Raw genomic sequence first — 57,330 nt, forward strand, 5'->3', positions numbered from 1 at the left:
TTCAAGACCTCAGAGGATGAGGATTTCCATGATCTGATCGCGGAGCGGTACGAGCGGTGCCCGACGATCATCACCAGCAATCTGGACTTCTCCGAATGGGGAGAAGCCTTCAACAACAAGCTCTTGGGGGCCGCGACCCTGGATCGCTTGCGGCACGGAGCATACAAGGTGGTCCTCGAAGGTCGAAGTTTCCGAAGCTCCAGGGAAGAGGCCATGATCAAAAACTGCGTTGCCGGTGCAGGGGAAAACAACTAGATGTTTAACACGTCCGAAGCCCGGAAACGCTGATCCAAGTGGCTCCATTAGGGGCGGACATGGGTGGCTCCATTAGGGCGGTCAATGACACTGGATCGACGGGTACAACACCAACTACCTGCACTCAACCCTCGGCTACAGGTCGCCGGAGGCCTTCGAGGCAGAACATCTCTGCCGCGAGACTCTCTTAGCAGACGCTTGCTAAACGAGGGACAGTACAAGCGGGTGGTCGAGGCTTGGGTGGCCAATCCTTACTTTCAGGTCTTTTGCGGCGAAAGCCGTTTCCAGTGGATGTTTCCCTGCAATCCTTAGGACGTCGTCTATTTCCGCAAGCGGATCGGTAAAGAAGGGACACGTTTGATCTTCGAGGTCACAGTGGCGCTACACGCTACACGGCAACGACGCCAAGGAGTTGGAGGGCAGACATGGTAGATCACTGGAACCCGCCCCCAGGTGGGCATCTGCGACCGGGGCTATCGGGGTCGAAAACAAGTGGGGGACACGGAAATTTTGACGCCGAGACGATCGAAAAAGAGCGATACACCTTCCCAGCGTTGCAAGGCGAGAGAACGCTTTCGGAGACGAGCCGGGATTGAACCGGTGATCAGCCATGTCAAACATGACCACCGCATGGCGAGGAATTTTCTGAAAGGGGTGCTCGGCGATGCCATTAACCTGTTCATGGCCGCCGCCTTCAACTTCAGGAAGTGGATGCGCAGGCTGGCGCAGTTTTTTGCCCTCATCTTGGTCTACCTGTTTTCCGGGAAAATCAGAGTTCCATGTCGCCACGCCCCCTATGACGCCGGAAATGCATTTTTCAGGGCCACTAATTCCAACTGCATAGCAATCCCAAGCTGAAAAGTCGCCTGGAATTTTACGCTGTTAGATCATTCGCTAGCAACCCAGCAGGTTCCTAACAATCCGCCCCACACTGTCAGAGTGTGTACTTTCTTGATTTCCCTACTTGTTCTTTATCAAGGATTTATGAGACATAATTTTTAGTTTCCAGGGTGAGCATGAGAAGGCATGGGATCATTGCGGTTGGTCTGTGTGGATCATCAACGGGACAGGAAGACCCGAGACAAGAGAGTGCATTTGTCCATGCAAATTGTAAAAATAGGCATCACGGCTGACATGATACAGTGCATTAATGCTTGCAGTTATTTTATATGCAGAGGCACTTTGTTATCTAAATTCAGGCAGTACTGTTATGAAATTTAAGAAAATCAGAATTTATACACAATACTTGATTGCGTCAAGGAATCTATTTGCGCTGTACTTGCTGTCGCTCGCATTTGTATCTATAATATATAGTTGTTTTGTTGTGTATATATATCCAAAATACTATAAGTACATAGAGGATGTATACACACAGAGGTCAACAGAGGCAGCGGGTGGTTTATCACGAGCATTTATTGGTCCAGGCCATTTGTCTCTACTTCCATTTCCTGCAGATATTGAAGCATCCATAAAAAGAGTTGTTTCTTCTGGGTTGATATTAAAAGTAAAAGTTTTTGACTTAAATGGAAAATGTCTATTTTCGACCCAAGTCTCAGATGTTGGTACCATCCATGAGGGGGACGAATTCAAAAGAATAGTGGCAACCGGCATGAGTTATTCGAAAGTTGTTAGAAAGAGCGGCACATCTCTCGAGGGAGAGGTAGCCACAATTGATGTTTCTGAAACTTATGTCCCGGTGTTTGTCGATGGCAAGGTATTTTGCGTATTTGAAGTATACGCAGATGTTAGTCATGAACAGCGCGGAATTCAAAATTTGGCATTCACATCGCTTGGTGTGATTAGTATTTTGATGATTTTCGGATGGATATTTTTTACGTACTTGATGGCGCGCTTGGCATTAGTGGAAAGAAAAAGAACAAAACTAGATAAAATATTAAAAAGAAAAAATGCCAATCTAAATGAGCGAGTTAGTTATCAAAAAGATGAGATTGAGGTAGGTCACCAGATCGCTGTGAAGGCACTCGCTACTCTTGCGGAGTATAATGATACAGACACTGGAAGTCACCTGAACAGGACAAAACATTATGTTGTTGCTCTCGCAACGGAGCTCTCTCGCACTGGTAAGTATTCCTGTTCTGTGAATGAAAGACCCGTGATGATAGAGGAACTCGGACTCGCCTCACTACTGCATGATATCGGAAAAGTTGCTATTCCCAAAGAAATTTTAGCTAAACCAGAACATTTGACATCGGATGAGTTTAATTTGATGCAAAAACATTCCGTTGTTGCCGGAGAAATCCTAGGGAAAGCAAATGCCCTGTACCGAGAACAATTCGGTGAAGACAGTTACTTGGCACTCGCTCAAGAAATAGCCCTCTATCATCATGAGCGCTGGGATGGGAAAGGATACCCCGTTGGGTTAACAAATACGGATATACCGCTAAGTGCTCGAATTGTCGCCATCGCAGATGTTTATGATGCTTTACGGTCTCAGCGACCATACAAAGCGCCTTGGACTCACGAAAAAGCGCTCAGAGAGATTGTATCAGGACGAAATTCCCAATTTGATCCAACTGTTGTCGACGCATTCGTGTCAGTTCAGAAAGAATTCGACGATATTTTTGAAAACAAATAAATGCAATATGATGGCTTTCATGTTTTGTGTGCGCGCCATGTGAAACCCATGGTTAAGCTTATTTGGAACCTGTCTCTTGAATGGCTAGGCGTCATTGAATTATGCCGGTCATGAACAATATAGACTTCTGGCTTGGCTCAGGAACCACTTTGGAGATCAAACCCAAGAGAGACCACTGCGTAATTCATTGAGAGGCATGTCTACCGCCCCTGGCGGATCATTTTGAGGTGGAATTTCTGTTTCAGCGCTCGATTTTGCCTTCACACGCCTTTGGGCGGGGTTGATTGGCGCATTTCAAGCGCTCCCCTTCGCCTATTTGACCATGGCCCAACACTTTTTCAGGTTGAAGGCCATTGCCACCAAGTGGAGTTCCAGTGCCACCTTGTCCTGGCCGAGGTATCTGGCCCGGAAGAGGTGGTAGTAGTTTCGCTTGAACGTGCCGAAGGCCCGCTCCACTTTGGCTCGAACCGAGCTGATCAGCAGGTTCACCCGCCGTTCGACCCTACTCAATGGCAAGCCTAGATGCGCCTTGGACATGATACCATCGCAGAAACCATTGCGGACCAGCTGTTCCCGATTGGCCTGGCTGCTGTAGCCCTTGTCCGCGAACACCACACCGCCTGGCGGCAGTGGCACGTCTTGAAGCAGACGCGGCAACTCCTTTACGTCCGAATGATTGGCCGGGGTCACGTGGCCGCCCAACACGAACCCGTCACGACTGTCCGTAGCCACATGCATCTTGTAGCCGTAATACGCCTTGTTGCCCTTGCGTAGCCACGCCGCGTCCGCGTCATCCGAGTACGTCACCGTGACGTCCGGCTCGCCCTCGGACTTCTTGCGGTCCTGCGGGAGCAGGTCCAGCGTTTTGGTCGGCCGACGGGCCAAGGACACCACACTCGCGTCCACGATGGCCCCTTCGCGAACCAGAACGCCACCACGCTCAAGCTGGTGATTCAACTTGTCCAGTAGGCGCTTGTAGAGATTTTTTTTCCAGCAGACTATTGCGGAAACAGCAGATGGTGGTTGCGTCCGGGACCTGCTCATCATCCAGCGACAGCCCGGCGAAGCGCACGAAGGACAGACGATCGATCAGCCCCTCTTCAACAGCCTCGTCGCTCAAGTTGTACCAGCGCTGAAGCAACAGAACCTTGAACATGAGCAGCGCCGGGTAGGCCGGATTGCCCACGGCGTCAGGCTGGCGCTTCAGCCGCTTGTTGAGAAGACGCCCCAAAGGCTTCCAGTCGATGATCCGGTCGATCTCGTCCAGGAACGTGACTTTGCGCTTGCGCAGGGAAACCCGTTAGTCCGCTATGCCAGGAGCCTTCTTCGCGCGTTCGGCCATGATCGCCTCCACCCTGAAAGATGAAGACATTATGTAATATATTACATGCAGTTAAAAGTAATTATTGGCAGTTTTGCCGTGCAGCGGTCTCGAGTCGGTTGTAGTTGTTGATATACTCCATGATCTGACCGACGAGCTGCTGTTTTGAGCGCCAGACCCCGTCTTTGAGGACATCGCGGGCGAGGCTATTGAACCAGATTTCCACCTGGTTCAGCCAGGAAGAGTACGTCGGAGTGAAATGCAGGGTCATTCTGCTCCTCTCCATGGAGTGGTTCGTTCCAGGTGGAGGCTAAAGTCGCGCGGACTGGCGCGGCTCTACAACGAGGTCCGATCCCACTCAAGCCTGGAAGGATGACCCCGAAGGCCTACGCGGGAATGATCGGGTTCAGCTAGGGCGTGATCGTCTTGTAAGTCAGTCGATGCACCTTGATAGTGCATTCCAGGCCAGCCATGAATCCGACCTTATCTCCGCCAGGAGCCTTGTACTTGACGTCCGCAACCTGCACACCATTGACCCATAAGTACATCCTATCGCCATAATGGATAGCCGTAAGAGTGTTTTTGGCATTGAGGCCTTTGCGATAGTTCGCGTCGTCTGTTTTGGACACCATGTCCGAGATAAAGACGATCTTGTAGGGAGTGACGTCGAAAACACGTTCTGTATACATGTAAACGCCATCTGCTGTTGTCGAGTAACGTTGATACTTCAGCAGCTTATCACTCTTATCGAGCCCAATCACCAGTCCGAAGAATCCTTCCCTCCCTGTGCTAATGAAGGAGAATTCGGCTTCGAGCATGTAGTCACCCGAGGCGTCGAAGCTCATGGACCTGGAGACGATCCAGCCCAACTCATTGCGCTTGTGTTCGAGCATGTAGGCCCCGTCCCGGATTTCCCCCCTCCAGAACTTGTGGTCACCAGTCTCCCAGTGGTTTCTGTTGTCCGTGAACGTATCTTCAAATTTCCGCGTGAACCTCGAGGCATCCGCAGGAGACGGCGGCCTCGGGGAAGACTTCTGCACAGCTGCGGGGGCAACGCCCGGTTGTCCGGCCCCCTGCGAATGTTCCGGTTTAGCCTGCGGGGGTGTCGCTTTCTTGGGCTGGGTTACTTTAGCGGGTTCGTTCGAGCGCAGCGCATCGGGTAGTGTGACCTGACCCTGAGCAAAGCACACGCCGGGGAAAGCCACGATGAACATGAGAATACATAGGGCCAGCGAGGTTCTCATGGCATGTCCTTTAATACTGGATACTGGTTATTGGAAGCAGGTTGTTCCTGTCCAAGTTGGCCGAATTCCGATACTTCACGTCGCATTTGATCGTATTCACGCCGAACCCTTGAGAATTCTTGGTGATCTGCATACAGAATCTTGCGTTTTGCTCGTAGCGAATCGCCGCGCGTTTCTCTAGCCAGAGCTTGCTGTCCTTTCCGACAACCATGGCCTCAGGCATCGCCCATGCAGATTGGCCCAGCACCATCTGGGAGGCTGTAGGTATGAGAACCTCCAGAACCTTCTCTATGATCACCTTTGAGGTAGAAAGAATACTGTCCAGGTCGTTACTGCACGACGAGCCATAGGCGGCCTGAATAGTGCCGTCTGAGACCTTGATAAGCCGTGCATCAATACGGATGCTGCCCTTGTATGCCGTGATGGAACCGGAAAGCACGTACTCGGCCCCTGCCAGGGTGCCGATCTTCTGGGCCAAGCCCGAGTAGTTCTGGCTCTGTTTCCCAAATTCCATCTCATCCACTATCTTTCGGACCTGCTCGCGCTCCACAATGTCAAAGACGCCCATGTTCACTGCTGCCGTGGTCATGAATTCGGAGACCATCCTGCCCTTGTTGTCATCTTTGGATTCGACGTTCAGAGAATCGAATTGCAAGATGGCCATTCTGACACGCCCCCCCGATTCTGACTCGGCGGCCACCACTCTTGGGAGAGCCATGGTCAGGAGCATTAAGGAAAACAGAATCTTACGAAACAGCAGAACGCACGCGAGCATACGACCTCCGATTGTTCAAGGGCGATCATTGCATCTTAAGTCGTCTGATACGGGGGCGTAACAGAGCACATCGCCGCTCAAGGTTCCACAGCACATTTCAAGCGCTTGGAGGGATAACCAAGGGGACATCACGTCCCATTCCGTTACCAACATCCAATGCCACGCCAGAGGTAATTCCTGTGTTTTAAGCATTTATTTAGGGTGGCTCCACTTCCACTTCCGAATTTCCGGCATGTCCTGGCCGTTCTCGGCGATATACTTCTTGTGTTCGATCAGTTTGTCCTTGAGCTGCTGCTTCAGATATGTGCCCTTGTCGCCGGTCTGCGGCAGGCGGTCGATGGTGTCCATCACCAAGTGGAAGCGATCCAGGTCGTTTAGCACCGTCATGTCGAAGGGGGTGGTGATGGTGCCCTCTTCCTTGTAGCCGCGAACGTGGATGTTGTCGTGGTTGGTGCGGCGGTAGGTCAGTCGGTGGATCAACCACGGGTAGGCATGGAAAGCGAAGATGACCGGCTTGTCTTTGGTGAAAAGTTCGTCGAAGTCCTTATCGCCAAGCCCGTGCGGATGCTCCGATTGAGGCTGCAGCTTCATGAGGTCGACAACGTTGACCACCCGGATTTTCAGCTCGGGCAGATACGCGCGCAGGATGGAGACTGCGGCCAGAGTCTCCAGCGTTGGCACGTCGCCGCAACAGGCCATGACCACGTCGGGGGCGACGCCCTGGTCGTTGCTGGCCCACTGCCAGATGCCGATGCCCTCGGTGCAGTGCTTGACCGCGGCTTCCATGTTCAGCCACTGGGGGGCCGGGTGTTTGCCCGCGATCACGACGTTGACGTAGTGGCGGCTGCGCAGGCAGTGATCCATCACCGAAAGCAGACAGTTGGCGTCGGGCGGAAGATAGACCCGCACGACCTCGGCCTTCTTGTTCACCACGTTGTCGATAAACCCGGGGTCCTGGTGCGTGAAGCCGTTGTGGTCCTGGCGCCAGACATGGGAGGCCAGAAGGTAGTTGAGGGAAGCGATCTTGCGCCGCCACGGCAGGTTCGCGGTGACCTTTAGCCACTTGGCATGCTGGTTGAACATCGAATCGACGATGTGGATGAACGCCTCATAGCAGTTGAAGAGGCCGTGTCGCCCGGTAAGCAGATAGCCCTCGAGCCAGCCCTCGCATTGGTGCTCGCTCAGCATCTCCATCACTCGTCCGGTTGGCGCGAGAAATTCGTCGTTGGGCTCTGTCGCGGCGTCCCATTGGCGTTTGGTCACTTCGAAAAGAGCCTCCAGGCCGTTGGAGAGTGTCTCGTCGGGGCCGAAGATGCGGAAATTGCGCTGCTCGTCGTTCAACACAGCCACATCGCGCAGGAAACGCCCGAGCACGTGCGTGTCGCCGATGCCGGGCGTTCCTGGAGCGGGCACGTCCACCGCGTAGTCCCGGAAATCCGGCATCCGCAGGTCGCGCAGCAAAATACCGCCGTTGGCGTGGGGATTCGCGCCCATGCGCCGGTCGCCCTCGGGCGCGAGTTCGGCAAGTTCCGGCTTCAGTCGGCCCGCATCATCGAAGAGTTCCTCCGGGCGGTAGCTTCGCAGCCAGTCTTCCAGCAGCTTGAGGTGCTCAGGATGGGCGGCCGGGTCGGAGAGCGGCACCTGATGCGCCCGGAAGGTACCTTCGACCTGCAGGCCGTCCACCATCTTCGGCCCGGTCCAGCCTTTGGGTGATTTGAGGACGATCATGGGCCAGCGCGGGCGCGTGCGGTTGCCGTGGATGCGGGCGTCCTGCTGGATGGTTTTGATTTGTTCCACCGCCGTGTCGAGGGTCGCAGCCATGGCCTCGTGCATCAAGGCGGGTTCGTGACCCTCGACGAAGTAGGGCGTCCACCCATAGCCGCGCAGCAACTGTTCCAATTCCTCGCGGGTGATGCGGGCGAGCAGGGTAGGGTTGGCGATCTTGTAGCCGTTGAGATGCAGGATAGGCAGCACCGCGCCGTCGGTGGCCGGATCGAGGAATTTGTTGGAATGCCATGCCGTGGCCAGCGGTCCGGTTTCCGCTTCGCCGTCGCCGACAACGCAGGCAACCACGAGATCTGGGTTGTCGAACACCGCGCCGAACGAGTGGCTGAGCGAATAGCCCAGCTCGCCGCCCTCGTGGATCGAGCCCGGGCACTCCGGGGACGCGTGGCTGGGAATGCCACCGGGAAACGAGAACTGAAGAAAAAGCTTGCGGAGTCCGGCTTCATCCTGGCTGATGTCGGGATAAATCTCGCTGTAAGTGCCTTCGAGGTAGGTATTACCCACCACAGCCGGTCCGCCGTGCCCGGGGCCGGAGACGTAAATCATGTCCAGGCCGTATTTCCTGATGACCCGGTTCAGGTGTACGTAGATGAAGTTCTGCCCGGGGGTCGTGCCCCAGTGTCCCAGCAGCATGTGCTTCACGTCTGAAAGCGCCAGCGGCCTCTTGAGCAGCGGATTGTGGTAAAGATAGATCTGGCCGACCGAGAGATAGTTGGCTGCTCGCCAGTAGGCATCCATTTTATGGAGCAGTTCCGGCGTAAGCGTTCCGAGATTTGTCGTCATATTGCTCTCCTGAATTATCTCTGACTTAAAGCTTCGTTTTCGCACTTATTGTGGGTGTTGCGTGCGTCGGATTATGGATTGAGCCACCAGATTGTGAAGTTCAACGCTACCGCGAAGCTCACCCATGCCAGATAGGGAATCAGCAATATGCCAGCTGCCTTCCGCACCTTCCAGAATAGCCTCAACGTCGCAGCTAGCACCAGCCAGAGTAGTATAATGTCAATAAACGACAGCCCTGGCCGGTGCATGCCAAAGAATAGAGGCGTCCAAAGCGCGTTGAGCAGCCATTGCAGAAGAAACAGCCCAAGCGCCCGCCATTGTGTTTTCCATCCTCCCTCGCGCCATACCAGCCACACCGCGACAGCCATCATCACGTAGAGCGAGGTCCACACCGGGGCGAATATCCACGCCGGAGGGTTCCAACTCGGCTTGTGCAGGTCGGCATACCAACCACCGGTGAATACGAAGGCCGCTGAGCCGGAAGCAATGAAACAGAACGCGATCCAGCCGACCAAGGACAGAGCCTGACGGGCAGGGGGATTTGCATGCGGATGGTTTGCTTTCACTTCGCCAACTCCTGAAGTCGATATGTCGGCGTGCGGAACTATTTCCTGGACTGTTTGCTGATGACGATGATGAGCAGGACTATCACCAGGATGCCGACTACCGACCAAATCCACATTCCTCCGCTCGCTCCCCCACCCATCCACCCATCCAGCCGAAATTTTGATTCATCATAAAGGTATCCTGGTAATGTTGCGATCGGCCCACCACTGGCCCAATACAATCGTGAGCGGAGGCAGCAGTGTCATTTGAAGGAGCGGCCATAGGCCCGCGCCAAGCACGGGCACCACGGGCATGCTCTCTGTGTACGACCAGCGCCCGGAGGCCAACGCTGCATGTTCCACCAGTGTCGCATACATTAGCCCCAGAACAGCGGCCGTGGCATAAATGTTCCAACGCCCACGCAAGCCCCAGCCCATTTCTCCAGCGGCCAGGGCACCCACGGCGTAAATGCCCAAGATTATCTCAACATCACCCAGCGCCGCCTGCGAGCAAAGACCGAGCGTGCTCGTCCAGGTATGTCCCACCGTTTCGACGTAGGCGGACATCTGCGCCATTTCCCATATGACGTTCAAAACGAAACCCGTTAACACCAGGGCCGCAAGGAACCACCCCAACCGCTGCCACGGTGGGCCAGATTGTGCGTTGGATCTGCGGCCTCCGACACTTCCAGATTGGTCGACGGGGAGGTCGTGCTGCGGTGCACCCTGGTGTGCAGTCACTGTCTTCTTATGACACCCGTTTAAAATCGATATATCCGCGCTCAACATCCGTACGGACCAACTGCACGCGGAGTTTGTTGCCAACGTTCAGGCCCTCAAAACCTCTTTCCAATCTCCCTTCAATGGGCGGGTTCAGAAGGCGGACCCAGGTGCCTTTGTCCGATGCGCCGGTAACAATGGCATCGAACCGCTCTCCGATCCTTGATTCCAGCAGTATCGCTGCCGCGGATTTCGTGACCTGCCGCTCGACTTTTCTGGCTGCGTCTTCCTTCTCGGTGCAGTGCTTTGCGAGCTCTTCCAAATCGTCATTCTTGTAGGGCACGGAATGGTCAGCCATTGCCGCTTTCAAGAGCCGCTGCGTGACCAGATCCGGGTATCGGCGGTTCGGGGCGGTGGAATGGGCATAGTCTTTGACCGCAAGACCGAAGTGCCCGGTGGCGTCCCCTTCCGGAAGTTCGAGGACATATTCACCCGCACCCATGAGCTTGACAACGCTCAAAGAGAGATCGGGAAAGCGGAGAGGATCAGCGGCTTTTTCCGATACCAGGAATCGATCCAGGGCCTTCGAGTCTGGTTCTCGGGGCAAGGTGGTTCCTCGCTCTGCGGCAAGCTCTATGATCCGGTCCCAGTGTTTGGGGGTGCGCACTACGCGCCGTATAGATGGAAACTTTTTGGACGCGAGGTATCGAGCGGTGACGCCGTTGGCGGCGATCATGAAGTCTTCGATTATGTCTTTGGCCCTGTTTCTTCTTTGGGCTTCCATGTCCTTGAGTTCATCTCCGTCAAAGACCGGGCGGGCCTCGATTGTTTCCAGATCAAGCGCACCGTGCAGGTGCCGGAGAGATTTCAGCTTCTGGGCCACGCGGTCCTGGAGCCGGAGGTTCTCGTCCAGGCCGTTGACCGTGCCGATCACTTGCGGCATTGGGCCGTCACCTTCGAGCCACCCGGCGACGCTGTTGTAGGCAAGCTTCGCGTGATTGAGCACCTCTGCTCCATAGAGGTCTGAACTTTGAAGCGATCCATCCCCGGCAAGAACCATTTCAACAACAATGGCCAGGCGGTCTGATGCAGGGTTGAGCGAAGTAAAATCTGTGGAGAGTTTCTCGGGCAGCATCGGAAAAATCTCGGCGGCGGTGTAGACTGAGGTGGTGTTTTGCCGCGCATGATCGTCCAGGGCTGTGCGTTTCTCGACGACAGCGTCAACGTCAGCAATGGCGACCAGAACCTTTGCGGCTCCGTCGGGCAAGGCTTCGGCAACGGTAAGCTGGTCCAGGTCATGCGAATCATCGTTGTCGATGGAGCACCAGAGAAGGTTCCTGAGATCCCGCGTCGATTCCTCTGTTCGCGTCGCTGGCCCGGAAATTTGGTCGAGCTCGGTGAGCGCCTGGGAAGGAAAATCGGGAACAAGACCTCTCTCAAGCATGGCCCGATGTGCAATTTTTTGCAGGGTCGAACGGTGTTTTCTGTTTTCTGAATCGGTCATTTTGTCACCTTTTAGAATACATTGCTGTGTGCTTTGCTCAAAGAATGCATCCGGGTCGGCATCATCTCATTCTCCATACCTGCGTATAAACCAGGTCTTCACCAATTGGGTCAGTACAGCATAGCCGAGCATCATGATCGCCAGATACAGCCAGTACATGGGGGGGAGCGGGACAAACCCAAGCGTGTCCGCCAGGGGCGAAACCGTAAGCCACGCCCCGGCCGCGACGATGATTACGGAGGTGATGATGAGCGGCCAACTGGCCCGGCTTTCAAAAAAAGGAATCTTGTTGGTGCGGATGACGTGGATGATGAGCGTCTGTGTGAAGATCGATTCCATGAACCATCCGGTGTGGAACAGGGCCGGGTTTTGCCAGCAGTCGAAAACGTAGAGCATCAAGAAGAACGTCGCGTAATCGAAGATTGAGCTGATGGGCCCGATGAACAGTATGAAACGCAGAATCTGGTTGATCGTCCACTGGCGCGGCTTGACCAGCCATTCCTCGTCCACTTCATCGGTGGGGATGGTGGTTTGAGAGAAGTCGTACAAGAGGTTGTTGGTCAGCACCTGGATCGGTAGCATGGGCAGGAAAGGCAGGAACGCGCTGGCCCCTACCACGCTGAACATGTTGCCGAAGTTCGAACTGGCCGCCATCTTGATGTACTTGACGATGTTGCCGAACACCCGTCGGCCTTCCATCACGCCCTGTTCCAGCACCAGCAGGTTGTTTTCCAGCAGGATAATGTCGGAGGACTCCTTGGCGATGTCCACCGCACTGTCCACCGAAATGCCCACGTCGGCGGCCTTCAAAGCCGGGGCGTCGTTGATGCCATCTCCCAAGAATCCCAGCACATGGCCCTGGCTCTGGAGCGCGCGGATGATGCGTTCCTTGTGAGCGGGGGCCAGCCTGGCGAAGACGCTGGTGGCGCCTGCGGCCGCGGCAAGATCCGTCTCGCTCATGGACTCGATCTGGGAGCCGAGCAGGAGATGCTCCACCGGCATGCCCACTTCCTTGCAGATGTAGGCGGTAATGATCTCGTTGTCGCCGGTGAGAACCTTGACGTCCACGTGCAGGCTCTTAAGACGCTTCAAGGCTTCCGTGGCGGTGTCCTTGGGCGGGTCCAGGAAGGCCAGGAAGCCGAGCAGGATAAGGTCCGACTCATCCTTGACCGAGTACACCGGCTCATCCGAGGAACCCGGCATCTGCTTATAAGCCAGGGCGATAACCCTGAAGCCCTGGCCGTTCAGGCCTCCGGCTATTTTCTGGCGCGCGGTGTCGTGTTCGGGCTGAACAGGCACCACCTCGCCCCCGGGGAGTTCCACCCGGGTGCACTTGCTCATCACTTCGTCCACAGCGCCTTTGCAGATGAGCGTGTTCAGCCCGGTCTCATCTTCCACCACCACAGACATACGGCGGCGCACAAAGTCGAAAGGAATCTCGTCGATCTTGCGGTATTTCTCTTTCGCCTTCAGGCGTTCCTCCAACTCCTCATGGTCGAGGATCGCTTCGTCGAGCAGATTCTTCAGCCCTGTATGGTGGTAGCTGTTCAGGTAGCCGAAATGCAGCACCTTCTCGCTGGGGTCGCCGTGCGCGTCCAGATGCTTTTCCAGCACGATCTTGCCTTGGGTGAGGGTGCCGGTCTTGTCGGTGCACAAGACGTCCATGGCTCCGAAATTCTGGATGGCGTTCAGGCGCTTGACGATCACCTTCTTGCGGGCCATGGCCAAGGCACCCTTGGACAGGTTGACGGTCACGATCATGGGCAGCATTTCGGGGGTCAGCCCCACGGCCACGGCCATGGCGAACAGGAAAGCTTCCAGCCAGTCGTGCTTGCTCAGTCCGTTGATGAGGAACACGGCCGGGACCATCACGGCGATGAAGCGAATCATCAGCCAGGTGAACTTGTTGACGCCCTTGTCGAAGCTGGTGGGCTGGCGTTGTCCGGCGATGCTGGCGGCCAGCGATCCGAAGTAGGTCCGGTCTCCGGTGCGGACGACCACCGCCGTGGCGGATCCGCTCTCCACGTTGGAACCCAGGAAGCAGATGTTGGGAAGTTCCAAGGGATTCTGAATGTCAGCCCCCGCCGGAGCGGCCTTCTTCTCCACGGGCAGGGCTTCGCCGGTGAGGGCCGATTGGTTCAGGAACAGGTCCTTGGCGGAAAGCACCCGGACATCGGCCGGAACCATGTCGCCGGCTGCCAGTCGGATGATATCGCCTGGCACCAGCAGTTTGAGCGAAACTTCCGCATCCTTGCCGCCGCGCACCACCGTGGCCGTGTTGCTGACCATGGCCTGAAGCTTCCTGGCCGCGTTGTCGGCGCGCGACTCCTGGAAGAAACGCAGCACCACTCCCAGAACCACCATTACGAAAATGACCACCGTCGCCCGCTGGTCGCCGGTCAGAAAGGAAAGCACGCCCAAGGCCATGAGTAGAAGGACCAAGGGATTCTTTATGTTGCTCAAGAGGCGCATCAGGGCCGATTGCGGCTTCTCCCGGGCGACCTCGTTGGTCCCGGCCTGCTTGCGGCGTGAATCGACTTCAGCCTCGCTCAGTCCGTCCGGTTGCGAGCCAAGTTCTTTCAGGACCGCGTCGATATCGTTCCGCGCCATTTCCAGAAGTTGAATGGCATCTTGCCCGCCGTCTTTGCCAGGGAGGTTTCCTGAACCGTGAGATGCGGGTGGGGTGCTCTTTGGAACTGCCATTCGTACCTCTACCCGTTCCTGAATCGATGGGCCTTGTTATCGGTTTAAGAGAAACGTTCGTGATTAGATCGACAAATCCATCCGAGTAGATGGGCAACGCTTCGCTCAACATGAAATCCATGCTGATAATAGGTGGTTCAGGTCAGGGAACCCTACTGGATTCTACGGAAACACCCAGGGCATCTCCAGCGTGCCGTCTGGTCTGCATCAGACCATCGACATCCTTGCGAAAGCCGTAGTTCTCCATATGTGAGGCGTTCTGTTGTAACTTAATGCATTAATTGGATATTTGTGCACTTATTGACATTATACTGTATTTTCTCACTTCTGCAACGGGCATAGTGCTTTTTTCATAACAGATATGGGTTGTTTCTTGAAGACTGACCGACACTCACATGCGCCCGGATCGCGGATAAAGTTCGGAGTCGTAAAAGAATAATGGCGCAGGATCTTCGTGAGTTTCGTCCCCACTCAAGCCCAGTCAAGATGACCCCCAATAAGAGCAATCCGTGAGTGCGTTAGCCGATTACTATTGCACTGTAGAGTTGGGCTTGTGTGCATGATTCCTACGAATTCGGGGCGTCACCCTTAACCGCATGTCGTAAAATATTGTGTGAAGTATGTGTTCATAATGTGCGAGCGAAGAGGAGGAGAATGTTTCAATGCACAGATTCTAAAGACGACAATTTTGAAATATATAAAGACGCAAGTGACAAGTGGAGTTGGAGAAGAACAGCATCAAATGGCAGGATGGTTGGAGCTTCTACGGAAAGTTATTCCAACAAGTCAGATTGTATCGCACATGCCAAGAGAAATGGCTGTACATGCAACTTAACCTAATTCAGAAGTAATGGATTGGGGGCAGTGTCCAGTTTTGGAGTTCGGCATCAGGTCCACGTGGCGCTCAATGGTTTCTTCTGGTTGTAATCCGCTTGGTCGGTGGAATAGATGAATAGCACGGCTATCTCGGCACTTGCCCGGATGCTCCGCACCTGGCGCACGAGCACTTCCGCGACCTGGAGTTAATGTCGGCGGAAACCTCCAGGGGGGAATGCCCTCTGCCGATCCTCAGCTCCTCGAGAGCCGGGAACGGCTCCCGGAGCCACCGTTGAAGGTTGTGAGCGATCGGGGAACGGAATATAGTGGTATCATGAGTCGACAATACCAGCCGCCTTATTCCATCACGTCAGCCGTCGTGAACCTGATCGCCGAGATCAGTGAGGCCGTCGGACGGATGACCGTGCTCGCCGACCAGTCCAGGGCGTTGCGGCTTCGGCGCATCAACCGCATCCGTACCATTCACGGCTCGCTGGCCATCGAGGGCAATACCCTGAGCGAGGTTCAGATCACAGCCATCCTGGCGGGGAAGAGGGTGATTGGCCCGCCCCGTGAGGTGCAGGAGGTGAAAAACGCCCTGGCCGCCTACGACCGTTTTGATTCTTGGCGGCCTGAGGCGGAAAAGGACCTGCTGGAAGTGCATCGCATCCTGATGTCCGGCTTGGTCGACGAGGCTGGCGTATACCGACGCGGTGGCGTGGGAGTCATGGCCGGGAAGGATGTGATTCACATGGCTCCCCCGGCTGCTCGGGTTCCGATACTGATGGGCGACCTGTTCAACTGGCTTGCGGCCACCGATGCCCATCCGCTCATCGCCAGTTCGGTCTTCCACTACGAATTTGAATTCATCCACCCCTTTGCCGACGGCAACGGTCGCATGGGGCGGTTGTGGCAGAACCTGATTTTGGCCAGCTGGAATCCCTTGTTTGCCGACATCCCGGTGGAAAGCCTGATCTTCGAGCACCAAGCCGAGTATTATCAGGCCTTGCGAGAGAGCACTCGCCAGAGCGACTCCGCGCCCTTCATCGCCTTCATGCTTCGAATGCTCCTGGACACGGTGGCTACCTCCGCCCCCCAAGTCACGCCTCAAGTCACCCCCCAAGTCGGCGAACTGCTGACGGCGATGCAAGGAGAGATGAGCCGCGAGGCGTTGCAATCCTCACTCGGACTGCGAGACCGCAAATCCTTCCGCGAACGCTACCTCAAACCGGCCCTGGCCGACGGTTTGATCGAAATGACCATCCTAGGCAAACCCAACAGCCGCATGCAACAATACCGTCTGACAGACAAGGGTAGGCAGTGGCTGGCACAGCATGGAGATGGATAATTTGAGCTGGGCTGGAAAAATGGCTTCGTTCAGTGGCTTCAGCACGCCCGGCGCGAGAGGCAGAATCGGGTCTGAGGCATTGGCGGGGACAAGGATGCCCTGATGACGAGCACGGATTTGTACCGATGAGTGGCCAGAGACTGAATGCACAGGATGAACTGCGGCGACTACGCGAGGAGAACGTTCGCCTTAAGGCTCTGCTGACCCGGCATGGCATCGCTTGGGACAATCCAGTCGCCCCTGACCCCGTTCCGGCTCCAGCGGAACCCAATCCAGTTCCCACCCATTTCTCCACCAACGACAAGATTGCCCTGTTCCGCCGCCTGTTTCGGGGGCGCGGGGATGTCTATCCCCAGCGCTGGGAGTCGACCAAGGGGGCTTCCGGCTACTCGCCGGTCTGTGGAAACGAATGGAAACCCGGCGTCTGCCACAAACCCCGAGTCAAATGCGGCGACTGCAACCAGCGCCAGCTGCTGCCAGTGACCGATCAGGTGATCTACGACCATTTGGCCGGGAAACAGACCATCGGCGTCTATCCACTCCTGGCAGACGACAGTTGTTATTTCCTGGCGGCTGATTTCGACGAGGCTGATTGGCGTGAGGACGCCAACTCCTTCATGCAGTCCTGTCGGGAACTGGGCATTCCGGCTGCATTGGAAATTTCCCGATCCGGCAACGGTGCGCATATCTGGATATTCTTTGCCGAGCCGGTTCCGGCTCGCGAGGCCCGGCAACTCGGGGCGGCGCTGGTCAGCCATACTTGCGACCGTACCAGGCAGTTGTCCTTAGCCAGCTACGACCGCTTGTTTCCCAACCAGGACACCCTGCCCAAGGGAGGCTTCGGCAACCTCATCGCGCTGCCCTTGCAGATGCACCCGAGGAAGCTGGGGCGCAGTGTGTTCGTTGATGAATACCTGCAACACCATCCCGATCAGTGGGCGTTTCTTGCTTCAATCCGGTGCTTGTCAAAAAGGGAGCTTGAGGACGCCATCCTGCGGGCCAGTGGAGGACGCCATCCCCTGGATGTGGGTTCCGTGGCGGAGGATGAAGACAGCAAGCCCTGGCAGCGTCCGTCGCCTGTCCACACCCGGATAGCCGGACCCATGCCTGAATCTTTATCCCTGGTGCTGGCCAACCAGATTTTCATCGCCAAGGCTGATCTTCCTCCGTCTCTGGCCAACCGCCTTATCCGCATCGCCGCCTTTCAGAACCCTGAGTTCTACAAGGCACAGTCTATGCGCCTGCCGGTGTGGAATAAGCCGCGAATCATCGGCTGCGCCGAGAATCATCCCCAGCACATCGGCCTGCCTCGCGGCTGTCTAGATGCGGTGGCGGACCTTTTGCGGGAGAATGACATTCGCTGGGAGTTGCAGGACGAACGCCTGCCGATACGGAAGGTGACGGTCAAATTCACCGGCACATTGCGAAAGGACCAGAAGGTCGCAGTGCGGGAAATGCTCAAACACGAGGTCGGCGTACTCCAAGCCCCAACGGCCTTTGGCAAAACGGTCACTGCCGCCGCTCTGATCGCCAAACGCAAGGTGAGTACGCTGGTATTGGTGCACCGCACCGAGTTGCTGCGTCAATGGCAGGAGAGGTTGACGGGATTTCTTGAACTACCCAAAGAGGGGCTTGGCGTCATCGGTGGAGGCAAGGAAAATCCGTCCGGCACAATCGATATCGCCGTCATGCAATCGCTGTCACGCCGCGAGAATCTGGGCGAACTCCTGGACCGTTACGGGCAGATCATCGTCGACGAGTGCCATCACCTTTCGGCCTTCTCCTTCGAGGCGATCCTCAAGCAAGCCAAGGCCAGATATGTGGTTGGCCTGACTGCTACGCCGGTACGTCGCGACGGCCACCAGCCGATCATATTCATGCAGTGCGGGCCAATCCGCCACAGTGCAAAGAAACCTGAAACAGCTCCGTCGCAGCTTGAGGTGTGGCCGAACTACCTGCCTGCAACAGAAATACCACCGGATACACCGATTCAGGGGGTGTTTCACCTCGTTGCAAACGATGTCGTGCGCAATCGTCGTATAGCAGCGGACGTGCTGGCTGCATATCAAGAAGGCCGCAAAGTGTTGGTGCTCACTGAACGGACAGAGCACCTAACGCTACTGAAGGAGGCGCTCGGCGAACATGCCAGACACTGTTTTGTCCTCCATGGGCGTTTGTCGAAGAAACAGAGATCAGCGGTGTTTGCCGAACTGGATGTATTGGAAGAAGCCGCCCCACGTGTCATTCTCGCAACCGGTCGCCTGATCGGCGAAGGCTTCGATCACCCGCCGCTCGATACGTTGGTCTTGGCCATGCCGATATCCTGGAAAGGGACGTTGCAGCAATATGCAGGCCGTCTGCATCGTGAGCACGCCGACAAGAAGGATGTACGAATCCACGACTATATCGATGAGGATCAGCCTCAGCTTGCCCGGATGTGGAAAAAACGTCAGCAGGGTTACCGGGCCATGGGCTATCGAATTCGAACCGAGCACAGCCTGATTTGAGACCGAGGGCAGCCCTTGAGGTTTGTCTTTTGCTGCGTCGTTTCGCTGGGTCCTCAACTTTTCTCCTGGAGAAGGCTGAGTGGAACATGAGGCCCTTGGCGAAGGGACTCTTGGTGGATTTTCAAGAGTCTACCTTCCCGTGGGCTTGCTGCTTCTGGGCTGGGTATTCGGGAATGATCCTGCAAGTGATGAAGGGCTGGCGGAAGGGGCGCAGGAGCTATTTTGAAAACGACCTCTTGATGAAAAATCAAGGGATGTGGGTGTTTGAGCTATTCGCTGGGACTGGGTGGCTGCGCCGGTTTGGACATTTGGACATTTTCGGTGCATCCCTGAAGTGTCCTTGGAGGATGAGGGATGGAGAGGGAGAGTCCACAAACCATTTTCTGCTTGGATGAGTGATGACACGGGTGTTGACGGAGAGACAGCCGGAGCAAATCACATGGGCTTGGGGATTTACCCTGGGCAGTTTGGTTGCTGGGGCTTCCTTTGTATAATCCTTACACGGGCTCGCCGTGTGTCTTATGAGTTGGAAGAGAGAATTCTTCTTGGCGAGGTCCCGATGACCAAGCAGCGAAGCTACACTAGTCCCGACGGACAAGCCGTCGATGCGTTGATGGATGCCCAGACTAGTCTGCGCACAGTTCTCGAGGCGTCACCAGTTAGCATGTTTGTCATTGGCCCGGATCGAACTCTCCTGTTTGCCAACTCCATTGCCCAAAACCTGTTCAAATCTTATCCAATAGGAAGCGCGAGAAGCTGCTGCGGCGACCTCATCGCTTGTAGAAACAGGCATTTAGATCAAAGTGGTTGCGGTCATTCCTGTGAATGTTCACAATGCGACTTGGACAACGCCATCTTAACGGCTCTGAAAGGGGAGGAAGATTCCACATGTTTGCGCGGGGAATCTCACTTTTACTCCGACAACTGTCCGGATGTATTATGGGTCAAATTCGCAGTTACTCCGCTCAATATTGGCGAACAGCGGTACGCATTGGCCAGTGTAGAAGATATAACTGAACGCAAGCTGACAGAAAAGGCCCTTCAGACGAGCGAACGTCGTTTTTCGGAACTTATCCGTTACTCTTTTGATTCGATTACAATTCTTGATGCTGAAGGAGTTCAAATTTTTGTCAGTGATGCTGTTGAAAGGATACTTGGGTACGACCCTTCGGCGCTAATAGGCATATCTGTCATCAAAGAAATGGTTCACCCAGATGACCAGGCGCGAGTGAAGACGACGTTTGCAACAATTCTGAAAGAGGGGATGGGGGGGACTCAGTACCGACATAAGCATAAGAACGGCTCTTGGGTATATCTTGAGGCCTGGGGAACAAACCAATTGGAGAATCCAGATATCCGCGGTGTCGTTGTCAATGTTCGTGATATCACCGAGAGAAAACTTGCTGAGTGTGCATTGAGCGTTTCTGAGGAGCAGTTTAAAAGTATTGTTGAATCTTCACCGATGGGTATGCATTTCTACCGTTTAGACGACAATAACCGATTGATTCTTGTTGCTGCAAACCCGGCTTCAGACCGTTTACTTAACATTGAACACTCGAAACTCATCGGTATGTCCATCGAGGACGCTTTTCCAGGTCTCATCGAGACTGACATCCCTGAAATGTACCGAGAGGTCGCACTCGGGCAAATTCCTATACAGACGTTCGAGACACCATACCGGGACGAACATTTTTCAGGAGTCTACGAGGTTTATGTTTTCAGGACTGGAGATAGGACTGTGGCAACATTGTACCTTGATGTTTCTGAGCGTAAGAAAGTCCAAGAGCTGATGATTCAGACTGAAAAAATGATGAGCGTGGGTGGATTAGCGGCAGGAATGGCTCATGAAATCAATAATCCATTGAGTGGTATTCTGCAAAATGTTCAGGTTTTGATGCGTCGCCTTACCACTGAACTCCCTGAAAACCTGCGTGCTGCTGAAGATATTGGATGTTCCTTTGATACCATTAAAAGTTTCATGGAGAAACGCGACATTATTTCTTCTCTTGAATCTGTACGCTCGGCGGGAACAAGGGCAGCTCGGATAGTTTCTAGCATGCTTGAATTTAGTCGGAAGAGCACGTCCGGCCATACTCCAGTCGACTTAAACGCTCTTTTGGATAAGGCATTGGAGCTTTGCTCCACCGACTACGATTTGAAAAAGAAATACGATTTCCGTAGCATACGAATTGTCAGGGACTATGAACCCACCCTGCCGCTGGTCTCATGTTTTGAAACACAAATTCAGCAAGTTCTCATGAACCTTTTGACCAACGCGGCTCAGGCTATGGCTGACACTCCCTCTCCATCCATTTCTCTGAGAACTTTTACTGAAAGAGATTGGGCGTGTATTGAGATTGAAGACAATGGACCGGGCATGACTGAAGACGTTAGAAAGCACGTCTTCGAGCCATTCTTTACAACCAAACCTGTCGGAGAAGGTACTGGGCTCGGTCTGTCTGTATCTTACTTCATCGTAGTTAATCACCATCATGGGACGATCAATGTCAATTCAGTATTGAGGAAGGGGACACGTTTTGTTGTCAGGTTGCCGATTACGCCGAATCCCGCCACAAATGTTGAGAGAGTCGATAGGTTTGAAGTCTGAGTGACTGGGACTTACTCTCGTCATGAATGAGGCCTCTACCAAGCAAATTTGCAGCCATTGTTCCCACCCATTTATCTTAAGGGCAACACCAGTACCGTTACCTGTGAAATCCCCTATTTTACTGTTCAAATTCGGCGACATTCGTGTCGATGTCAGAAGAGCCAAATTATAGATTTCACAATTGCCTGGAGAATCGCAAGGAGAAGTCGAGAGATGGCCTTCAACCTGAAAAAGTGTTGGGCAATGGTCAACTAGGCGGGGGGGCGCTTGGAGTGCGCCGATCTGCCCCACCTAAGGGCAAATGAGGGCACAATCTGGCGTTGAAACAGAAATCCGACCCCCAATTGATTTACCAGGGGGGAGATGGAACACGTTACAACGAATTACGCAGTGGTCTCCCCTTGGGGCGGCGAGATCGCCGACAAGATCCATCCATTCCCGAAAGACAGCATGAATCTCTATGGCGTCGGCGGGATGCTTTCGGTAAACCTGTGGAGGGTCATCGTTCCAAGCCATGTGCCAGCGTTGGAAGTTCCCGTTCAGCCTGAATGAACCTGCAAGCGACTTCCTCGATATCTTTTGAGGACACTCCGAGTTCGAAAAAAAACTCCCGCCACTGTCTCGTGATGCTTAGCATATCGTTGAGGATGGCTCGGGCTTCTTCGCGCCGAAGGCCAAAAGGCTCCGTCCAACTCAAAATGTTCTCAAGAGTCGCTGCCTTCGGGTTCTTTTGCTTTCCGCAGGCAAGGGCAAGATCGTATTCGTTGGAGTTGTTGGCGATGTATGCCGGAGTGATGTCATACGCTGGAGTAATGGCCACATGAGTACGCTCCACAAAAAAAGATTGCTGCTTTGGGTGGTCATCCCTGTTGGAGCAGAGAACGTTAAACGCCATTCTCTTGAACAATTCCCCGCCAACTTTGACATTTCCATGACGCCTGGCAGTCTCGGAAAGGTGTTGATAACTCTTCCAATCACCTTCTAGTGGCAAATTGCCCAGTGTAAACCCTGAAATAAAATGCTTCGGGATGCCCATGTTGTCCCTGTCAAATCGCTGCACGAGAAGGACATCAATATAATTATTGACGTTGATCATCGATGTATTAGCGGTTTCAATTCCGCAGCGTTTGGCCAAGTTCATCGTAGCAAACTCTATTCTGGGGTCATTCCACGCATCTCCAAGCTTGGGGAACTTGGCGATCCACTCCCTACCGTCGTTGGAACGATAGAATGCTTTAGGTCGGCTGCCCCCTAAAGCCGAGAAGCTGAAAGCCATGGCTTTCATGATTGGGTCCGAAAGCTCCTGCCGGAGCGCCGGTAGGGTATCGTCCTGAGCGTGCTTCTCAACGAGTCGAACAAGATGAGCCATCTTCTCCAGGTCTGAAACAGGCCTCATAAGAGGCGGTCCGTCGTGCCAGTCCGCCATGGAACGCGGCCCGGAAGCGTCTGGCCCGAAAGCCATGCCTCCGGTCCGCAGTGGCTCATGCACGGCCGTGAGCAATTCAAACTGGGTCATGGTGTCGGGATGACGTGGGGCATAGATCGAGAGAATCTTCCGAGCCCAGGAGTCGGGCGAAGCATCCCGGAACACGTTCGGAAGACCTTCCTTGGTGCGAAAAGTCAGGGACCCTTTGAGCCTTAGGGGCAACAAGACTGGATCAAGGGGTACCGCGTCTTCACGCTCAAGGTATCTGCGGCCATATCCAAAGATGTATTGATCCGTTTTGGGAATGTAAGTGAGCACTCCAGCCGGAACATATCCCACGCCGGTGAGCGAAACAAAAACGACCGCGTTTTCTCTGTCAGATGTCATAGAGTTTATCGTCTCCGTCCTTCTTTCTCACGTATTTAGGCAACGCATCCACGGCCAGGAGCGTTCCAAGCCGATCGTTTTGCGGATCAGCGAGCGCTCCCAGGTTCCCTTCCAGTTCCAGGACCCAAAGCACATGGGCCAGAACCCCAAGGGACACACCAGGGTGACCCTTTTCCAGTCTCGTGATAGTAAGACGGCTGATAAAAGCTCTTTCAGCCAGCTCTGCTGCGGTAATTCCCCGCCGCACTCGGGCAGCCCGGATATCTTGGCCAAGCTTGGCCAGGGCGTTCGCAGCTGAAGCAGGGAGGGCCTCTTTTGCCATTGTTCGCTTGCTCATGCCTAATAAATAATACATATGATTGGCTTCGTGCAATATTTATTAAGCACAAATTTTCACGAAGCAAGCTCGGCTGTCCCATGGGAAGCTCCAGGAGACATACCGGTCTCCTCCCTGAAATCTCAGGCCTCATGCCGTTGGGACAAAGTCCGCTAGGTTTGCAAGTCGCAGGCAAGGAGCCTGACCGGCGCCAATGAGCAAACTGTCTCATAATGGGACTAATAGTAATGGATCTTCGCGAGGGTCCAGTTCGTCCTGTCGCAGTTGGCCAAGTCCACATGGCGCTCGATGGTGTCACCCGGAGGCAGAGCCTGACCGTCAGTGGAGTAGGCGATGAACATGGCCAGATCGACAGCCTGGGCATCGTTCCGAACTTCGCGCAACATCACTTCCGCAACAAGCAGCTGATCGCTTGCCGTCATCTCCAGAAGCAAAAATGACCGACCGACCCTCAACTCATCCAAGGCAAGGAACGGACCCTGGAAGGTCCTCCGCAACGTATTTACGACCACAGATACTCCTTCACTCAGAGGATCGAGCGGATGAGATAACGCACTCTCGTGTGAACCGGCGCTGTTTCCGAACCACCACTGTATGTTCCGGTTTGAGCGCTTACGTAGGCCGTTCCCGTCAACGACCCGCTGTTGAGCGACCCGGAAATTGATCCGCCTGATGTTGAACGAGTTTCAGTGTTGTAGTTTGCACCTGTAACAGCCCCCATGCCGCCGCCACCGGTATAATCACCTCCAGTATTAACTACGGTCTGCGTAAACCAATATGTCTGGGATGACGCCGATCCACTCAAAGAGGTCGAATTCAGCCCCCCACTGACAGGAGCGTTTTGCCCAGGGACGGACACGGTATGTGACTTGATGGTGTCAGATACTTGAGTACCGACAAGTCCTGCCGTGGTCGTGCCGCGCAGGAACTGGCCATTATAGTTCGGGATTGGCTGTCCACCCAGAACGGCACGAAGGCGATCATACTGGCTGCCAGCGGGGACTGCCTGACCGTTGCACTCCAGCCATTTGCCTATATCTGCCGGGTTGGAGCCGGATGGCCACGCGACCACCGTTCCCACGGCTATGGTGCTTTGGCTGGTGATAGCGACCGTCATTGGGTCGAAGCTGGTGGCGTCGACAGCCAGGACCGGGCCAGCCGTCACCAGCCACATGCCCAGGACCGCAAAGCGCAGAGCGCGGCGAATCTTCATCACCAACTTCATGGTCACCTCACGATCCGTTCATTGCTGGCCACTTCCCGGAACCGCTTCACCAGCATCGGCGCTTGCGCCACGGCTTGGTTTGCGGGACGGCTTTGTTCGACGACAGGAGTGGGCGCGGATGAGGAAGGAGAGGCGTTCATCCGGCGCATACGGTCCAGGACGGCCACGGCATAGGCCCGGCCGCGATCCGGATTGCGTTCGACGGGCGTGTGGTAGGCGGCCACGGCCTGCCAGGTCAGGCCGTGACGCTTGATGCATTGCGCGAGAATCCAGACGCCCACCTGGATGTTGCCGCGAGGACCGAACACCACGTCCAGCGGAAGCTTGTAGCGCCGCAGCCACTGCGAGTTGACCTGCATGACCCCGATGTCGAATGAGAGGCCCCGCATGAGGCAGGCCTGACTGAGCGCCAGGGCCTGCTCCCGGTCGGCATGCAACACGGTCCGGCCCTCGATGTTCATTGCCCACGGCCCCATGCCGCTCTCATGGCTGGCGATGGCCAGGGCCAGGGCCTTCGGGACCCCATAGCGTTCGCAGGGGGCGTCGAAGAGGGCGTCCAGGTCCTGGCTGGCCAGGACCTGGTTGCACGTCATGAGGAAGAACGCGACGGCGAAGGCTAGCCTCATCGCTCCATCCCCTGGCACTTCTCCCTGGACAGGCCGCGATCCAGCTGTCGGGCCACCTCATCCAGGCCACGGCTGCCGTGGACGTCGTTCCAGTCGGTCAGGCCCGCCACCCGTTCCTCCTTGGTGAACTCGGGCACAATAACGCAGCCGCCCACGGCCTGGGCGGTTTGTTTGGCCTTCTCCACGCCGATGTTGCCGTGCTCCCGGGCATGATCGTTGTCGGCGCAGACCACGATCTTGGCCATGGGGAATTTCTCCCGAAGGTTCCGGGCGACCGGCTCCAGGTTCCCGGCATCGAAGGCCACAGCCACGGGCTTGCCGGTTGCCATATGCAGGCTGACGCCCGTGGCGTAGCCTTCGGCGAGGAGGATTTCACCCTGTTCCAGCTTTTTCTCCTGGTCCACTAGGCAGAAACACCCCTTTTTCTCGGCCCCTGCCTGGAAACGCTTCGTGCCCCCCCAATCGATTTCCTGGACGTTTCTGAGCTGGCCCTCCGCATTGTAAAGAGGGATCAGGAGCACCGTGGAGTCGGACGATTCCTTGATGTCCCCGAGCGGCAGGATGCCCTTGCGGAGCAGATAGGGGTTGCTGATGGCCGCCATGGGCCTGATGGGCGGCAGGATGTGGAAGTTGTCCGCGCACATGCGGGCCACCTGGTCCTGAAGCTCCACGCGCTCGCGCTCCCGCTGCTGGAGGCGCTGTTCCGCTTCCTGCCGCAGGACGGCCTTCTGCTCCAGGGTCAGTGTATGGCCGGTGGCCTTCCACCTCGTTTTCTCGCCGGTGAGGTAGTTCTGATACCACCCGTTGGGAACGCCATCGAGGTGTCCCTGATAGGCCCCGTCCCGGGCCTGGGGTTTGCCGCCCAGGACGGGCACACGATGAATCTTGCCATCCATGATGGGGGACTGGCCCTTGAGGTCGAGCCCGGCCGCGCGCAGGGCCTGGGCGAACTCCTCGACGGGCGGCATGGACTTATGCGGAGCGGGGGCCTTGTCCTTGGAGAGCCAGCTTTTGAGCTTGTCCAGGTCGGCCCCTTCGGGAGCGTACCACATTTTGGCCTCCACGTCCCACTTGGCCCCGGCAGCCTTGGCTAGGTTCTTTTCACGGAAGGGCACGGCCAGGAACACCTTCCCAGTAGCCGTTTGGGATGGCGCGGCGGGTTCTTTGGAGGGATCGTCATCACGGGTAATGCCATCCCGGGACTGCTCCACGGCATGCTTGAGGGCGGCAAAGGCTTCTGCGCGGGACGAGAAGAACTTGTCTTTAAACTGCGCAAGGAGGCCATCGTCATTGGGGATGGCGAACCACTCATCCGGTGTGGACAGCATGACCTTGTCCACGATGCCGCCTTTGACTGGGTCTTTGTTCGTCGCCAGGCCGCCGGGCCTGGACTCACTCCAGCCTTCGGGCAGGGAGAGGTTTGGTGAAGCCGCTTCCTGGCCTTTGCCGAGTTCCTGCTCGTGTTCCATGACGAGCACGTAGTCTTTGATCCTTTCAGCGTCCCGGCAGGCCCGGACGATTTCATAGGGGTCCTGCTCCAGCACCTTGATCCAAGAATTCACGTAGGAAAGGTGCTGGCCAGGGTCGTGGCCGATGCCCAAATCCTGGCCGAGCATCCAGGATGCGATCTCCGCCCTCAGTTCCTCCCTGGCGTAGACCTCGGACCCGAAGGGGCCGAATTCGCGCGCCATGCGCGACTCGTGCCCTGTCCAGTGGCCAAGCTCATGCAGCGCGGTGGAATAGTAATTCCCGGGCGTGGGGAACCGCTCCATGGGAGGAAGACAGATTTCGTCCTTGGCCGGGCTGTAGAATGCCCGGTTGCGCTGGTTGTGCCTGATGACCGCGCCGGAATTTGCCAGGATGGCTTCAGCTTTCTCGTCCGGGTCCCAGGTCCGGACGAGCGTCGAAACGTCCAGTGACGGAACATTTCCTTCGAACTGGCTGACATGGAAGACCGACGAGAACCGGACAATGGGCCTGGCCAGCTGAACAGTTTCCATGACCTGCTTGCCATCGGCATCCAGGACAGGCTTGCCCTGGTCATCCGTGGCCGGGACATCCTTGGTGAACTGCCAGAAAACGATCGGCTGGGACTTCTCCCCCTTGCGGACGCGGCAATCTATTGAGTTCGCCTGCCGCAGGGTCATCCACCGGGGATCGGCATACCCCTTGCGCGAGAGCATCAAACGGTTGATGCCGCTGTATATTGTGCCGGACACGGGGTTCATGGGGGAATAGAGCTGCCCCGGGAGCCAAGGCTTTTGCCAGGGGGCCACACCCAGCTTGAGGTCCTCGATGATCTGTTCGGCGAACACCTCGTGGAGCGGTTTGCGGGCAACCGCCTCAACGGCCATGGCCGTCACCCCCTTCGTCGAAGAGCATGGCGTCCAGGTCGTCCAGGGTGACCGCCTGTTCCTGGAACGCGCCCATGAATTCCGCCACTTCGGGATCGACCGGGATGCCGAGGTTCGGAGTTTCGGAGGCTTGAACATCCACCGCCCGGGCGGCCGCCGTCAGATACTCTTTTTCCATGATACTTCTCCTAAGGGGTGAAAATACGGATAGACCTGACCCTCTTGAGCGAGGCCAGGGGAACCAGGCCGAAATACCGGCCGTCGAAAGACCCGGGGTGCTCCCCGGAGAGCACGAGGGCCATGCCCTCGGAGATCGTGCCCGCAGCCAGGAGAGACTCGGGCATGGGGCGTGCGTGGCTGTCCGCCACGGCTATTCTGGTGCCTGGCTGCAACCGCCCGTTTATCCGGATGCCGTCCGGATCGATCTCCAGGATGTCGCCGGGAAGCCCGGCCACGACCTTGAGCAGGGGCTGGAGGCCATCCGGGCAGGAACCCGGGCGCAGATAATCCCGGTCCCGGGCAAGCGTGGCGAAGGGCTCCACGTCAAGACACAGGCTAACCAGATCGCCGTGCTGGAACGACGCCGTGCCGACGATGAGCTGATAGATGCCCCTGGGCATGGAGGCCGTCGCGTTGAAGCGGAAGCCCTCCAGGAAGAGGAGCGCCGCGATCGACAGCATCAGGACCACGAACAGCCCCACGAGTTTCTTCATCCTGCCTTCTCCTGCTGTTTCAGATAGTCGGCGTAGGTTTTCCCTGCTGGCGGCGGCATTTTCTCCGGATGTGGCCCGTGTGAAGGGGATTCAGCGGGATCAAGGGGCGCGGTCCTGGCCCGTTCGGAAAACACGGGGTCCAGGAAGTAGAGAATCTGCCGTCCGTAGATGGGCGAGCGCCCGGCCACGAAGATCAGCATGTCGCCGGGCTTCGTCGCCTTTTCCCCCTCCTTCTGGAGTCCGGGAAGGCGCATGCACTCGTCAGGGGTCAACAACGCCCGCGCAGTTTCCGAGATGCTCACCGAGGCGTTTTTGAGGTGGCCGCTGCGAGCCCCGGACACGGAAGTCTTCTGGGTCAGGACGGTAGTCTTGCCCGTCATCTCCGAGAGTTCCTTGGCCGTTTCCAGGGTGTTCGGCGCGTAGGCGATCCGGATGTGGCAGTTGCCCTTGATGCCGTTCTCTTTGCCGTAGGTGTCGTTGAGCTGCTCGACGTTCTGGATCACGAGCAGGTAACTGATGCCGTACCCGGCCGCGTAGGCGATGGACCGGTTGACGATGTCCATCTTGCCGATGGACGTGAACTCATCCAGGAGCATCAGCAGGCGGCGGGGAGGCTTGGCCTGGACGCCGTTCTCGAACTCCATGCGTTCGCAGATTCGGGAGATGATAAGGTTTAGGATGAGCCGGATCAGTGGCCGGACGCGGTTGATGTCCGCCGGGCTCACGACCAGGTACAGGCTGGCCGGGACGGGTAGGTGCATGAGGTCCTGAACGCGGAAGTCGGACCGGGCCGTGTTCATGGCCACCACGGGATCACGGTAGAGGGCCAGGTTGACCAGGGCGGAGCTGACGACGCCGGAACTTTCGTTGGGAGCCTTGTTCAGCATCTCCCGGGCCGAGCTGGCGATGAAGTTGTGGATGTGGTCGCCGCCGGTAGTGCCGTTGGGGAAGCTTTTCGTCACGTACTCCGCATGGGGCGTTTCGAGCATCTCCTGGAAGAGCTTGTCGATGGTCTTTTTGGCGTCGGCCAGCATGTTTCCGAGATCGTTCAGCGTGGCCGTGCGCTTCTGCGTGAAGCGGATCATCACAAGGCAATGCATGAGCACTCCCGCGATGAAGGCAAACGCAGCCTTGCTCCAATGGTCCTGGAGGCCTTTGCCCTCCGGGTCCACGATCATGGTAGCGATATTCTGGACATCCGGGATGGCCGAAAGGGAGTCCAGCCGGACTTCCTCCAGCGGGTTGAAGCAGGCCGACTTGCCGCTGGCGTCGGAGGGATCGAACCGGAATACCTTATGCCCTTGCGAGAACCGCCACCCGGACGTGAGAGCCCAGTTTTCTCCCTTGATGTCGAGCACCACCACGGATTCGGGATAGGACAACAGGGTGGGCAGGATGATGCCCACGCCCTTGCCCGACCTGGTGGGCGCATAGAGCAGCATGTGTTCCGGCCCGTCGTGGCGCAGGTACCGGTGGACCTCCAGGGGCTGACTCCGGAAATTCCTCAGGAACGCCCGAAGGCCTTCGTGGCGCTGGACCCATCCGCCGACGTAGACCCCCTTGCCCCGCAAGAGGCCCATCCGCTTGATGTCCTTTCCGGAGGCCCATCGCGCTGAACCGTGCAGGTCACTGTGCCCTTTGGGCTTGCGCGCCCTCAGGAGGGCGAAACCCAAGATGAGCATCTGAGGAGCGACGAACAGCATCTGGCCGTGGAACACCGACTGGCGAACGGCCTCGTGCTGGTTTCCCAGGGAATGCCACTCAAAGATCTTCCAGGGTGCGTACCAGGCCACGCCGCCCAGGACAGCCAAGGGCTGCCCCAGGGCTTGCTGGTAGCCGAAATAGGCCGCAACCTGCTGGGTGGCCAGGATCATCGACCCCAGTGCCAGGAGCAGGCTGAACACTAAGTATCCCCACCGGAAAGCGTCTCTTGTGCTGCCTGACCCTCCAAGGCCGTACTGTTGTTTCTTCACGACATCTTCCTTTCGACTCAACACGATTTCTTGCTTTCGTTCTTTCCACTCTTCTTTACAGATCCCGATAGGGCTCCGTGAAAACCAGGTCTTTGGTGACCACGACGTTGAAGCGATAGCCCGGCCGGATTTCGAGCGTGGGATTGACGTTCATGCCTTTGGAGAGCACCTGCGCGGTCGTCTGCCCGAGCTGGGTGGCCAGAGCGGACGTCATCTGCTGCTGAAAGGAGGGGGAGGCGTTCCCCGTGAGCCCGCTGGCGCTGGTGGTTGGCGTAACGGTGTCCACTGCCCAGGCGGTTCCGCCCGTGATGAGCGACATGAGCAGGGCCGTGCCGAAGATGCGGAAGTAGTGGTTGTTCGCCTGGTCCTCGAAACCGCCGAATCCCGCCGAGTCCGTGCCGGGCATGGATCCCAGCGTGATGGCAGACCCGTCCGGGAAGATGATCCGGTTCCAGGCCACCAGCACGCGGGACTGACCGTAGACGATCCTGGAATCGTAGACGCCGTAGAGCTTCGAGCCCTGGGGGATGAGCAGGTGGCGGCCATCGGCCGTGTCGAAGACGTTCTGGGACACCTGGGCGATGATCTGCCCGGGGAGGTCCGAGCTGATGCCCCCGACCATCACAGCCGGGATGACCGAGCCGGTCTTGACCTCGAAGGGCTGCCCGGCCATGCGCACGCTCGAAGCCTGCCACTGCCGGTCCGAGGCCTTGGAGCGTTCGAGAAATGCCTCCTTGTCCTTGTCGGAGGCTGGGTTGTAATCGCCCTCGCGGGTCAGGGCCGCAGAGAGGCGATCCGACTGGGGGGCTCCACGGGAATCCCGGGCCTCGCCTTCCTTTGCGCCCGCTTGGCTTACGACCGCCTTGGCTCCCGCATCGTCCTTGCCCTTGTGGATGACCATGGGCGACGCCAGGGCCGTCATGGCGGCCTGGTGCTTCTGGCGGCGCAGTTCTTCACGTTCCCGCCTGAGTTCCGGAGGTTCATTGCTCGTGACAACAACGATGGGCGGAATCTCCGGGGACTCCTTCTTCGACGCGGGGAGAGGCGGTAGCGGCGTGGCCAGGCCCATGCCTCCCTCGCTCACCAGGGGCTTGTCGTCGCGCAGGATCACTTGCGGCTTGGCTTTCTCCTCCTTGCCGCTAGACCGGGACCAGTGGATCGAATAGGCCACGACCGAGAGAGCTACGACAACAACGGCGATCACCGCATAGGCTGGCCATTTCCGCAGCGTCACGGGCTGGATGAATTCATTGGGATCGTTGGCCATGCTCACCTCATTCTTTGGCGCACGTGGTGCACACGATGATTCGGGCGTAATCCGACGCAGGATTGACCCAGCTCAGGTTGTCGTCAGTAGTCAGGATGCGCAGATTCACGCGCCACTGCGTCGTGCTGACGCTTGTGGCCCAGGCCTGGAACGCCGTGAGCGGGGGAGCCTCGGCACCTGCGGACACGATGGAAGGAGCCACGAAGATTTCCGGAACCGTGCTGGTCCCGGGAGGGCAAACGGGCTTCGTGACGAGATCGCCATCCTTTGCCAGGGTGGCGCTCTTGAACAGCGTGCTGTTGCCCGTATCAGCCAGGACTTCCATTTTCCCGTTGCGACAGATGTACAGGCCCTGGTTCACATCCAGGAAAACCAGGCCCTCCGTGTCCGCATCGCAGGTTTCCGTGCCCAGCGCCCGGGCGGTGAACTGCACCTCCTGGACGTTCCGGATGGCGTGGTCCGTCATGTCCAGTTCCGTCTGCATGGCGTTGAGTTCCGCGTGCCCTGGCACGGACACCCGGTAGAGGAAATCCTGGCCGAGGCTGGTGGAATCGAACGTGGAGAGCCCCCCGAGGTGGCCAGCCCCCGGGGATGCGATCCCCAGGCTGGCCAGGTCGATGCTCCACCCTCCGAATGCGCCACGAAGCGTCCCGGCAGCCTGCCCGGGAACGTCGCCCGTGGGGATGAACGCTCCGGAGCCGCCCGCCATAGAGGCTGCCGAAGGCACGACGGCCGTGCCGAACTTTGGCCGCGCGGTTTCGTGGCCACGCCCGCCTGTGGTCAGCACCACGGCCTGGATTGTGTTGATGGTCGGCTGCCGGAAGTGGATTTGGTAGGTCTGCCCCCAGACGTTGTGCCCCTGGAATCCGGCCGGGAGAAACTCTTCCGTGACGAGCGGGCCGGTGGTGATGACAGGGCCGCTTGAAGCCGAGGTCTGGCCCAGCAAGGTCGTCTGGTGCTTGCGCACGTAGGCGGCGGCCGCCCGGCTCACCTGCATGAGCTGATCCGCCGCCTGGCGCTTCTCCATCTCCTCGGAACCCATCATCCAGAGGTTGGCCAGGGACGGCAGCAGGATGAACAGCACGACGATCCCGCCGATTACTTCGATCAGTTTCATCACTCGATCCCCACCACACTGACGAGGGACCCGTCAGGAACGAAGGACGGCACGGGAGTCGTGCCCCCGTGCCCGGGTTCGAGCTTGCCACCGTCGGCGCGCCCCACGGCTTGGCTGCCCCAGAAGAGGTCACGAGTCGCCTCGATCTCCTCGGAGGAGGCAGGCCCCCAGACGTAGAGGCACCCGGCATCGATCCGGGCCTGCCAGGAGCGCAGCAGGGCGAACCCGGCAGGGAGGTTCAGGGATGCGGCGTCGATGCTGCCGGACGACTTATTGCCGTTGAACACGTGGAGATAGACCGCGTTGCGGTAGGCGGCGTAGTTCACTGCGATGGCCCGAGCCCGCTGCGTGTCCACGGGCTCCATCGGGACGAAGCGGATCATCGCCATGACGCCCAGTAGGAATGTGAGAACGACAAAGGCTTTCATAGAACCTTCAACCCGTTGTCCTTGATCAGGTTCCTGAGCTGGCGCATGTCGTCGTTGAGCGGATGGAGCTGGTTTTCCCGCAATTTCGCCCGGATGCCTTTCGTTCGCGTGAGGCTGTCCGTGGGCTGCCCATCGTAGGGAAAGGGGAGCAGGAGGCATTGCGGCACCTTGTGCAACCGCTCCTCGCATTCGAGGTCCTGCAGGATGATCGCCAGCAGGCTGTTGGCTAGGTTTTCACAGGCGTTGGCCCGGTCGATCTCCTGAGCCCAGTTGATGAGGCGCTCCAGGGCGGCCAGGACATCAAACCCGTGGATGGTGGCCACCACGAGCTGCTGCCGGGAGCCCAGGGCCACCCGGAGCGATTCGATGGCCGCGTATTTGGTATGAATCTCCCCGATGAAGATTACGTTCGGGCTGGCGTAGAGGTGCGCTCGCTCGATGTGCGCGGCCAGCTGGTGCTCGCCGTGGATTTCCGTCTGGAAGCAGTGGCCGTGTTCCCCCCAGCTTCCGCCCAGGGGCAGCTCCGCCGGATTCTCGAAGGTCACCCCGTGGCCGCCAAACCGCCTCAGCCTGGCGGCTACCAGGGCGCTGGCAGTGGTGGTCTTGCCGCTGGCTTGGGCACCGGCCACCAGCACCAGCCCGTGGCGCTGATTGGGCATCAGCAGCCACTCGCAGAGGAAGGGAGGCAGCCCGAGCGAGTCCAGGTCAGGCACCGTGCCGGGCAGGCGGCGCAGGAACCAGGTTCGCCCGCCGTCCACATCCTGGAAGTCCGCAACGCGGTAGTGAACGCCGCCGTGCTGGAAGCGGATCGTGGACCTGCCGACCCGCAGACCGGTAGCTGGGTCCAGTTCGCGCATGGACAAAAAGGCGTCCATGAGCCGCTTGGGGAGATCGAGAATCTCCCCTTCGAAGTCCTCAGGCAACGCCACCAGCTGTTGCCCGCTGCCCGGGCACCCCTTGAGCCGCGCGCTGCCGTCCGGAAGAAGGAGGAGGTCCGAAAACACCAGGTCCCCCAACTGCATGGCTACCTCGCGGTAAAGGTGATGGTGTTGCTGGACGAGGAACAGGCGGTCACGATGTCGGCCACAGATCCGCCCGTCGTATCCGTGCCGTTGACGTTCACCGAGAGCCAGGCGTCGGTCTGGAACTTGGCCAGCTTGGTGCATTCGTCCTGCGGGATGGAGGTCAGCGTGATGGAGAACGCGCTGGAACCCGTCACTGGAGCCAGCGTGATGTCACCGCCGAAGGAGTTCCGTATGGACGAGCCCTTGATGAACGGCTTGGGTACCAGCCCGGCCTGGAGCGCCAGTTCGTTGTCCAGGCCGGTGTAGTCCGAGCTGCCCGAGAACATCTGCTGAATCTGCATCCGCATGGTGATGAGGTTCTGTTCGGTCTCGCCCAGCTTCGAGTTCGAGAACGCCGCATTCAGGCCAAGAGCCGCACCGGCCAGGATGATGAGGCCCACGAGGATCGCACCGAGGGTTTCGAGAAGGGTCATTAGAAAGAGCCTCCGGAAGGAAGAAGTTGGGATTGGAGTGAACCGATGGCCGCCGCGATGAGACTCACAAGGCCGGTCAGGACGACGATGGCCAGGACGTTGAGAACCCGCGCCTGCTGCTTCACGAGTTCCACGCCATCCTCCATCCATTCGGCGGCTAACTCGTGCATTTTCTTGTGGAAGCCAGGGAGCGAGGCGTAGACGCGCAGATCGTCCACCATCTCGGAGTCCGGGAATTCCATGCCGCAATCGTGCAGGGCCTCGCCGAAGTTCTTGCCTGTGCCCGTCTCCAGTGCGATGGCCATGATCCGTTCACGGAGGTAGGCCGTCACATGATCCGCGTTGAGCATGTTCTCCAAAATGTGCGTGAGCTGCATGCCCGAGCGCATGAGCGTGGCCACCGTGAACAGCCATACGCAGCCCACGGTGAGCCTGTAGATGGACCAGGGCGGGAGCTTTTCGACGGACAACCGGAGCCTGCCGGTCCACAGAGGCAGGGTGAACAGCGCGGCCGCAAGGGAGCCGAGCAGGACCAGCAGGGTGGCCACCCCCAGGGGGGACGTCACGAATGAGGTCGCCCCGTAGAGAAGCGCCGCCACTCCCTGCCAGGCGGTCGGGTCCGAGAGCATGGCAAACTTCGGCATGACCATGATGGAGACGATGAGGAGCACCACCACGCACATGACCAGGAGGAAAGCCGGGTACGCCAGGGCGGAGGTCACGGCCCGGAGGATGGAGCGCCGGGCGGCCAGGAGGCTCGCCGCCAGCTCCAGGCCTTCCGGCAAATTCCCCGAGCGCTGGCCGGAGCTGATGAGCATGACCTCTTCCGGTGAGGCGAACCCCGTCAGGCTTGCGCCCAGGTTGTGCCCCAGGCCCAGGTATTCGAGAACGCGGGAATAGACCGTGGCCGTGAACGAGCGTTTGAGCATGGCCCGGTGCTGCATCTGCCTGAGACTCTGATCCAGGTTGAGCCCATGGCGGGTCTGAGCCGCCAACTTTTTCCACGTGCGCATGCGCACGGCGGAATTGAAGCTCAACCGGCACAGCAGGCCGGTCAGGGGGCTCATGACCGGCCTCCCTGGATGAAGACCTGCGTGAAGTTCAGGGGGACGCCCAGCCGTTCTTCGGCGATGTACGGGTCCACCAGGCCGGACTGGATCAGGTCCACCGCATGCTCGACGTAGCTACGTCCGCCTTTCTCCTTGACCCAATACTCGTGCGCGCGCGGGGTTTTCCCGTTCCGCAAATACCCGAGCATCTCTTGGTCCGTGGCGATGATCTCTGCCGCAACGGTCTGACCCACGAGCCCGCGATGGGAGCAGGCTTCGCAGCCGCCGCCCCGCACGAAGACGCCCTCGCGGTCGTCGAGCACGCGGCGAAGCCGATCCTGGACATCCTCTGGGACGTACTGACGCCGCTCTTCGGGTTCAAGATCGAGCAGCCGGACCTTGCACTCGGGACAGAGCACCGGCAGCAGGCGCTGGTACTCCAGCCCGGCCAGCACGTTGTGATCGCAGAGCTGTTCCAGCGGATTGCGGTAGTGCGTGGCCAGCGTGCTGACCATGCGCGGGATGATGCCGAAGGCGTTGTTGGCGTGGATCGTGGCCCACACGGCATGGCCGGTCAGCGCCGCGTCGATGGCGGCTATGGCCGCTTCGGTGTAGCGGATTTCGCCGATCATCAGCACGTCGGGATCGGAGCGCATGGCCCCCGCGATGGCGTCGCGGTAGGCATCCGCCCGCCGCCCCTTGTTGTTGCTGGAGATCAGCACCTGCCGGACGCCCTTGAGCGGGTACTCGGGCGGGTCCTCGATCGAGAAGTACGCTTTGCCCGGGTTGCGCTCTACCTGGGCTTCCATGATGTGCTTGAGCAGGGTGGATTTCCCGTGGCCGGTGGGGCCGGAGATGATGGTCAACCCGGTGCGCCTGGTCAGATAGAGCGCGGTCTCGCACTGCTCCGGCGTGAAGCCCAGCCGCGACATCCGCTCATGGAGGCTGCCAGTGGCCGACGTGGAGTCGTAGAGCAGCCGCAGCGCCATGGACGTGCCGACGCCATTCACCGCCATCGCGCATTCCACGGGCTCGCTGTGCACGCGCACCGAATGCACCTGCACCGGCAGGTAGTCCCGCTTGGCGATCCTGCCGTCCTGGCGCTCGGAAGGGCTGAAGCAGGCATCGGCGGACTGGCTCAGCTTCTGATACAGGCAGGCGATGAGTTGGCGGCCGAACTCTCCTTCGACCTGCGTGTAGTCTGAGAGGATGCCCAGAATCCGGAACAGGATCATCGAGTAGGGACCGAAGTCCACAATATGAATGTCCGTGGCCTTCGTCAGGTAGGCCTTGGCAAGGAGGTCAATGGCGAACTGCTGTACTTCGTTCTCGCCCTGTCCCGCGATGGAAGCGAAGTTCGCATACTTCGTGTCGAATACCATAGGAGGATGGAACTTGTAGGACATGATGCCGCGACGGCGCATCATGCCCACGAACGTGACCATTTCCAGGTTTCCCTTCAGTTCGGCGCTCATGTGCAGCTTGCCGTCGACCAACGCGACACGGCCGCGCATTGCCTCGGGAACCCCTTCGATGAAGCTGGAGGTGGAAAGTTCCATGGTGCAGGCCCCCTACTCGAAGGCCAGGGTGGTGGACGCACCGCCGCGCCGGATGGTCACGCCGTTCCTGCTGACGGAGTTGACCACCCCGCCATTGAAACGTTCCCCGGGCCGGACCGAAACCAGCTCCCCCGATTGCAGCCTGACCGTTGCCGTGGATTGGCCATCCACGCCCTGGACGGACACCACCACGGGCGATGTCCGCCTGGGCTTGTGTTCGAGTCGCGGCGTGGGGATTTCAGGCAGGTTGAGGGTCTTGGGCTGCGCGGCTGACACGGCAACAGGCTTGGGAAGCATCTTCTCGCGTTCCTGCGCAATGGCCGCCTGGATGCGCAGCTCTTCGAGCTGGGCGCGAAGCGTCGTGATGATGGCCAGGTTCCCGGCCACGGGGACACCGGGAACGGCAGCACCCAGGGTCGGAGGGGCTGAGGGCTGGCCCTCGGACTTGGCCCCGGACTCCTGGCTTTCCGCCGCGCCCTTCGCCTGGGTGGCCTGTGCTGCGGGCGGCCTGGATGCCTTGGGAGCCTTGGAGGCGAACGGCACCGGAGGCGTTGGAGGCGCAAGCCACTTGCTCAGAGCCATGTGGCCCATGAAGAGGAGGGACAGCACGGCGAGCCCGCCGCCGACGACCCAGACGATTCGCCTTCTGTCATTTTGGAACAGCATAGATAGACCCCTTGAACGACCAGGAGCCTTTGTCCTGGATGATGCTCGACAACATGAGCCCTGGCATTGCGGTGAACCCTTCGGGAAACGACGCATCGAGCACGACGGCGGCAGGAACATCGACAAGCTCCCACTGGCCCTTTTGCCAGGGAGAGATCACCTCGATGCCTTCGATTTCGCGTTTCTCCTGCGCATGGAACTGGAGCTTCAGACGTCCGCCCATGAGTTGAGTGCCTTGATAGAAGCGCCTGGTGCAGTCCTCGCGGGGGGGCAGGGCTGCCGCGCCCTGGAGCCTGGACACCTTCCCGGCCGGGAAGCGGGACACGGCCTTTTGAGGATTCTCGATGCGCGCCCCAGGCGGGAGCTGCGAGAAATCGGCCCCAGGGCGATGGCCCCAGGAGACCGTGACGGCTTGGCCGTCGAAGGTTGCCGTCTCCAGGACCCATCCGCTGGCCACCAGCGGGAGTCCCAGGATGGCGGTGATGCCGGACTGGATGCTTTCCGCCACATCCGGCGCTTCCAGCCAGGGGCGCTGGAAATGGGCTTCCGGATTGGCCATGATCTCCCGACGCCGCTGCTCCTTGTCCAGCATGGCCGTCCTGGCAGCTTCCACGGCCCGCTTTCCGGCCTGGTGTTCCAGGAAGAGCTTGAGCACGTATCCCCCCGACAGCAGGAGGAGCACCACGATCCCGGCGATGACCTGGTTGCGCCGCTGGGACGGCACGGGCTGAAGCGGCAACAGCGCGCCGCTCTGCTTGCCCGCGATCCACAGCGGCATGGAAGGCACAAGGGGGGAAAGCCATTCCAGGCTTTCCCGGAAGGTCTCGCACGTCACGGAATCCTCGAAGTCCTCATCCATGAGGCCGCGAAGAGACCGAATCCACGAGTCCGCTTCGGAACGGCTTGTGAAGACCTGATCGCCCATGCCCACCACAAGCGCCTGGTGCAGCGCGAACACCCACCAGTACGAGCCTTCGTCATCCTCCAGGCAGAAGAGCCCGAGAAAGGATGGCGTGGCCAACTTCACCGAAGCCGCCAGGGCGCGCACGCCACGCCAGGCCCGAACATCGCCCTGGCTCGCGCCAAAGGCATGTTGGCGTTGACGGAAGGCCACCAGGTCAAGGTTCGGATCTTCCTTCCGGGCCAGGCGGCGCAGCTCAGGCACGCCCAGCCGGGCGTTGCTCAAATACCACTGAAGGCCCACGGCCCAGATCTTGTTGTGGATGGAAACCCGGCGCACTCTACACCTCCGCCGATTCCACCTGGATCGTGATCACCAGCAGCGTCCTGCCCGCCTTGGACACCCTGCCGGTGGAGGGGATGCCGAGCGACGTGCTTGCCTCGGTGGACTGCTTTTCAAACCCACACAGCACGAGGGTCTGCCCCATCCGCATGGTGGAGCGTTGCGCGAAAGCCCGCGTCGAAGTCTGGGGCAGCTGAATCGTGATGTCCGACGCCTCGAACTCCTTCATCTCTTCCAGGGATGAGAGGTTGATGTTGTATTGGAGGATCACCCGGCGCTGATCCAGGATGTGCGGGATCACGGTCATTGCGAACCCTGTGGTCACTTCGCCCGGGGTCAGCTCCGTGGTCTGCTGGTAGTTAGTGGTGGAGACTCCGGCGCTGGCCAGGTAGGCGTGGCGCTCGATGGCCATGACCGGCACAGGCTGGTTGCTCATCACCAGGCCGCCAGCGGACGTCACCTGGGAGGCCTTTCCCCATTGGCGTAATGCCTGGAGCACGGCCGAGGAGCCCTTAAGCTTGCCGGACACGATGGTCGCGGCTGCCGTGTTGAGGGTACCGATGTTCGTGAGGCTCCCGGCCGTGATCGAGACGTCCTTGTCCTCGAAGATGGCCTGGAGATTGAAACCCACGTCGGTATTGTCGGAGATGCTCAGTGACCAGACCTGCACCGTGAGCGCGACCTGACGGCCGAGCCTGCCGTTGATGTCCTCAATGAAGCTCGAAACCCGCCTGATGCTGTCCGGCGTATCCCGCACCGTGAGCGTTCCCGCAGCCTGGTTGACCACCACCGAGCCTTTCGGTGAGAGCAGCGCCTTCACGCCCTTCTCGGTGTCCGCGAAGATGTCGAAACTCAGCTTCGTGCCGGTGGACTGCGACGTCTGCGAAGCAGTGTCCGAACTGGAGACCGTGGAGTTGATGTTCGATCCGCTGAGGGCCGACGTCGAGTTTTCCTTGGATTTGTTCGTGACCTTGTTCTCGAACGTGACTGTCCCGGGAGCCCCCAGGATCGTGTAGGTCTTGACCATCATCCGGGCGAACAGGATGTTGCCGCTGCTGGCGTCGTAGTCCCAGCCGTACCCGGAGAGCATGGCCACGTGGTTCAGGAGCCCGCGAAGGGGACCTTCGTAGGACACCGAGAGCTGGCGGGAGTCACCGACGCCCACGGCCGCAGCCGAGGTGCTGCCGGGCACAGCCAGGAGGGCCTCCAGGTCCATGTTGACGCCCCCCGCTGGAGCGGAAGGAGGCGTGGAAGCTGGAGCCTGCCCATGGGAGGAGCCCGGAGAAGCAGAACGCGGTTGCTGCTTCTGCTCCTCCGGCTCCTGTGCGGCGAGCTGGACCGGCATGGACGTCAGTTCGCTGATGGCCGCCGCGATGGTGGGGAGAGTCCCTTTGCGCTTGAGCGTGACGTATTTGTTCAGGACCGGATTGGAGACCCCTCGGAACTCCACCGCCTTGGCCCCGAGATAGGGTTTAGGAGTCACCTCCACAGCCCTGGACCTGGCCTGATCCCGGAACTGTTGTCCCTGGTGTTCGATGGCATCAATTTGTGGGTGCTTCTTGGTGCAACCGCTGAGGGCGGCGAGGACCAAAACAAACAACAGAACCGCACGTCTCGACATTCTAATCCTCCGCCACTTCAATCACGTTGTTTCCCTGATAGACCGTCACCCGCAGGGCGTGTCCGCCGCGATGCAACCCGGCAAAGAGTTGCTTGATGGCCGAGACGAAATCGCCGGAGAAATTCGCATTGGTCTCCAGCTCGAAGTCGTGCTTCGCTTTCCAGACCAGCTGGTACTGAGCCTTGAACGACCACGATTCGAGCTGGGCATGGAGACCGCCCGGGTTGACGGACCAGATGGGAGCCGGGACCACCGGGGCCACGGGAGGCGCTTCCGCCGCCGGGACCACCGGGGCCACGGGAGGCGCTTCCGCCGCCGGGCTTTGGAGAGCCAGTTCGGCAAGAGCCTCGTGGACTGCGGAAGCCGGGGTTGACCCTGGCGCGGGCGCTGGCGGTTCATCCTTCGCCGAAACCGGAAGCAGGGATGGGGCAGGCGCAGGTGCCGAAGCCGGGACCTGAACCGGAGAAGGAACCGGAGTTGGGACCGAGGCAACAGCCTGAGCCGGAGCCGAGGCAAGCACCGGGGCCGTTGCAGGGGACGAGAGTGGAGCGGCAGCTGGGACCGGGCGATCCTGCTGCGCGGCCCTGGAGGTGAACTGTTGACCTGGTTCCGCCTTGACCGGAGAGGCAGATTCGGCGACGGGCTCCCGCAGATGCACCGCCCGCCCGGCCTCCAGGACGGTCTCCGGCTTCACGCCGTTCCAGCGGCAGAAGTCAGCCACAGGCACATGGTTGCGCCTGGCGATCCGCGCCGCCGTGGCCTTGCTCCGGACCGGTGTTCCGTCGTTTCGCGCCGGAGTAGCGGCCGCTTCCTGGGATGGCCTGCCCCCCGCGCCGGAGCCCGGCATCAGGCGGTCCGGATGGGGCTGCCCAGGGGACGGGATGTGGGGCGTAGGCACCTCCGTCAGGGTGGATGACTCCAGTGAAGGGGATGGGACCCGGACCAGAGCGGCCTCCTCGCGGCTGGCCATGGACAGCGTGCGAACCCGGCCGAAGGTCTGGCCATCGGAAGTCCTGACCTGGAGGTAACAGGTGGTGGGCGGGCTTTCGTCGCGCAGGACGTCCAGAGTGTAGCCGACCTTGACGCCCTCCGGGGCCGGGTGCTGTGAGACCGCGAAACCCTGCTGGCGCAACGCTGATTCCAGCTCCTGGCCGAAGACGGTCCTGGCGCTAGCCAGGATCAGGGTGGTGCGTCCCGGGGGATACCGGTTAGCCAGCTCCCCGGACGCCATGGTGGCCAGATATTGGGCGTCTCCGGGGAATTCCACGCTCACGCCGTCGTAGGAGGCCAGGCCGGAGGGATCGGCGTGACGGGTCTGTATGACGCAGCCCGGGAGCAGGAGCGCCAGGAGGAAAAGGAAGAACTGACGCATCGCCAGCCTCACTTCTTGGCGCGGATCGTGATCCGCTGCTGCTTGCTGCCGACGCCGGAAATCAGGATCGCCTCGGGGAACACGCCGTCCACGACCATGGCCAGGTTCTTCAACCGGAAGTTGGCCATGGTGTCCTGGCCCCCGTTGCGGACCAGGAGGACCGGCGCGTCACCGGACTGAACCGCAGGCGGGAGCTTGATGAACGTCTGCCTGCCGTCGTCGAAGACCTGGAGAGGCCGCCAGGGGGCCTCCCCCTTGATCTCGTAGGCGAAGTTCAGCTTGCTCAGGTCCGTGGGCTGGCCGTCCACCTCGGCAGTGTTCCACTGCTTCTCCTTGGAGTCCTTGGCCTCTTTCTCGCGGAGCCGCGCGGCGTTGTCCTCGGGATAAAGGAAGCCCACCCGGGGTGTGTGGCCGGTACGCTGGCTCACCAGCTTGAGGTGATAGGCCCGTCGGTCCGTGGTGATGACGGCGCTGGTGGACAGCCCCGCGTCCACGGGCTTGATGAGAATGTGCGACGTGGCCCCGGACTTGGCGATCTCGAGCATCCAGCGGGCCGAATCGCCCACGATGACTTCGTTGACAGCCTCGCCTGGTTGCAGCTCCACGTCGCAAATCTGGAGTGGCGCGCCGATGACCGTGGGAGACGAAGCCCCGTAGACGTACATGACCTTTCCGTTGGCCTGGATGGGCGCGGCCCCGGTGGACTCCCAATCCTGCACGAGCTTCACCGCCTGGCGCTCCCTCGGGCTCAAGGGCACGGCCTGCTGGTTGAAGTAGTCAGGTGGCGGAATCGTTTCCGAGCCAGCGCCCTTGCCTTTCCCTGTCTGCGCCGCAGGCGGGGTACCCATCTTGTAATCCTCCGGGACAGACCCGGTTTTCCCCTCGACCACTTTGGGCTGCTGCTTGTCAGCAGCCCAAAGTGGCTGCGCAAGACAGACGAACAGAAAAACGGTTACGGACAGTCGCTTCATCATGCTGCCTACTTCTTTGGAGTTGCTGAGGGTTCCATCAGGCTGGAGCTGGACATGGAAGTGATGTAGACCCCTCCGGGATTTCGGAGGATTTGCGTGTCTGTCGTGGGCGGCTGGATTTGGATGGTCAGGGTTGCCTGGAAACCTTCGGAACCGATCTGGACGCCGGAGTGGTTCCGGGTGATTTCGGTCCATTCGACGCGCCAGGAATCGGCGCTCACCTGGGCAGGCAGGCTTTTGATGTTCACCTGCACGAGCTTGTCCTTGGCCCGGTCGTAGGGGTTGTTGAGTTCGTACCACTGCTTCATCTGGCCCCGGGCAGCACCGGCGACGAAGAACGAGAGCCGTTCGATGAACCGCTTCTGGAGATCGAGATCGGCCGTGACGGAACGCCATTGGGTTACGAACTCCGACAAGGAAGCCTGGACGACGCGGGTCGGCACGGGCGCGGCGACTGAGGCCCTTTCGACGGCCGCTATCCGACCCAGCTGGTCCACCTCGACCACGTAGGGCACCACTTTGGATTGCGTGGCCTGGACAACGTTGCCCACGACCGAGACGCCAGTGATGAAAAGTGCGATGATGGTGGCCATGCGCCACTGTCTGGCCCGCTGGATGTAGCTGCCGTAGCGTTCCAGCCATTCCTCACGTCCACTCACGTAACAGGATGTCATAACCGGAGAATGCTGATCCCGCGTACCTGAATTATTTACCGGTTTTGATTTCCAAAGCATTCGATACACTCGCTCCGGAGGGTTAGAGGTTCGGCTTCCAGGAGTGTGGGGGCATGAGTTGCCCTGCCCAAACTGATTGATCATGGCCACCGTTCGCCCCAGGCTCCATCTGATGTGTGCTAATTTTTGTTAGTTTTGATTGACTAAAAACATTCAAAAACTTACGGTCTGTGCATGCGAACGGTTGAAATCACCCCGAAAGCCTTCAAACAAATGCGCAAGCTTCCCCTGGCCGATCGGACCGCCATCATCAAAGCCGTGAAGGCCTTGAAAGACTGGCCTGACTGCCGGAATGTGAAGAGCTTGACGAACCGGGGCGATTACCGTCTGCGCGTGGGGGACTATCGAGCCATTTTCACCGTGGATGATGACGCCATCACCGTCACGGAAGTGAGGAAAAGAGATGAGCGCACTTACTAAACACCAAGTAATCGAGCACGGAGGGAACCCTCTCTTTGTGCTCGTCCCGTACACCGAGTATCTGGAGCTGACGGGCCAGCAGGGAAAGTCCGCCAACATCCCCGTGGAGGTCGCGGAAATAGCCCTCCTTGAAGAAAAGAGCCTGATGCGCGCCTGGCGCGAGCATTTAGGCCTCACCCAGGAGGAAGTTGCGGCCAAGGCTGGAATCTCGCGCGGCGCATATGCGCAGATGGAAGCCCCGGAGGCCAACCCTCGCCGGGCCACTTTGGTCAAGATCGCGGCCGCCCTGGGAGTGAAGGTAGAGCAACTGGCTGAATGACGAGGCGTCAAATCGCTCTTCGGGTTGTGACTATGCCTAACCATTGCCGCTCCCGTCCTTGCCCTCGGGGTTGGCACCGTCGGCAAGCCCAAGGTTTCGCATCTTCATTTCCTGGAGCCTTGAGTTCAGAGCGGCACCAAAGCGTTCGCCGTGGGAGAGCTTCCCACCCTCGGCCTTGGCCTGCTTATGCGCCTGCCAGAGAGAACCAGCCATGTGACCGACCTTGCCCAGGCCTGTAGCGCCATCCATGTGGGCCATCTGTGCAGCCTTGCGAGTGGCTTCGATGCCCCGCCCGCTGCCCATCGCAGCCCCCACTGCGCCACCGACTGCGGCAGCAGCACCTGCAACAGTTGTGGTGACGGCTTGGCCCAATGCAGCGCCGCTACTGACGTGAGAGCCGTGAATGATACCGGCGCAGACATCTGGAATGCTCTTGACCAGAGCCAAGAGAATGATTGAGGCAGCAATCGCGACAAAGAAATCTTGTATATCTCCGTTGTCAACTGATAAATCCTGAATAAACTGCAGGCCCAATCCCATTACAAGCTGTAAGACGTAAAGTTTGAACGCCACAGAAAGAACATATTTCATTACACTGATAGCGTACTCTTTGAGAATCACCGCGCCTCCAAGACCCAGCAAGATTATGCTGGCATTCATGGCAACAAGCGCCTCACACTTCACAAGTACCAGCTGAGCCGTCATAAGCGAGGAAGCTATCAGTATTATTATGCCACAAATCAGGTATGCGATTGTCTTCACATCAAAATCCAACTTGTCAAAAATAACACTTGTGATTTTAATGCCTGCAATCAGTGGATCAGTTGAATTGAACTTGCCAGCACCCAAATCCTCTGCAATCCCTCCCAGTCCGCGAATGATGTTCCAGGACCACTCTTGATAATTGACAATTACGGAAGCAACAAACGAGCAAAACAGCAACGTTGACACGAACTGACCAATCACATCACCAAGCTTGTCCCTATTTAACGCCGCTTTGACACCAAAAAGCACAACCGTTAGTGTTGTAGATAATTTGAACAATCTCAGGGCGTATCCCTGTAACGTATTGCTCCACGCGTCTGTTTTTGTTTGAAACTCTCCAATAATTTTTGGAATCACACTTTCGACAGCAGCTTGTGATTCTTCAGGAAACAGTGCTGATAAAAAACAAATACAAATGAGTGACAAAGCAATGAAAAGAATATTTTGCATTTTCATGATTGCACTTTTGCCATTTTATATGTTGTCAGGCTGCGATTCAGGCAAATCGCGTCTTGAAACTGAAAAGGCACAGCCGGAGGCTGAAAAACCAAAGAAAGATGCCGAGAATGACGCGGCGCAAAAGAAATGGGTCAAAGATACCTCTGAAGGCCTGAAGTCCACGGCCGACAAACTGAAGGAAGCGAGTCGCAAGAATCCCGATCCCTTCTGAGACTTAAAATGGATCATCGGGAGTACTGTTGATGATCGTTTGAAGTTTGTCGGTTGCCAAAACTGACTTCCACGCCTCTTCCTGCATCTGCTTTTCCTTCTCGTTCTTCATGTCCCTTTGGACTGAGGACTGAACAGACAGGGCGAGAAGCTGCCGCAGGCGCTGGGACTCCCTGAGCTGCAAGGATGCAATCTGGTTCCCGGCTTCCAAGGCTTTCATTTGACCGTCCGGGGTCGTCAAAAGGTCGTTCAACTGGCTGTCCAGTTCAGCGGCCTTTTGTTCGATTTCGTTGATCTGGCTGCCGGACTCCTGGAACGCCGCCTCCTGCGCCTGCTCATTCTGGGCTTCGATCTCAGAGCGCATGCGCTGGAATGCCGCTTCAGACTCCATGCGTTCCTCTTCGGTCATGGCCTTTCCCTCTTCTGCCGATGAAGACTTGAAGAGGCCGCTGATTGTCCCACGACTCTTGTACACTTCCCTGAAAATCTGACTCAGCGCCTGTGCATCGCCACGATTCACGTTGAGCACTCGCGTCAGAGAGGATAGCTGGCTGAATGTTCCCTGCATCATACCGCGCATTTGGCCTGGAAGACTCATTGTGTTCCTGACCATGTTTTCATATTTCTTGATTCCTTGCTGAACCATTTCAATCTGTTGCTCCGTCTGCTTGATTGCTTCGCTTACCTGCTTGTATGCTTCCTGGAGCTTTTCAATGTTTGTGATCCTGTCCAATGCCTGCGTGAACTGCTCGCTACAGTTTGTGCACCACACGGCATATTGCGCATTGGAAGCATTGCAAAAGACAAGCGAAATAACTAAAAATACGGCGAATACGAGCAACATTTTCATGCCGCCATTCCTCCTCGCTCATTGAGCCACACGTCTGTCCATCCAGCTCCATGAATGGATTGAAGTTCCTTGATTCTGGAGATGCTTTCCTTGTCGCTGACGCCAAGGAAACAAAGTGAGTTTCGCTGCAACGCCAACTGTACGAGTTGCCTTCCGTTTGGCGTAACAACGTAGTAGTCCCGCTTCGGCGTTGCCGAAGCGATGATTTCGACCTGGCGGCTGTTGAGGCCCATGCCCCGGTACAATTCAGCCTGCACTTCCTGCCTGGCCGTGATGTTCGGGAGGAAGATCTTGGTCTGGCAGGACTCGACCAGCACATCCATTATGCCGGAGGCCTTCGCGTCGGAAAGACTTTGCGTGGCCATCACCACGGAGCAGTTCGCCTTGCGGAGCACCTTCAGCCATTCGCGGATTTTCGCGCGGAAAACGTGATGGGCCAGCATCAGCCAGGCCTCATCCAAGAGCAGCAAGGTCGGCTGGCCGTGCAGGGAGCGCTCAATGCGTCGGAAGATGTAGAGGAGCACGGGGATCAAGTTCTTGTCCCCGAGATTCATGAGCTCTTCGATCTCGAAGACCAGGAATGACGCGATTCCCAGGTTGTCGGTCTCGGCATCAAGGAGCTGCCCCATGGCCCCGTCCCTCGTGTAATGCTGCAAGCCCTCCCGGATGGTGTGGTCCTGGACCATGTTTACGAAGTGGGTCAGGCTGCGCATATTGCGCGGATTGCTACGCAGCAGTGACATGGCCGCGTGAATCGCGTTCCGGTAGCCTGGACCGACGGCAACGCCCTGAAGCTCCAGGAGGGTGGCCACCCATTCTTCCGCCCAGGCCATGTCAGACGGATCGTCGATGTTTTGAAGGGGCGCGAATGCCAGTCCGGTTCCCCGGCCGAGTTCGTGGTGCGTGCCTCCAACGGCGGCGCATAGGGCATACATGGACATGCCCTTGTCGAAGGCGAAGACTTGAGCCCGCTCATAGCGCCTGAACTGCGCGGCGATCAGTGCCAGCAGGGTGGACTTGCCTGCTCCGATGGGGCCGAAGATCAAGGAATGGCCGACGTCCCCCACATGCAGGTTGAACCAGGTCGGCGTGGACCCCTGCGTAGTGCAGACCATGAGCGCTGGGGAGCGAGGCGGATAGAACGGGCAGGGACAATGCTTCTCGCCGACCCAGACGCTGGACAGAGGCAGCAGATCGGCCAGGTTGAGGGTGTTGACCAGCGGTCGCCGGATGTTGGCGAACCAGTTGCCCGGGAGCGATCCCAGCCAGGCCTCCAGGGCGTTGATCGTTTCGATCCGGCACCCGAACCCCAGGGAGAGGAGTTCACGGCGCAGCTCGCGTGCCCACTCCTGGAGGTTCTCCCGGTCCGGGTCCATCAGGATGATGTTGGAGGTCAGGTAGCCCGCTCCCACATAGCCGCTTTGCACTTCGGAGAGGGCTTCCTCGGCGTCCTCAACCATGGCCACGGCGTCACGGTTGGCCCGGGCGTTGGCCGTGTTGTTGAAGAGCTTGTCGAAGAACTTGAAAATGCCTTGTTGCCAGCCCTTGCGGTAGGAGTTGATTTCCTTCTGGGCATCGTACTGATCCAGGCAGATGAACCTGGTCGAGAAGCGATACTGGAGCTGGAGGCCGTCCAACACCGACAGCATGGTTGGCCAACTCTCTTGTGGCAGGCCGTCGAGCCCAAGGACTGCCAACTCCTGGCCTCCGATCCGGGGCGTCAGTCCGCCGACCACATCTTCAGAGCCGATCAGGGCATCAAGATACATGGGCGTCCGAGGCACGCGCACGGGGTGATCGATCCCGGTGGCGCAGAGCTGGAGATGGGTGAGCAGATCGCTGTAAACGGCCCGTGCTCCTCCCTCATCCTCGATCGTGTACTCTTCCAGGCGGCGGAGGCGCAGCACGGCCGAGAGCGCGTCCTCGAATTCCATGAGGGTGTTGCGGAAGGAACCGAGGGCGCGCTCTAACGAACTGGAGAGGGTTGAGCCCGTTTTGGTGGAGGATGAGAGCTTGTCAGCTCCCAGGTCCGGCCTGAAGGCCAGTGTGACGACGGTGCGGGAGCGGAAGACGTCGCCATCAAAAAAGGCCCGGCGCTCCTCGTCAATGAGCCTCGTGACGGGATCGGAGAAATGGCTATCCTCACGCGGGGCATAAGCCTGGTAGCGGCTGCGCACCGCGTCCACGTGCAGCATCCAACCCGTGCCCAGCAGCTTGACCGCGTTGTTGAACTGCGCCGACACGAAGGCCAGTTCGTCGGCCGTGCTGGATGCCGTATCCTGTCCCTGTGCAGCGAATCCGGCTAAGAATGTTCCATCCTTGCACAGGACGATACCCGGGGCGACGAGGGCGGCGTAGGGCAGGAGGTCGGAGACGCCCCGCGCGCGGGATCGGAAATCACGGAGCGCAAGCATCAGGTTCTCCAGATGCCGGACTTGGCCGGGTAGTAGAGCTGCTGCTTGAGGTGGCGCATCCAGACACGAACCATCAGGGGATCGGCCTTGCCCATCCGGCGCGCGACAAGCATCCCACCGCCATAGATCAGGACGGCGGTGACTCCCGCGACCCACGTCATGCCGCCGAATCCCACCACGAAGGCCAGGAGTCCGATACTCAATGCCAGTTCGCGTTCGGCCCCCATGATGTGGTTGTGCCGGTGGAGCGACCTACGGACGGGAAGCGTTCTCACAGCACGGCCCCGCTGAACGAGAAGAGGCTGTCCACGATGCCGGTGGCAAAAGCGATGAAGCAGATGGCGAAGACCACGTTGAGGAGCAGCTTCACACCGCCAGCGATGTCCTCCTTGTTGAAGATGTAGACCAGGCCCACGATGGCCATGCCCGCGATGGCGATCCATCGCCCGGCAGGCCCCGTGATGGTCCCCACAACCTTCTCCAGAGGACTGGAAAATTCCGATATGCCACCGGAGGCCAAGACCTCGGAGCAATTCGCAAGGGATAAAACTATAACGCCATACAAAATGAAGGCTAAGCGACACATTATGCTGCCTCTCCTTGTGAAATGAACTCTTGCTGCCATTCCCGTTCTTGAGACTCATTCGCCTTGTTGAAGACATACTCAACAGAGTATTGATTGTTCTCACTGTCATGCCCATGCACGTAAGCCATTTGTGAAACCTCACGACCCCGAGGTGTTTTCTCGATGAATGCGATGACGTTGATGGCCCGGCCGATCAGCCGATGCATAGGAGCCTGGATGCGCTCGGCAACGAGGTCCTCCAGCCTGCCCAGCGCATCGCGGGCGCTGTCCGCGTGAATCGTGGCGATGCCGCCGGGGTGGCCGGTGTTCCAGGCCTTGAGCAGCTCCAGGGCCGCGCCGTCGCGCACCTCCCCGACAATGATCCTGTCCGGGCGGTAACGCATGGTCACGGTGGTCAGGCGCTGGAAACCCACTGAGTCCGAGGTGCGGAACATGACGCGGTTTGGGCTGGACACTTGCAGCTCGCTGGTGTCCTCCATGGTGATGATGCGATCGTGCGGACACAGCCGTGAAAGGGTTTCGATCAGGGCGTTGACCAGCGTGGTCTTGCCCGAGCCGGTTCCTCCTGCCACCAGGATGTTCGCCTTGTTGAGGATGGCAGCCTGAAGGAAGGCGAGGCCTTTTGGGCGAAGAATACCCCTCGCGGCATAGTCTTCGAGCGTGAAAATGGTGCTGGGTTTCTTCCGGATGACGAACGAGGGGCCGTCTGGCGCGATGGGGCAATCCGTGCCCTCGAACCGGCTGCCGTCCAGAGGCAGCTCTCCTTCAACGATGGGGTTCTCGCGAGTAATGGTGGTGCCTAGCGCCGAAGCCACCAGGGAGACGACCCGGCGTCCCTCATCGGGAGACAGCCTGCCCGCCTGGAACATGGGCTCGCCGAAGCGTTCGAGCCACAGCGTCCCGCACGGGTTCAACATGATCTCCTGGACCTCGGGATCACGGAGGGCATCCATCACAACAGGCCCCAACGCCAGCTCCAGGCTCCGGTTCAGGCGGTCGTTTGGTTCGCTCACCACATCCCCCGCCAGACGAACACGGCCACGTTGACGGCCGCAGATATCGCAGTGATTGCGGCCAGCCAGACCATATTGTTCTGGAAGGAGGCCATGTCCTTCCTGTGTCCTTGAAGGTGCTCCTGGATGACCCCAATGGAAGAGGCAGAGAGCCCCTTGGTGACGGCTTCGGCGGCCTGTTTGGCTGCATCAAGGTGTTGAGCGCCCGCTTCCCCGAGAAATGCTGTCAGGGCATCGTTGTGACGCTTGAGGAGATTCTCGTATTCGTTCAGGAAGGCGTTGTGGAGCGTAACAAGCATCAAGATGGGATCGTCAACTTCCACGACTACGCCATGTTTCTGGGCTAGCAGGGTGCGGATGGATTCAAAATCAAGACCGATCCCATCGTGAATTTGCGGTGATGTTTTGTTTGTTTGAGAATCTTCTGTTGATACGGAACCCGAAGTCGTTGATATGGTTTCGCCACGCATCAGCAAAGCCTTGCCTTGTCGATCTCGTTCATCACTTCGCGCCAAAATATTTTGACTCTTTGTTTGACAATTATTGACAAGCCTGAGCTTAATGCTGATTTGAAAGTCTGTCGTTTTAAATATATATTTTCTATGTCTACTCCAAATGTAGCATGTTTTCTGTGCGGAATGGAAATGACAGCATGTATATTGTGTAAAACTTCCGAATATACTTTAAAGTCTTCGAAGTATTTACCATCCTGAGTAATTTCACCAAAGTAGCTGTTGAGCCAGACGACGATCGATGTTTCCGAAAAATGAAGTGCTAGCGATTTTAGGCCGGAAAGAGTGTCCAGCATCGCTTGGCCTCCAGTGATCACTGTGTGCAATAGTACGGTATGGCCTTGATCTTCGAGTAGCTTTACGGTTTGATTTTCGAGTAGATAAGAGCAGAATGGGACAAACGATGATGCTCCGCTATCAATGATCACATGCGTGTCATGATGTTCGTCTTGAGCAAGATTGAGTATTGATTCAATCAAAATATCAAATCGGCGTGGATCGATGTCCTCTCCGTTCATAATGTCTATTGCAGAGACATTCAGGTCTTTGTACCCGGAGAAAGTTGCATTGACAGGGTCTGCGTCAAAGCAATTGGTTCTGAATCCCTTTGCCTCAAAATATTGAGCAAGGATGGCGCAGGTTGTCGTCTTTCCAGAGCCGCCCTTCCCCTGTTGCATGAAGTGAATTGTAGCCATGCTGCACTCTCAGATCATGTCGTTTGTTGAAGGCGATTTGTTTACTGAGAAGCTATTGCTCTGATTGTCTGTCTTGATTTGTTTTTGTATGTTTTGTGAACAACAACACGGCTGATTTTTTGTTATGCATAAATTTTGTTTGCGTGATTTTGCAAGTTGATAGCAAAGTGTGCTGTATGCCATTGTTATCATTTTTCTCTCTCGAAGTGATTCAAAAATCTTTTTGATGTCGTGCCCGGTTTGTAGCATGGAATATATTTGATCTTTACATGCTATGAATTCAATCCTGCCCATATTGCGAGCTATTCGCTTGATCTTAAGTCCCATGAGGCATCCTTGTTATGCTGCCCGGTGAGGCTTTGTGACTGTTCGTTGCTAGTGCGTAGAGGTGGACAGGCGTAGGGCCTTCAATCATTTGAATTCTCATCTGTAAGAAGCTCGCTACCCGGGGGTGCAGTTTTTCACCACGCTCAACCTTTCTTCTGATGTTCAGGTACTGCCTGTCGGTGTAGCCAAGGGCCTTGGCGACGGCGGCTTGTGTGCCAAGCAACCTGAAAAGGTGGTCAAAGACATCCTTCATGGTGGGGCGCTCCTCGGGGTGGGGATGGCAGAAATTCTTTCTTTACACAATAAGAATTTCTTACTAGACACGGAAGGAATTTCCGACGATAGCCAATGTCGGAGGGTGTCATGCATAATTTCGCTGAGTTAATGGAGCGCTCCTTCGTGGAGCTCGTCGATGGGCGGGCTGACGCCCGAGGCTGGGGCAAAAGTGAATTCGCCAGCCGGGTGTGGCCCGAAACAAATCCTAAGTCGGCAGCAGTCAAGTGGGCCGCCATAAGAAGTAAGGCGTCTAATACGGGGAAGCCACAAGGAGTGTTGATTTCTGATGCTCAGCGCATGGCGGAAGTGCTAGGCGAAGACTTGACGTATCTCCTGGCCATCGCGAAGGAAAATGCAAGGAGACAAACGCTGTAAGCAAGTGCTTGCAGCGATGCGCACAGGCACTCTCGGCAGTGGCTTTCTCAATTAATAGGAGTTGTTTTGTGAAGGACTGTGCAGTTCAGAAGTTTGAATCTAAAGCAGAGGACTTGCTTGCTGTTGTATTTCATATTTGCGAGTCCAATGTCGGCGCAGCTTCATGTCCACCGAAGCCATCCCATAAAGCGCTTTGTGCTGCTGCTATTGCATTGCAGGAGGCGATAAAATCCTTTTCCGCAGCTGTCCGAGCTGCTTAGGGTTATTGGTATTTGCCCGCCTCTGGCGGGCTTTAATGTGTGTCCACTGGAAAGAATTTCTTTCTTAGTGTATTTTGTGCAACATTTAATTCTTATTTTTCTGTGGATTAATAATAAGAATTTCTTGCAAGATGTAGGGTGAGTTGGCGGAGCCAGGCTGGAAAAACTGAAAAGGCAAGTGATGGATATCAATCAAGATCACCTTCAAGGAGTCATTGAGCTTACGCTCGCGCGGCTATTGGCACCGGTTGCGGAACTCGAATCTTTAAAGCGGAAGGAGTTTCTGACCGAGGAAGAAGCCGCCAAGCTGTTCTCTCTTTCTGCCGCGACCTTGAAAACAAAACGATGCCGGGGAGGCGGGCCAAGCTACATCAAGGATGGCGGGCGCGTTCTCTACTCGCGGAAGGGTTTGGAGGCCTACCTTGAGGCTAGACGGGTCAAGACGATTGATCAGCCCTAGCGGGGGTGCCGTTGAGGGCCATTGCTTCCACGTGCCTGAGGGCCATGCGCTTCGTATCAGGGCAGAGATGCGAGTAGCGCTTTGTCATTTCAAGACTAGAATGCCCAACAAGCTCGCCGATTGTATAAAGGGGAACCCCACGAATAGCCAGCCAACTGCAGAAGGTGTGTCTCAAGGAGTGGAAAACCACTTTCTGTCTGCGATCTTCCACCCCCTCATTGAACTTCAATTCCTTGACCACCCTGGAAAAGGTGTTGCTGGTGTCCGTCACGCGCAGAGGCTTTCCCTCCCGACTACAAAACAGGAGTCCATCTTGGGTGCCAGGCATCGCCTCCTCGAACACAGAAACCACGGCATCGGTCATATGCGCCATCCTCGTACCAGCCTTGGCGTCGCGGACATGAACCACCTTGGCAGAAAGATCGATGTCGCTGCCGCGAAGTGCGAGGATTTCTCCCAGGCGCATGCCGGAATGCAGGCTGACCATGGACATGCGCCACCAGATCAGGCTTCGCTTCATCAGCGCGTCCAACAAGCGCTCCGCCTCCTCCGGTGTCAAGTAGCGGATGCGGGCGTTGTCAGCCCGGGGCAATCTCAGTCCGTCAGTCGGTATGCTTCCCGAATAGAGATTCCATGTGCCAAGCTTCCGATATATCCGTCGGATATCTCCCAGGATGAGCCGGGCACTCGCGGGAGCCAATCCCTTCCCCAACAATTCCTGCTTGAAGCTTTCCATGTCCAGTGGGGTGATCCGATCCAAAGGAGTAGACGCGAAGCGCGGTGCGATGTGACAGTTGTACCGGCTTTCTTCGTCGCGGGGGTTGGCCAGGTTGGGCAGCCACTTTTCCTTGAAGATAGCCCAGGCATCCCCCAGGGTCATGGACGCCTTCTTCTTCCGTTCAGGCAGGACGCCGGTGTGGCGATCCGCGCGAACGCGTTCCCCCCGGATATCAGAGGCCATTTGGGCGGTGTACCCCTCGCTTGCCCAACCGATCTTCTCCCAGACAAGGCGGCCCGTCGAGTCGCGGAAGTTGATGTCAAAGCAGGTGTCCGGCTTGCCGTTGTGCCGACGAGTCTCGGAAACACGCCTATAGACGCCCGTAAACTTGGTCTTTTCCCTGCTCATTCTTTGCTAACCTATTGCTAACATGGATGCGGTTTTGGCTAACAAAATGCTAACCTGGAGCGCAACTCAGGTCAACCATGGCCACCTCGTTAGTTGCTGTAATAGCAGGGTTTTCATCCTGTGGCAACGCGTTGCAAAATCCTGCAACTGTGTTAGCAAATTATTCGTAATCAGCAGGTCAGGGGTTCGAGTCCCCTCGCTGGCTCCAGAAGGAATATCAGAGGGTTGCAGACGGATATCAGTCCCGTTTGCAACCCTTCTTTTTGCCTCAAAGCCGATCCAGCCCCGGTGTACTGCCCCTAGTTTAGCAAGCGTCGGCTAAGAGAGTCTCGCGGCTGAGCTGTTCTGCTTCGAAGACCTCTGGCGACCTGTAGCCGAGGGTCGAGTGCAGGCAGTTGGCGTTGCAGCCGTCGATCCAGCGGTCCAGAGCCTCCAGGAACTAACTTAGGCTCGTGAACTCGTTGATCCAGGCCAACTCTTCCTTGAGTGTGCGCATGAAGCGCTCCGTCATTGCCTTGGTCGGTCATGTCGATGCCCGACCACTGATTCGGCCTGGTGGGGCAGGGCTTTATGGCCGGTCTGTTTGCGCTTGGCTTTGAGGAGCTGACTGCCGCGAACTGCGAGGCCATGCTCGTTGCACAACTCGCCGATTGGCCGTCCTCGAAGGCATTCGAGGACGATGAGCGCCTTCTGCGCTGAAGTCCATTTGCGTCGTTTCATGGCCGATCTTCTCCTCGGAATCAGCCACGAAAACTCAGCTAGCGCAACCGGTTGCCAAGCCGGGGACAGGGTGGTGGCTCCCCGTTTGGTCAAACCAGGAAATCATGCGAGACGCAGTTCAGCAAGTGATGCATGGGCCGAGCCGTCACTGATATCGGGAGTAATGGTTATCTCCAGCCTCGTCACCACTGCAAGATCGACCTCGTACTCTTCAATTTCACGGATATTGTCCGGAGGGCTGAAGGTATACTGCTGGCGCACAATTTCTTTGTATGTGCGACCATCGTCGGAGGACCAACGTAGAAGGAACTCCTGCGTGCGTGCCTGCTCCTCTTCGTAAAACGCAAGGTGAATGCGTTTGACCGCAAGCGGATTGTCAAACATTAGTCGGATGGTCTGACGGCCGGATGCCGACGCTCTCCACCCCGACCTTTCGCCCGGCTTCAAGGCTGACTCAATGGGATAAGCCGCGTCCTCGGACGTGAGTTCCGCCTGGGCCAGAGTCTCCAGGTCAAGCCAGTCCAGGTCGGGGAGCATGGCGCCGTGAGTGTCCTGGATGATTATGCGTTTTCGCATGGAGTTGCCTCCTTTTGCCGAGTCGATCATGACCGGTGATGTTGAAGATGGAATCGTCCCAGGCCAAGGGGCAGGGACTCCGTTTTGAACCCGCATCCTAGGGCAATTGGACGGAGAAATTCTCTGCCAGCAGCGTAGCGTTGCGTATCCACTTTCGAGCGTCGTTGTCCCCTTGTGCGGCCTTTCTTTTGAACTCTTGCCAGTACGTGTGGATGATTTTGAAACAAAGTGTCTGGGGTTTCCAGAGGTTGACCTCGAAAGGCACAGACCGCGCCAGCATCGCGGTGTTATTCAGCTTCTCCATGCTTAAATAGTCACCGGGATTTTCGAAGAGCCGCTCAGCCATGCGCTCAATGGTGATCTTGAGCACCAATCCAAGCCTTGTGGCATCGAGAGCGACGCCAGCCAACTGGGCTTCCTCCAGAAGTGGTTTCACGGTTTGAAGCTCAGGTTCATCACCCGCGAAGGCGTTGCCGAGTTTGGTATTCAAGCACATGTCTGCGGCCAGCGAGAGGACCTTGGGCTGCGGCGTTCCAGCCCCTTTCAAAAAACTGATGAGGGGCGCATGGTGCTCGTAAACAGTGTCATACGCGGCCTGAGCCTCTTTCAAGGTCGGCTCCATGATCATTCCCAGTATCTTTCGCCGCTCATCGCTGAACAGTGAGGTCAGGGCGTACGTGGACGTTTTGAAATATTCGTCCAGAACGTGGAGTGTTCTTGGCAGGTCCGCGCTGGAAAAAGCCTCGGAAAGCTCTTTGACCAGAGCTTCATATTTTGGGGGTTCCAGGTATTCGCTGATGCCATAGGTGATATTGTGGTCGCCAAGATGCAGCACGCCAAACCAGAATGTTGTATTCTCGTATGTAACCTCTGAAGTAACCTTCACCCGTC

57 protein-coding genes (1 of these 57 only partly in view) are annotated in these 57,330 nt (G+C 57.8%); 11 read left to right on the plus strand and 46 right to left on the minus strand.

What is annotated here, in order from left to right; translation table 11 throughout:
* From G453_RS22030 to G453_RS26960, 3 genes are all read left to right on the plus strand, one after another.
* Positions 1-255 (plus strand): ATP-binding protein (locus G453_RS22030; protein WP_043643844.1); only part of this gene is annotated, 255 nt, incomplete at its 5' end.
* A 453-nt stretch (positions 256-708) separates the two neighbouring features.
* The gene (locus G453_RS29145) at positions 709-1,113 is read left to right on the plus strand and encodes a hypothetical protein (RefSeq protein WP_156920781.1); all 405 of its coding nucleotides are present in this window, start codon (positions 709-711) and stop codon (positions 1,111-1,113) included.
* A gap of 352 nt (positions 1,114-1,465) precedes the next feature.
* Positions 1,466-2,851, plus strand: coding sequence for an HD-GYP domain-containing protein (locus G453_RS26960; protein WP_169725282.1), 1,386 nt, complete (start codon positions 1,466-1,468; stop codon positions 2,849-2,851).
* 312 nt (positions 2,852-3,163) lie between these two features.
* Here the strand turns inward: G453_RS26960 and G453_RS25935 are convergent, their stop codons facing one another.
* The 10 genes from G453_RS25935 to mgtA form a co-directional block, all read right to left on the minus strand.
* Complete coding sequence (locus tag G453_RS25935) at positions 3,164-3,808, minus strand: transposase (RefSeq protein ID WP_051271542.1); 645 nt, start codon at positions 3,806-3,808, stop codon at positions 3,164-3,166.
* Positions 3,792-4,082 carry an IS5/IS1182 family transposase gene (locus G453_RS22040; RefSeq protein WP_027189841.1) on the minus strand — a complete coding sequence of 97 codons (291 nt, stop codon included), beginning with the start codon at positions 4,080-4,082 and terminating at the stop codon, positions 3,792-3,794. The genes G453_RS25935 and G453_RS22040 overlap by 17 nt, the downstream gene beginning before the upstream one ends.
* Positions 4,083-4,254: 172 nt before the next feature.
* Positions 4,255-4,443: a transposase gene (locus G453_RS0102955; protein ID WP_027189842.1), complete on the minus strand. Its 189-nt coding sequence runs from the start codon at positions 4,441-4,443 to the stop codon at positions 4,255-4,257.
* A 139-nt stretch (positions 4,444-4,582) separates the two neighbouring features.
* Positions 4,583-5,416 carry a hypothetical protein gene (locus G453_RS0102960; RefSeq protein ID WP_027189843.1) on the minus strand — a complete coding sequence of 278 codons (834 nt, stop codon included), beginning with the start codon at positions 5,414-5,416 and terminating at the stop codon, positions 4,583-4,585.
* A 10-nt stretch (positions 5,417-5,426) separates the two neighbouring features.
* Positions 5,427-6,191 carry a FlgO family outer membrane protein gene (locus tag G453_RS0102965; RefSeq protein WP_027189844.1) on the minus strand — a complete coding sequence of 255 codons (765 nt, stop codon included), beginning with the start codon at positions 6,189-6,191 and terminating at the stop codon, positions 5,427-5,429.
* A 192-nt stretch (positions 6,192-6,383) separates the two neighbouring features.
* Positions 6,384-8,759: a phosphoketolase family protein gene (locus tag G453_RS0102970; RefSeq protein WP_027189845.1), complete on the minus strand. Its 2,376-nt coding sequence runs from the start codon at positions 8,757-8,759 to the stop codon at positions 6,384-6,386.
* Between the two features lie 71 nt (positions 8,760-8,830).
* Positions 8,831-9,325, minus strand: a complete 495-nt coding sequence (locus G453_RS0102975; protein WP_205620046.1) for a TspO/MBR family protein — start codon at positions 9,323-9,325, stop codon at positions 8,831-8,833.
* A gap of 168 nt (positions 9,326-9,493) precedes the next feature.
* The gene (locus G453_RS25940) at positions 9,494-9,871 is read right to left on the minus strand and encodes a hypothetical protein (RefSeq protein ID WP_156920782.1); all 378 of its coding nucleotides are present in this window, start codon (positions 9,869-9,871) and stop codon (positions 9,494-9,496) included.
* A gap of 181 nt (positions 9,872-10,052) precedes the next feature.
* Positions 10,053-11,528, minus strand: a complete 1,476-nt coding sequence (locus G453_RS0102985) for an RNB domain-containing ribonuclease (protein WP_027189847.1) — start codon at positions 11,526-11,528, stop codon at positions 10,053-10,055.
* 66 nt (positions 11,529-11,594) lie between these two features.
* Positions 11,595-14,231 (minus strand): magnesium-translocating P-type ATPase, encoded by a 2,637-nt coding sequence (mgtA, locus tag G453_RS0102990; protein ID WP_084502063.1) that lies wholly within the window; start codon positions 14,229-14,231, stop codon positions 11,595-11,597.
* A gap of 1,150 nt (positions 14,232-15,381) precedes the next feature.
* Here mgtA and G453_RS0103000 point away from each other — a divergent pair.
* The 3 genes from G453_RS0103000 (at position 15,382) to G453_RS22050 (ending at position 21,510) form a co-directional block, all read left to right on the plus strand.
* Positions 15,382-16,395 (plus strand): Fic family protein, encoded by a 1,014-nt coding sequence (locus G453_RS0103000; RefSeq protein WP_027189849.1) that lies wholly within the window; start codon positions 15,382-15,384, stop codon positions 16,393-16,395.
* Between the two features lie 125 nt (positions 16,396-16,520).
* Entirely contained in the window at positions 16,521-18,902 is a 2,382-nt protein-coding gene (locus tag G453_RS0103005) for a TOTE conflict system archaeo-eukaryotic primase domain-containing protein (protein WP_027189850.1), read from the plus strand.
* 559 nt (positions 18,903-19,461) lie between these two features.
* Positions 19,462-21,510 (plus strand): PAS domain S-box protein, encoded by a 2,049-nt coding sequence (locus tag G453_RS22050; protein WP_169725283.1) that lies wholly within the window; start codon positions 19,462-19,464, stop codon positions 21,508-21,510.
* A 499-nt stretch (positions 21,511-22,009) separates the two neighbouring features.
* On the opposite strand, the gene G453_RS22055 is transcribed toward G453_RS22050, so the two are convergent.
* The 22 genes from G453_RS22055 to G453_RS22080 all read right to left on the minus strand — a co-directional run bounded on the left by G453_RS22055 (position 22,010) and on the right by G453_RS22080 (position 44,001).
* The gene (locus G453_RS22055) at positions 22,010-23,323 is read right to left on the minus strand and encodes a type II toxin-antitoxin system HipA family toxin (RefSeq protein WP_051271552.1); all 1,314 of its coding nucleotides are present in this window, start codon (positions 23,321-23,323) and stop codon (positions 22,010-22,012) included.
* Positions 23,313-23,678, minus strand: a complete 366-nt coding sequence (locus G453_RS0103025; RefSeq protein ID WP_205620047.1) for a helix-turn-helix domain-containing protein — start codon at positions 23,676-23,678, stop codon at positions 23,313-23,315. The genes G453_RS22055 and G453_RS0103025 overlap by 11 nt, the downstream gene beginning before the upstream one ends.
* Before the next feature lie 200 nt (positions 23,679-23,878).
* Entirely contained in the window at positions 23,879-24,046 is a 168-nt protein-coding gene (locus G453_RS27730; protein WP_156920783.1) for a hypothetical protein, read from the minus strand.
* 140 nt (positions 24,047-24,186) lie between these two features.
* On the minus strand, positions 24,187-24,885 hold the full coding sequence (locus G453_RS26970) for a phage tail protein (RefSeq protein ID WP_235731679.1): 699 nt from the start codon (positions 24,883-24,885) through the stop codon (positions 24,187-24,189).
* A gap of 2 nt (positions 24,886-24,887) precedes the next feature.
* A complete protein-coding gene (locus G453_RS22060; protein WP_051271557.1) occupies positions 24,888-25,511 on the minus strand; it encodes a lytic transglycosylase domain-containing protein in 624 nt (207 codons plus the stop codon).
* Positions 25,508-27,865 carry a zincin-like metallopeptidase domain-containing protein gene (locus G453_RS28705; protein ID WP_043644269.1) on the minus strand — a complete coding sequence of 786 codons (2,358 nt, stop codon included), beginning with the start codon at positions 27,863-27,865 and terminating at the stop codon, positions 25,508-25,510. The genes G453_RS22060 and G453_RS28705 overlap by 4 nt, the downstream gene beginning before the upstream one ends.
* On the minus strand, positions 27,855-28,043 hold the full coding sequence (locus G453_RS0103045; protein ID WP_027189854.1) for a hypothetical protein: 189 nt from the start codon (positions 28,041-28,043) through the stop codon (positions 27,855-27,857). Before G453_RS0103045 ends, G453_RS28705 begins: the two co-directional genes overlap by 11 nt.
* A gap of 10 nt (positions 28,044-28,053) precedes the next feature.
* Positions 28,054-28,578 (minus strand): conjugative transfer signal peptidase TraF, encoded by a 525-nt coding sequence (gene traF, locus G453_RS0103050; protein WP_027189855.1) that lies wholly within the window; start codon positions 28,576-28,578, stop codon positions 28,054-28,056.
* Entirely contained in the window at positions 28,575-30,482 is a 1,908-nt protein-coding gene (locus G453_RS0103055) for a type IV secretory system conjugative DNA transfer family protein (protein ID WP_235731680.1), read from the minus strand. Before G453_RS0103055 ends, traF begins: the two co-directional genes overlap by 4 nt.
* Before the next feature lie 124 nt (positions 30,483-30,606).
* Positions 30,607-31,818 (minus strand): TrbI/VirB10 family protein, encoded by a 1,212-nt coding sequence (locus G453_RS0103060; protein WP_027189857.1) that lies wholly within the window; start codon positions 31,816-31,818, stop codon positions 30,607-30,609.
* A gap of 7 nt (positions 31,819-31,825) precedes the next feature.
* On the minus strand, positions 31,826-32,935 hold the full coding sequence (gene pilV / locus G453_RS0103065; protein ID WP_027189858.1) for a shufflon system plasmid conjugative transfer pilus tip adhesin PilV: 1,110 nt from the start codon (positions 32,933-32,935) through the stop codon (positions 31,826-31,828).
* The gene (gene pilM / locus G453_RS0103070) at positions 32,935-33,363 is read right to left on the minus strand and encodes a type IV pilus biogenesis protein PilM (RefSeq protein ID WP_027189859.1); all 429 of its coding nucleotides are present in this window, start codon (positions 33,361-33,363) and stop codon (positions 32,935-32,937) included. The genes pilV and pilM overlap by 1 nt, the downstream gene beginning before the upstream one ends.
* Complete coding sequence (locus G453_RS0103075; RefSeq protein ID WP_027189860.1) at positions 33,360-34,385, minus strand: ATPase, T2SS/T4P/T4SS family; 1,026 nt, start codon at positions 34,383-34,385, stop codon at positions 33,360-33,362. Before G453_RS0103075 ends, pilM begins: the two co-directional genes overlap by 4 nt.
* Positions 34,386-34,387: 2 nt before the next feature.
* On the minus strand, positions 34,388-34,861 hold the full coding sequence (locus tag G453_RS0103080; protein WP_027189861.1) for a type 4 pilus major pilin: 474 nt from the start codon (positions 34,859-34,861) through the stop codon (positions 34,388-34,390).
* The gene (locus G453_RS0103085) at positions 34,861-35,928 is read right to left on the minus strand and encodes a type II secretion system F family protein (protein WP_027189862.1); all 1,068 of its coding nucleotides are present in this window, start codon (positions 35,926-35,928) and stop codon (positions 34,861-34,863) included. The genes G453_RS0103080 and G453_RS0103085 overlap by 1 nt, the downstream gene beginning before the upstream one ends.
* Complete coding sequence (locus G453_RS0103090; RefSeq protein ID WP_027189863.1) at positions 35,925-37,469, minus strand: ATPase, T2SS/T4P/T4SS family; 1,545 nt, start codon at positions 37,467-37,469, stop codon at positions 35,925-35,927. The genes G453_RS0103085 and G453_RS0103090 overlap by 4 nt, the downstream gene beginning before the upstream one ends.
* Positions 37,470-37,481: 12 nt before the next feature.
* Complete coding sequence (pilP, locus tag G453_RS0103095) at positions 37,482-38,135, minus strand: type IV pilus biogenesis protein PilP (protein ID WP_027189864.1); 654 nt, start codon at positions 38,133-38,135, stop codon at positions 37,482-37,484.
* Entirely contained in the window at positions 38,119-39,375 is a 1,257-nt protein-coding gene (gene pilO2 / locus G453_RS0103100) for a type 4b pilus protein PilO2 (RefSeq protein ID WP_027189865.1), read from the minus strand. The genes pilP and pilO2 overlap by 17 nt, the downstream gene beginning before the upstream one ends.
* A gap of 1 nt (position 39,376) precedes the next feature.
* Positions 39,377-40,999 carry a pilus assembly protein gene (locus G453_RS0103105; protein ID WP_084502066.1) on the minus strand — a complete coding sequence of 541 codons (1,623 nt, stop codon included), beginning with the start codon at positions 40,997-40,999 and terminating at the stop codon, positions 39,377-39,379.
* Position 41,000: 1 nt separating this feature from the next.
* Positions 41,001-42,371, minus strand: coding sequence for a TcpQ domain-containing protein (locus G453_RS25950; RefSeq protein ID WP_027189867.1), 1,371 nt, complete (start codon positions 42,369-42,371; stop codon positions 41,001-41,003).
* Between the two features lie 8 nt (positions 42,372-42,379).
* Entirely contained in the window at positions 42,380-43,219 is an 840-nt protein-coding gene (gene trbG / locus G453_RS22075) for a P-type conjugative transfer protein TrbG (RefSeq protein WP_235731681.1), read from the minus strand.
* Between the two features lie 131 nt (positions 43,220-43,350).
* Positions 43,351-44,001 (minus strand): type IV secretion system protein, encoded by a 651-nt coding sequence (locus G453_RS22080; protein WP_235731682.1) that lies wholly within the window; start codon positions 43,999-44,001, stop codon positions 43,351-43,353.
* 249 nt (positions 44,002-44,250) lie between these two features.
* Here G453_RS22080 and G453_RS0103125 point away from each other — a divergent pair, with 249 nt between their 5' ends.
* Together G453_RS0103125 and G453_RS0103130 are read left to right on the plus strand one after the other, a co-directional pair.
* Entirely contained in the window at positions 44,251-44,496 is a 246-nt protein-coding gene (locus G453_RS0103125) for a type II toxin-antitoxin system RelE family toxin (RefSeq protein ID WP_027189868.1), read from the plus strand.
* A gap of 37 nt (positions 44,497-44,533) precedes the next feature.
* Positions 44,534-44,815, plus strand: coding sequence for a helix-turn-helix domain-containing protein (locus G453_RS0103130; protein WP_235731683.1), 282 nt, complete (start codon positions 44,534-44,536; stop codon positions 44,813-44,815).
* A gap of 36 nt (positions 44,816-44,851) precedes the next feature.
* Here G453_RS0103130 and trbL read toward each other — a convergent pair whose 3' ends face one another.
* Positions 44,852-46,036 carry a P-type conjugative transfer protein TrbL gene (gene trbL, locus G453_RS0103135; RefSeq protein ID WP_084502068.1) on the minus strand — a complete coding sequence of 395 codons (1,185 nt, stop codon included), beginning with the start codon at positions 46,034-46,036 and terminating at the stop codon, positions 44,852-44,854.
* Here trbL and G453_RS0103140 point away from each other — a divergent pair.
* Entirely contained in the window at positions 46,035-46,250 is a 216-nt protein-coding gene (locus G453_RS0103140) for a hypothetical protein (RefSeq protein WP_084502069.1), read from the plus strand. The genes trbL and G453_RS0103140 overlap by 2 nt on opposite strands.
* 3 nt (positions 46,251-46,253) lie before the next feature.
* Here G453_RS0103140 and G453_RS28565 read toward each other — a convergent pair whose 3' ends face one another.
* From G453_RS28565 to G453_RS0103175, 9 genes are read right to left on the minus strand one after another with little or no spacing between them, the layout of a single operon-like run.
* Complete coding sequence (locus G453_RS28565) at positions 46,254-47,099, minus strand: hypothetical protein (RefSeq protein WP_051271561.1); 846 nt, start codon at positions 47,097-47,099, stop codon at positions 46,254-46,256.
* Positions 47,096-49,513: a VirB4 family type IV secretion/conjugal transfer ATPase gene (locus tag G453_RS0103150; protein WP_027189872.1), complete on the minus strand. Its 2,418-nt coding sequence runs from the start codon at positions 49,511-49,513 to the stop codon at positions 47,096-47,098. The genes G453_RS28565 and G453_RS0103150 overlap by 4 nt, the downstream gene beginning before the upstream one ends.
* Positions 49,513-49,788, minus strand: coding sequence for a conjugal transfer protein TrbD (trbD, locus tag G453_RS28710; protein ID WP_027189873.1), 276 nt, complete (start codon positions 49,786-49,788; stop codon positions 49,513-49,515). The genes G453_RS0103150 and trbD overlap by 1 nt, the downstream gene beginning before the upstream one ends.
* Complete coding sequence (locus G453_RS28715; RefSeq protein ID WP_051271564.1) at positions 49,785-50,138, minus strand: TrbC/VirB2 family protein; 354 nt, start codon at positions 50,136-50,138, stop codon at positions 49,785-49,787. The genes trbD and G453_RS28715 overlap by 4 nt, the downstream gene beginning before the upstream one ends.
* Positions 50,099-51,112, minus strand: a complete 1,014-nt coding sequence (trbB, locus tag G453_RS0103165) for a P-type conjugative transfer ATPase TrbB (RefSeq protein WP_027189875.1) — start codon at positions 51,110-51,112, stop codon at positions 50,099-50,101. The genes G453_RS28715 and trbB overlap by 40 nt, the downstream gene beginning before the upstream one ends.
* Positions 51,109-51,582: a hypothetical protein gene (locus tag G453_RS22090; protein ID WP_043644285.1), complete on the minus strand. Its 474-nt coding sequence runs from the start codon at positions 51,580-51,582 to the stop codon at positions 51,109-51,111. The genes trbB and G453_RS22090 overlap by 4 nt, the downstream gene beginning before the upstream one ends.
* Entirely contained in the window at positions 51,582-52,319 is a 738-nt protein-coding gene (locus G453_RS22095; RefSeq protein ID WP_043644287.1) for a nucleotide-binding protein, read from the minus strand. The genes G453_RS22090 and G453_RS22095 overlap by 1 nt, the downstream gene beginning before the upstream one ends.
* Before the next feature lie 9 nt (positions 52,320-52,328).
* Entirely contained in the window at positions 52,329-52,646 is a 318-nt protein-coding gene (locus G453_RS29150; protein WP_169725285.1) for a TraK family protein, read from the minus strand.
* The gene (locus G453_RS0103175) at positions 52,636-52,899 is read right to left on the minus strand and encodes a hypothetical protein (RefSeq protein WP_027189876.1); all 264 of its coding nucleotides are present in this window, start codon (positions 52,897-52,899) and stop codon (positions 52,636-52,638) included. Before G453_RS0103175 ends, G453_RS29150 begins: the two co-directional genes overlap by 11 nt.
* 110 nt (positions 52,900-53,009) lie before the next feature.
* On the opposite strand from G453_RS0103175, the gene G453_RS0103180 reads away from it, so the two are divergent.
* The gene (locus tag G453_RS0103180) at positions 53,010-53,297 is read left to right on the plus strand and encodes an immunity protein (protein ID WP_235731684.1); all 288 of its coding nucleotides are present in this window, start codon (positions 53,010-53,012) and stop codon (positions 53,295-53,297) included.
* Positions 53,298-53,738: 441 nt separating this feature from the next.
* Positions 53,739-54,017 carry a helix-turn-helix transcriptional regulator gene (locus tag G453_RS22100; RefSeq protein WP_051271569.1) on the plus strand — a complete coding sequence of 93 codons (279 nt, stop codon included), beginning with the start codon at positions 53,739-53,741 and terminating at the stop codon, positions 54,015-54,017.
* Here G453_RS22100 and G453_RS0103190 read toward each other — a convergent pair.
* The 4 genes from G453_RS0103190 to G453_RS0103205 all read right to left on the minus strand — a co-directional run.
* Complete coding sequence (locus G453_RS0103190; RefSeq protein ID WP_027189878.1) at positions 53,995-55,143, minus strand: site-specific integrase; 1,149 nt, start codon at positions 55,141-55,143, stop codon at positions 53,995-53,997. The two genes, G453_RS22100 and G453_RS0103190, sit on opposite strands and share 23 nt — an antisense overlap.
* 507 nt (positions 55,144-55,650) lie before the next feature.
* Positions 55,651-55,863, minus strand: coding sequence for a transposase (locus G453_RS27740; protein ID WP_156920785.1), 213 nt, complete (start codon positions 55,861-55,863; stop codon positions 55,651-55,653).
* 102 nt (positions 55,864-55,965) lie between these two features.
* Entirely contained in the window at positions 55,966-56,439 is a 474-nt protein-coding gene (locus tag G453_RS0103200; protein WP_027189879.1) for a hypothetical protein, read from the minus strand.
* A gap of 97 nt (positions 56,440-56,536) precedes the next feature.
* Positions 56,537-57,330 carry the end of a DUF3536 domain-containing protein gene (locus G453_RS0103205; protein WP_027189880.1) on the minus strand. The gene runs 1,636 nt beyond the window's last position, so the window shows 794 of its 2,430 coding nt (coding positions 1,637-2,430); its start codon lies off the right edge, out of view — the gene reads right to left on this strand; the stop codon is at positions 56,537-56,539.

Source organism: Fundidesulfovibrio putealis DSM 16056 (assembly GCF_000429325.1).
Classification (GTDB): Bacteria; Desulfobacterota; Desulfovibrionia; order Desulfovibrionales; family Desulfovibrionaceae; genus Fundidesulfovibrio; species Fundidesulfovibrio putealis.

Bases quoted from the DNA above. Each gene is read 5' to 3' on its own strand.
- G453_RS26960 (WP_169725282.1), top strand. From the start codon at position 1,466: ATGAAATTTAAGAAAATCAGAATTTATACACAATACTTGATTGCGTCA.
- G453_RS0102955 (WP_027189842.1), bottom strand. From the start codon at position 4,443: ATGACCCTGCATTTCACTCCGACGTACTCTTCCTGGCTGAACCAGGTG.
- G453_RS0102960 (WP_027189843.1), bottom strand. From the start codon at position 5,416: ATGAGAACCTCGCTGGCCCTATGTATTCTCATGTTCATCGTGGCTTTC.
- G453_RS0102965 (WP_027189844.1), bottom strand. From the start codon at position 6,191: ATGCTCGCGTGCGTTCTGCTGTTTCGTAAGATTCTGTTTTCCTTAATG.
- G453_RS0102970 (WP_027189845.1), bottom strand. From the start codon at position 8,759: ATGACGACAAATCTCGGAACGCTTACGCCGGAACTGCTCCATAAAATG.
- G453_RS25940 (WP_156920782.1), bottom strand. From the start codon at position 9,871: ATGTCCGCCTACGTCGAAACGGTGGGACATACCTGGACGAGCACGCTC.
- G453_RS0102985 (WP_027189847.1), bottom strand. From the start codon at position 11,528: ATGACCGATTCAGAAAACAGAAAACACCGTTCGACCCTGCAAAAAATT.
- mgtA (WP_084502063.1), bottom strand. From the start codon at position 14,231: ATGGCAGTTCCAAAGAGCACCCCACCCGCATCTCACGGTTCAGGAAAC.
- G453_RS0103000 (WP_027189849.1), top strand. From the start codon at position 15,382: ATGAGTCGACAATACCAGCCGCCTTATTCCATCACGTCAGCCGTCGTG.
- G453_RS0103005 (WP_027189850.1), top strand. From the start codon at position 16,521: ATGAGTGGCCAGAGACTGAATGCACAGGATGAACTGCGGCGACTACGC.
- G453_RS22050 (WP_169725283.1), top strand. From the start codon at position 19,462: ATGACCAAGCAGCGAAGCTACACTAGTCCCGACGGACAAGCCGTCGAT.
- G453_RS22055 (WP_051271552.1), bottom strand. From the start codon at position 23,323: ATGACATCTGACAGAGAAAACGCGGTCGTTTTTGTTTCGCTCACCGGC.
- G453_RS0103025 (WP_205620047.1), bottom strand. From the start codon at position 23,678: ATGTATTATTTATTAGGCATGAGCAAGCGAACAATGGCAAAAGAGGCC.
- G453_RS27730 (WP_156920783.1), bottom strand. From the start codon at position 24,046: ATGTTGCGCGAAGTTCGGAACGATGCCCAGGCTGTCGATCTGGCCATG.
- G453_RS26970 (WP_235731679.1), bottom strand. From the start codon at position 24,885: ATGAAGTTGGTGATGAAGATTCGCCGCGCTCTGCGCTTTGCGGTCCTG.
- G453_RS22060 (WP_051271557.1), bottom strand. From the start codon at position 25,511: ATGAGGCTAGCCTTCGCCGTCGCGTTCTTCCTCATGACGTGCAACCAG.
- G453_RS28705 (WP_043644269.1), bottom strand. From the start codon at position 27,865: ATGGCCGTTGAGGCGGTTGCCCGCAAACCGCTCCACGAGGTGTTCGCC.
- G453_RS0103045 (WP_027189854.1), bottom strand. From the start codon at position 28,043: ATGGAAAAAGAGTATCTGACGGCGGCCGCCCGGGCGGTGGATGTTCAA.
- traF (WP_027189855.1), bottom strand. From the start codon at position 28,578: ATGAAGAAACTCGTGGGGCTGTTCGTGGTCCTGATGCTGTCGATCGCG.
- G453_RS0103060 (WP_027189857.1), bottom strand. From the start codon at position 31,818: ATGGCCAACGATCCCAATGAATTCATCCAGCCCGTGACGCTGCGGAAA.
- pilV (WP_027189858.1), bottom strand. From the start codon at position 32,935: ATGAAACTGATCGAAGTAATCGGCGGGATCGTCGTGCTGTTCATCCTG.
- pilM (WP_027189859.1), bottom strand. From the start codon at position 33,363: ATGAAAGCCTTTGTCGTTCTCACATTCCTACTGGGCGTCATGGCGATG.
- G453_RS0103075 (WP_027189860.1), bottom strand. From the start codon at position 34,385: ATGCAGTTGGGGGACCTGGTGTTTTCGGACCTCCTCCTTCTTCCGGAC.
- G453_RS0103080 (WP_027189861.1), bottom strand. From the start codon at position 34,861: ATGACCCTTCTCGAAACCCTCGGTGCGATCCTCGTGGGCCTCATCATC.
- G453_RS0103085 (WP_027189862.1), bottom strand. From the start codon at position 35,928: ATGAGCCCCCTGACCGGCCTGCTGTGCCGGTTGAGCTTCAATTCCGCC.
- G453_RS0103090 (WP_027189863.1), bottom strand. From the start codon at position 37,469: ATGGAACTTTCCACCTCCAGCTTCATCGAAGGGGTTCCCGAGGCAATG.
- pilP (WP_027189864.1), bottom strand. From the start codon at position 38,135: ATGCTGTTCCAAAATGACAGAAGGCGAATCGTCTGGGTCGTCGGCGGC.
- G453_RS0103105 (WP_084502066.1), bottom strand. From the start codon at position 40,999: ATGTCGAGACGTGCGGTTCTGTTGTTTGTTTTGGTCCTCGCCGCCCTC.
- G453_RS25950 (WP_027189867.1), bottom strand. From the start codon at position 42,371: ATGCGTCAGTTCTTCCTTTTCCTCCTGGCGCTCCTGCTCCCGGGCTGC.
- trbG (WP_235731681.1), bottom strand. From the start codon at position 43,219: ATGGGTACCCCGCCTGCGGCGCAGACAGGGAAAGGCAAGGGCGCTGGC.
- G453_RS0103125 (WP_027189868.1), top strand. From the start codon at position 44,251: ATGCGAACGGTTGAAATCACCCCGAAAGCCTTCAAACAAATGCGCAAG.
- G453_RS0103140 (WP_084502069.1), top strand. From the start codon at position 46,035: ATGATTGCACTTTTGCCATTTTATATGTTGTCAGGCTGCGATTCAGGC.
- trbL (WP_084502068.1), bottom strand. From the start codon at position 46,036: ATGAAAATGCAAAATATTCTTTTCATTGCTTTGTCACTCATTTGTATT.
- G453_RS28565 (WP_051271561.1), bottom strand. From the start codon at position 47,099: ATGAAAATGTTGCTCGTATTCGCCGTATTTTTAGTTATTTCGCTTGTC.
- G453_RS0103150 (WP_027189872.1), bottom strand. From the start codon at position 49,513: ATGCTTGCGCTCCGTGATTTCCGATCCCGCGCGCGGGGCGTCTCCGAC.
- G453_RS28715 (WP_051271564.1), bottom strand. From the start codon at position 50,138: ATGGCAGCAAGAGTTCATTTCACAAGGAGAGGCAGCATAATGTGTCGC.
- G453_RS22090 (WP_043644285.1), bottom strand. From the start codon at position 51,582: ATGCGTGGCGAAACCATATCAACGACTTCGGGTTCCGTATCAACAGAA.
- G453_RS22095 (WP_043644287.1), bottom strand. From the start codon at position 52,319: ATGGCTACAATTCACTTCATGCAACAGGGGAAGGGCGGCTCTGGAAAG.
- G453_RS29150 (WP_169725285.1), bottom strand. From the start codon at position 52,646: ATGGGACTTAAGATCAAGCGAATAGCTCGCAATATGGGCAGGATTGAA.
- G453_RS0103175 (WP_027189876.1), bottom strand. From the start codon at position 52,899: ATGAAGGATGTCTTTGACCACCTTTTCAGGTTGCTTGGCACACAAGCC.
- G453_RS0103180 (WP_235731684.1), top strand. From the start codon at position 53,010: ATGCATAATTTCGCTGAGTTAATGGAGCGCTCCTTCGTGGAGCTCGTC.
- G453_RS22100 (WP_051271569.1), top strand. From the start codon at position 53,739: ATGGATATCAATCAAGATCACCTTCAAGGAGTCATTGAGCTTACGCTC.
- G453_RS0103190 (WP_027189878.1), bottom strand. From the start codon at position 55,143: ATGAGCAGGGAAAAGACCAAGTTTACGGGCGTCTATAGGCGTGTTTCC.
- G453_RS27740 (WP_156920785.1), bottom strand. From the start codon at position 55,863: ATGAAACGACGCAAATGGACTTCAGCGCAGAAGGCGCTCATCGTCCTC.
- G453_RS0103200 (WP_027189879.1), bottom strand. From the start codon at position 56,439: ATGCGAAAACGCATAATCATCCAGGACACTCACGGCGCCATGCTCCCC.